This window comes from Deinococcus marmoris DSM 12784, from assembly GCF_000701405.1.
GTDB classification, from domain to species: Bacteria; Deinococcota; Deinococci; order Deinococcales; family Deinococcaceae; genus Deinococcus; species Deinococcus marmoris.
Map to the genome: position 1 here is coordinate 1 of NZ_JNIV01000016.1, position 56,583 is coordinate 56,583.

The 56,583-nt window shown below is 64.3% G+C and carries 48 protein-coding genes and 1 pseudogene; 37 read left to right on the forward strand and 12 right to left on the reverse strand.

Going from position 1 to position 56,583, the window contains the following annotated elements:
- The 5 genes from Q319_RS0105410 to Q319_RS0105430 form a co-directional block, all read left to right on the forward strand.
- Nucleotides 1-332: IS5/IS1182 family transposase (locus Q319_RS0105410; RefSeq protein ID WP_029481036.1), on the forward strand; the 332-nt coding region annotated here is incomplete at its 5' end.
- 28 nt (nucleotides 333-360) lie between these two features.
- Nucleotides 361-1,707 (forward strand): M20/M25/M40 family metallo-hydrolase, encoded by a 1,347-nt coding sequence (locus Q319_RS0105415; protein WP_029481038.1) that lies wholly within the window; start codon nucleotides 361-363, stop codon nucleotides 1,705-1,707.
- 205 nt (nucleotides 1,708-1,912) lie between these two features.
- On the forward strand, nucleotides 1,913-3,073 hold the full coding sequence (gene dxr / locus Q319_RS0105420; RefSeq protein WP_029481040.1) for a 1-deoxy-D-xylulose-5-phosphate reductoisomerase: 1,161 nt from the start codon (nucleotides 1,913-1,915) through the stop codon (nucleotides 3,071-3,073).
- Nucleotides 3,070-4,200 (forward strand): M50 family metallopeptidase, encoded by a 1,131-nt coding sequence (locus tag Q319_RS0105425; RefSeq protein WP_029481041.1) that lies wholly within the window; start codon nucleotides 3,070-3,072, stop codon nucleotides 4,198-4,200. Before dxr ends, Q319_RS0105425 begins: the two co-directional genes overlap by 4 nt.
- A gap of 79 nt (nucleotides 4,201-4,279) precedes the next feature.
- The gene (locus tag Q319_RS0105430) at nucleotides 4,280-5,134 is read left to right on the forward strand and encodes a hypothetical protein (RefSeq protein WP_051655134.1); all 855 of its coding nucleotides are present in this window, start codon (nucleotides 4,280-4,282) and stop codon (nucleotides 5,132-5,134) included.
- Nucleotides 5,135-5,210: 76 nt separating this feature from the next.
- Here Q319_RS0105430 and Q319_RS0105435 read toward each other — a convergent pair whose 3' ends face one another.
- Nucleotides 5,211-5,774 carry a peroxidase-related enzyme gene (locus Q319_RS0105435; RefSeq protein WP_029481043.1) on the reverse strand — a complete coding sequence of 188 codons (564 nt, stop codon included), beginning with the start codon at nucleotides 5,772-5,774 and terminating at the stop codon, nucleotides 5,211-5,213.
- A gap of 78 nt (nucleotides 5,775-5,852) precedes the next feature.
- Here Q319_RS0105435 and Q319_RS0105440 point away from each other — a divergent pair, with 78 nt between their 5' ends.
- The 5 genes from Q319_RS0105440 (at nucleotide 5,853) to Q319_RS0105460 (ending at nucleotide 11,921) form a co-directional block, all read left to right on the forward strand.
- On the forward strand, nucleotides 5,853-6,497 hold the full coding sequence (locus Q319_RS0105440; protein WP_342667882.1) for an MBL fold metallo-hydrolase: 645 nt from the start codon (nucleotides 5,853-5,855) through the stop codon (nucleotides 6,495-6,497).
- A gap of 61 nt (nucleotides 6,498-6,558) precedes the next feature.
- A complete protein-coding gene (gene hrpB, locus Q319_RS0105445) occupies nucleotides 6,559-9,069 on the forward strand; it encodes an ATP-dependent helicase HrpB (protein ID WP_029481045.1) in 2,511 nt (836 codons plus the stop codon).
- 14 nt (nucleotides 9,070-9,083) lie between these two features.
- On the forward strand, nucleotides 9,084-9,695 hold the full coding sequence (locus tag Q319_RS0105450) for a class I SAM-dependent methyltransferase (protein WP_029481046.1): 612 nt from the start codon (nucleotides 9,084-9,086) through the stop codon (nucleotides 9,693-9,695).
- Between the two features lie 120 nt (nucleotides 9,696-9,815).
- Nucleotides 9,816-10,952 carry a non-hydrolyzing UDP-N-acetylglucosamine 2-epimerase gene (gene wecB, locus Q319_RS0105455; RefSeq protein WP_029481048.1) on the forward strand — a complete coding sequence of 379 codons (1,137 nt, stop codon included), beginning with the start codon at nucleotides 9,816-9,818 and terminating at the stop codon, nucleotides 10,950-10,952.
- A gap of 33 nt (nucleotides 10,953-10,985) precedes the next feature.
- A complete protein-coding gene (locus Q319_RS0105460; protein WP_029481049.1) occupies nucleotides 10,986-11,921 on the forward strand; it encodes a diacylglycerol/lipid kinase family protein in 936 nt (311 codons plus the stop codon).
- Between the two features lie 62 nt (nucleotides 11,922-11,983).
- On the opposite strand, the gene asnS is transcribed toward Q319_RS0105460, so the two are convergent.
- Both asnS and Q319_RS0105470 read right to left on the reverse strand, forming a co-directional pair.
- Nucleotides 11,984-13,327, reverse strand: a complete 1,344-nt coding sequence (asnS, locus tag Q319_RS0105465; RefSeq protein ID WP_029481050.1) for an asparagine--tRNA ligase — start codon at nucleotides 13,325-13,327, stop codon at nucleotides 11,984-11,986.
- Between the two features lie 110 nt (nucleotides 13,328-13,437).
- Nucleotides 13,438-14,142 (reverse strand): ABC transporter ATP-binding protein, encoded by a 705-nt coding sequence (locus Q319_RS0105470; RefSeq protein ID WP_029481051.1) that lies wholly within the window; start codon nucleotides 14,140-14,142, stop codon nucleotides 13,438-13,440.
- A 77-nt stretch (nucleotides 14,143-14,219) separates the two neighbouring features.
- Between Q319_RS0105470 and upp the strand changes: the two genes are divergently transcribed.
- The 6 genes from upp to Q319_RS0105505 all read left to right on the forward strand — a co-directional run bounded on the left by upp (nucleotide 14,220) and on the right by Q319_RS0105505 (nucleotide 20,533).
- Entirely contained in the window at nucleotides 14,220-14,843 is a 624-nt protein-coding gene (gene upp / locus Q319_RS0105475) for a uracil phosphoribosyltransferase (protein WP_029481052.1), read from the forward strand.
- A gap of 61 nt (nucleotides 14,844-14,904) precedes the next feature.
- Nucleotides 14,905-16,044, forward strand: coding sequence for an MraY family glycosyltransferase (locus Q319_RS0105480; RefSeq protein WP_029481053.1), 1,140 nt, complete (start codon nucleotides 14,905-14,907; stop codon nucleotides 16,042-16,044).
- A gap of 294 nt (nucleotides 16,045-16,338) precedes the next feature.
- Nucleotides 16,339-17,136, forward strand: coding sequence for a nitroreductase family protein (locus tag Q319_RS0105490; protein WP_029481054.1), 798 nt, complete (start codon nucleotides 16,339-16,341; stop codon nucleotides 17,134-17,136).
- 174 nt (nucleotides 17,137-17,310) lie between these two features.
- Nucleotides 17,311-18,159, forward strand: a complete 849-nt coding sequence (locus Q319_RS0105495; protein WP_029481055.1) for a tetratricopeptide repeat protein — start codon at nucleotides 17,311-17,313, stop codon at nucleotides 18,157-18,159.
- 85 nt (nucleotides 18,160-18,244) lie between these two features.
- Nucleotides 18,245-19,711, forward strand: coding sequence for a bifunctional ADP-dependent NAD(P)H-hydrate dehydratase/NAD(P)H-hydrate epimerase (locus Q319_RS0105500; protein WP_029481056.1), 1,467 nt, complete (start codon nucleotides 18,245-18,247; stop codon nucleotides 19,709-19,711).
- Nucleotides 19,712-19,789: 78 nt separating this feature from the next.
- On the forward strand, nucleotides 19,790-20,533 hold the full coding sequence (locus tag Q319_RS0105505; RefSeq protein WP_051655136.1) for a DUF4388 domain-containing protein: 744 nt from the start codon (nucleotides 19,790-19,792) through the stop codon (nucleotides 20,531-20,533).
- A 183-nt stretch (nucleotides 20,534-20,716) separates the two neighbouring features.
- On the opposite strand, the gene Q319_RS0105510 is transcribed toward Q319_RS0105505, so the two are convergent.
- Nucleotides 20,717-22,408 carry a chloride channel protein gene (locus tag Q319_RS0105510; RefSeq protein WP_029481058.1) on the reverse strand — a complete coding sequence of 564 codons (1,692 nt, stop codon included), beginning with the start codon at nucleotides 22,406-22,408 and terminating at the stop codon, nucleotides 20,717-20,719.
- A 211-nt stretch (nucleotides 22,409-22,619) separates the two neighbouring features.
- On the opposite strand from Q319_RS0105510, the gene Q319_RS0105515 reads away from it, so the two are divergent.
- On the forward strand, nucleotides 22,620-23,243 hold the full coding sequence (locus Q319_RS0105515) for a superoxide dismutase (RefSeq protein ID WP_029481059.1): 624 nt from the start codon (nucleotides 22,620-22,622) through the stop codon (nucleotides 23,241-23,243).
- Between the two features lie 586 nt (nucleotides 23,244-23,829).
- On the opposite strand, the gene Q319_RS0105520 is transcribed toward Q319_RS0105515, so the two are convergent.
- Complete coding sequence (locus Q319_RS0105520) at nucleotides 23,830-24,969, reverse strand: NAD(P)/FAD-dependent oxidoreductase (RefSeq protein WP_029481060.1); 1,140 nt, start codon at nucleotides 24,967-24,969, stop codon at nucleotides 23,830-23,832.
- A 308-nt stretch (nucleotides 24,970-25,277) separates the two neighbouring features.
- On the opposite strand from Q319_RS0105520, the gene Q319_RS0105525 reads away from it, so the two are divergent.
- The 5 genes from Q319_RS0105525 to Q319_RS0105545 all read left to right on the forward strand — a co-directional run bounded on the left by Q319_RS0105525 (nucleotide 25,278) and on the right by Q319_RS0105545 (nucleotide 31,990).
- Complete coding sequence (locus tag Q319_RS0105525) at nucleotides 25,278-25,772, forward strand: (2Fe-2S)-binding protein (RefSeq protein WP_029481061.1); 495 nt, start codon at nucleotides 25,278-25,280, stop codon at nucleotides 25,770-25,772.
- 113 nt (nucleotides 25,773-25,885) lie between these two features.
- Nucleotides 25,886-28,288, forward strand: coding sequence for a xanthine dehydrogenase family protein molybdopterin-binding subunit (locus tag Q319_RS0105530; RefSeq protein WP_029481062.1), 2,403 nt, complete (start codon nucleotides 25,886-25,888; stop codon nucleotides 28,286-28,288).
- Nucleotides 28,289-28,383: 95 nt separating this feature from the next.
- Nucleotides 28,384-29,178: an FAD binding domain-containing protein gene (locus tag Q319_RS0105535; RefSeq protein WP_029481063.1), complete on the forward strand. Its 795-nt coding sequence runs from the start codon at nucleotides 28,384-28,386 to the stop codon at nucleotides 29,176-29,178.
- A 158-nt stretch (nucleotides 29,179-29,336) separates the two neighbouring features.
- Nucleotides 29,337-29,810 carry a (2Fe-2S)-binding protein gene (locus tag Q319_RS0105540; RefSeq protein ID WP_029481064.1) on the forward strand — a complete coding sequence of 158 codons (474 nt, stop codon included), beginning with the start codon at nucleotides 29,337-29,339 and terminating at the stop codon, nucleotides 29,808-29,810.
- Nucleotides 29,807-31,990, forward strand: a complete 2,184-nt coding sequence (locus Q319_RS0105545; protein ID WP_029481065.1) for a xanthine dehydrogenase family protein molybdopterin-binding subunit — start codon at nucleotides 29,807-29,809, stop codon at nucleotides 31,988-31,990. Before Q319_RS0105540 ends, Q319_RS0105545 begins: the two co-directional genes overlap by 4 nt.
- Nucleotides 31,991-32,002: 12 nt before the next feature.
- Here the strand turns inward: Q319_RS0105545 and Q319_RS0105550 are convergent, their stop codons facing one another.
- A complete protein-coding gene (locus tag Q319_RS0105550; protein ID WP_029481066.1) occupies nucleotides 32,003-32,449 on the reverse strand; it encodes a TlpA family protein disulfide reductase in 447 nt (148 codons plus the stop codon).
- Nucleotides 32,450-32,493: 44 nt separating this feature from the next.
- Between Q319_RS0105550 and Q319_RS0105555 the strand changes: the two genes are divergently transcribed.
- On the forward strand, nucleotides 32,494-33,261 hold the full coding sequence (locus tag Q319_RS0105555) for an ABC transporter substrate-binding protein (RefSeq protein ID WP_029481067.1): 768 nt from the start codon (nucleotides 32,494-32,496) through the stop codon (nucleotides 33,259-33,261).
- Between the two features lie 210 nt (nucleotides 33,262-33,471).
- On the opposite strand, the gene Q319_RS0105560 is transcribed toward Q319_RS0105555, so the two are convergent.
- Nucleotides 33,472-33,999, reverse strand: coding sequence for a hypothetical protein (locus tag Q319_RS0105560; RefSeq protein ID WP_029481068.1), 528 nt, complete (start codon nucleotides 33,997-33,999; stop codon nucleotides 33,472-33,474).
- A 228-nt stretch (nucleotides 34,000-34,227) separates the two neighbouring features.
- Nucleotides 34,228-36,099 carry a hypothetical protein gene (locus Q319_RS0105565; protein ID WP_051655137.1) on the reverse strand — a complete coding sequence of 624 codons (1,872 nt, stop codon included), beginning with the start codon at nucleotides 36,097-36,099 and terminating at the stop codon, nucleotides 34,228-34,230.
- A gap of 227 nt (nucleotides 36,100-36,326) precedes the next feature.
- Here Q319_RS0105565 and Q319_RS0105570 point away from each other — a divergent pair, with 227 nt between their 5' ends.
- Nucleotides 36,327-36,668 carry a hypothetical protein gene (locus Q319_RS0105570; protein WP_029481070.1) on the forward strand — a complete coding sequence of 114 codons (342 nt, stop codon included), beginning with the start codon at nucleotides 36,327-36,329 and terminating at the stop codon, nucleotides 36,666-36,668.
- 65 nt (nucleotides 36,669-36,733) lie between these two features.
- Here Q319_RS0105570 and obgE read toward each other — a convergent pair whose 3' ends face one another.
- Entirely contained in the window at nucleotides 36,734-38,074 is a 1,341-nt protein-coding gene (gene obgE / locus Q319_RS0105575) for a GTPase ObgE (RefSeq protein WP_029481071.1), read from the reverse strand.
- Nucleotides 38,075-38,664: 590 nt separating this feature from the next.
- On the opposite strand from obgE, the gene uvrA reads away from it, so the two are divergent.
- The 5 genes from uvrA (at nucleotide 38,665) to Q319_RS0105600 (ending at nucleotide 44,578) form a co-directional block, all read left to right on the forward strand.
- Nucleotides 38,665-41,703 carry an excinuclease ABC subunit UvrA gene (gene uvrA / locus Q319_RS0105580; RefSeq protein WP_034413962.1) on the forward strand — a complete coding sequence of 1,013 codons (3,039 nt, stop codon included), beginning with the start codon at nucleotides 38,665-38,667 and terminating at the stop codon, nucleotides 41,701-41,703.
- The gene (locus Q319_RS25375; RefSeq protein ID WP_051655138.1) at nucleotides 41,700-42,470 is read left to right on the forward strand and encodes a hypothetical protein; all 771 of its coding nucleotides are present in this window, start codon (nucleotides 41,700-41,702) and stop codon (nucleotides 42,468-42,470) included. The genes uvrA and Q319_RS25375 overlap by 4 nt, the downstream gene beginning before the upstream one ends.
- Nucleotides 42,471-42,549: 79 nt before the next feature.
- A complete protein-coding gene (locus tag Q319_RS0105590; RefSeq protein ID WP_029481074.1) occupies nucleotides 42,550-43,257 on the forward strand; it encodes a DsbA family protein in 708 nt (235 codons plus the stop codon).
- A gap of 9 nt (nucleotides 43,258-43,266) precedes the next feature.
- Complete coding sequence (locus tag Q319_RS0105595) at nucleotides 43,267-43,704, forward strand: disulfide bond formation protein B (RefSeq protein ID WP_029481075.1); 438 nt, start codon at nucleotides 43,267-43,269, stop codon at nucleotides 43,702-43,704.
- Between the two features lie 64 nt (nucleotides 43,705-43,768).
- A complete protein-coding gene (locus Q319_RS0105600; RefSeq protein ID WP_029481076.1) occupies nucleotides 43,769-44,578 on the forward strand; it encodes a GNAT family N-acetyltransferase in 810 nt (269 codons plus the stop codon).
- 61 nt (nucleotides 44,579-44,639) lie between these two features.
- Here the strand turns inward: Q319_RS0105600 and Q319_RS0105605 are convergent, their stop codons facing one another.
- Nucleotides 44,640-46,439 carry an HRDC domain-containing protein gene (locus tag Q319_RS0105605; protein WP_029481077.1) on the reverse strand — a complete coding sequence of 600 codons (1,800 nt, stop codon included), beginning with the start codon at nucleotides 46,437-46,439 and terminating at the stop codon, nucleotides 44,640-44,642.
- A 176-nt stretch (nucleotides 46,440-46,615) separates the two neighbouring features.
- Between Q319_RS0105605 and Q319_RS0105610 the strand changes: the two genes are divergently transcribed.
- Nucleotides 46,616-47,827 (forward strand): vWA domain-containing protein, encoded by a 1,212-nt coding sequence (locus Q319_RS0105610; RefSeq protein ID WP_029481078.1) that lies wholly within the window; start codon nucleotides 46,616-46,618, stop codon nucleotides 47,825-47,827.
- 80 nt (nucleotides 47,828-47,907) lie between these two features.
- On the opposite strand, the gene Q319_RS0105615 is transcribed toward Q319_RS0105610, so the two are convergent.
- Nucleotides 47,908-48,360 carry a DinB family protein gene (locus Q319_RS0105615; protein WP_029481079.1) on the reverse strand — a complete coding sequence of 151 codons (453 nt, stop codon included), beginning with the start codon at nucleotides 48,358-48,360 and terminating at the stop codon, nucleotides 47,908-47,910.
- Between the two features lie 597 nt (nucleotides 48,361-48,957).
- Here Q319_RS0105615 and Q319_RS0105620 point away from each other — a divergent pair.
- Both Q319_RS0105620 and Q319_RS0105625 read left to right on the forward strand, forming a co-directional pair.
- On the forward strand, nucleotides 48,958-49,581 hold the full coding sequence (locus tag Q319_RS0105620; RefSeq protein ID WP_029481081.1) for a hypothetical protein: 624 nt from the start codon (nucleotides 48,958-48,960) through the stop codon (nucleotides 49,579-49,581).
- Nucleotides 49,581-50,300, forward strand: a complete 720-nt coding sequence (locus tag Q319_RS0105625) for a hypothetical protein (protein WP_029481083.1) — start codon at nucleotides 49,581-49,583, stop codon at nucleotides 50,298-50,300. The genes Q319_RS0105620 and Q319_RS0105625 overlap by 1 nt, the downstream gene beginning before the upstream one ends.
- Here the strand turns inward: Q319_RS0105625 and Q319_RS26870 are convergent.
- Nucleotides 50,297-50,725, reverse strand: coding sequence for a hypothetical protein (locus Q319_RS26870; protein ID WP_156039184.1), 429 nt, complete (start codon nucleotides 50,723-50,725; stop codon nucleotides 50,297-50,299). The two genes, Q319_RS0105625 and Q319_RS26870, sit on opposite strands and share 4 nt — an antisense overlap.
- A 474-nt stretch (nucleotides 50,726-51,199) precedes the next feature.
- On the opposite strand from Q319_RS26870, the gene Q319_RS26875 reads away from it, so the two are divergent.
- From Q319_RS26875 to Q319_RS29075, 5 genes and pseudogenes are all read left to right on the forward strand, one after another.
- Nucleotides 51,200-51,721 (forward strand): hypothetical protein, encoded by a 522-nt coding sequence (locus tag Q319_RS26875; RefSeq protein ID WP_156039185.1) that lies wholly within the window; start codon nucleotides 51,200-51,202, stop codon nucleotides 51,719-51,721.
- Nucleotides 51,722-52,151: 430 nt separating this feature from the next.
- Nucleotides 52,152-52,346 carry a hypothetical protein gene (locus Q319_RS26880; protein ID WP_156039186.1) on the forward strand — a complete coding sequence of 65 codons (195 nt, stop codon included), beginning with the start codon at nucleotides 52,152-52,154 and terminating at the stop codon, nucleotides 52,344-52,346.
- A gap of 196 nt (nucleotides 52,347-52,542) precedes the next feature.
- On the forward strand, nucleotides 52,543-53,010 hold the full coding sequence (locus tag Q319_RS0105635) for a hypothetical protein (protein ID WP_034413966.1): 468 nt from the start codon (nucleotides 52,543-52,545) through the stop codon (nucleotides 53,008-53,010).
- Between the two features lie 2,065 nt (nucleotides 53,011-55,075).
- Nucleotides 55,076-56,137, forward strand: a pseudogene (locus Q319_RS29070) (DUF3987 domain-containing protein); the annotation flags it as partial.
- Nucleotides 56,138-56,340: 203 nt separating this feature from the next.
- Nucleotides 56,341-56,583 (forward strand): helix-turn-helix domain-containing protein (locus Q319_RS29075; RefSeq protein ID WP_425387977.1); only part of this gene is annotated, 243 nt, incomplete at its 3' end.

Sequence of the window (56,583 nt, forward strand, 5' to 3'; positions counted from 1 at the left end):
ATGGCGGAAAAATGACGCTGTGGTACGCACGGAGGCGCTTTGTGCGCCTCCGTCATGTCTGGGCCGATGGTGGTTATCTGGGCAAGCTGGTCACCTGGACGCTGGAAACACTGGGCTGGACATTGGAAATCATCAAACGCAGTGACAGGGCCACAGGGTTTCAGGTGCTGCCCCGTCGCTGGGTGGTGGAACGCTCATTGGCGTGGTTGACGCGCTCACGTCGGCTGAGCCGGGACTATGAAGGCCGCTGCCATACTTCCGCTTCCTGGTGCTATCTCGCCAACATTCGCCTGATGCTCCGTCGCCTCGACCCATCCGTCGAACCTTTATAAACACGCTCTAACCCTTACCCTGTAGGACATGACTCCAACTGATCTGAGCGCCCACATCGAACGCGGCCTGTCTGACCTGCGTGATCTGGTGGCAATGCAGAGCGTCTCCGCGCAGGGCCGCATGTTGCCCGAGACGGCGGACGCCGTGACCGCCCTGCTGGAGGCGGAGGGCTTCAGCGTGGCCCGCTACCCCGGTCAGGTGGCCCCGGTGCTGGTGGCCGAGGCCGGGGACGGCCCGTTCACCCTGCTGATCTACAACCACTATGACGTGCAGCCCGAAGACCCGCTGAATCTGTGGGACACGCTGCCCTTCGAGTTGACCGAGCGCGACGGACGCCTGTACGGGCGCGGCGCATCCGACGACAAGGGCGAGTTCACCTCCCGGCTGGCGGGGCTGCGGGCGCTGCGGGAACGGCACGGCGGCCAGATTCCCCTCAAGGTCAAGTGGCTGCTGGAGGGCGAGGAAGAGGTGGGCAGCCCCAGCCTGGAAGCCTTCGTGCAAGACCACGCCGCCGAATTGAAGGCTGACGGCGTGTGGTGGGAATTCGGCAGCGTGACCCCCGAGGGGCGGCCCATCCTGTACGCGGGCCTCAAGGGGATCGTGTGCCTGGAACTGCGCTGCCGGGTGGCGGCCAGTGACCTGCACAGCAGCACCGGGGCGGTGGTGGACAACCCGCTGTGGCGGCTGGCGAAGGCCGTGGCCAGCCTGCGCGACGAGACCGGGCGCGTGACCATTCCCGGTTTCCACGACGATGTGCGCGAAACCTCCGAGGCGGACCGCGCCGCCATCGCCAGCATTCCCGGCCAGGGCGAGTCTCTGTACGACGCCTACGAGGTCACGCGCCGCCTGGGAGAGCCGGAAGAGTTCAACGCCCGTACCAATCTGATGCCCGTGCTGAACGTTAACGGCTTTCACGGCGGCTACGGCGACGGCGGCAGCAAGACCGTGCTGCCCGCCGAGGGCTTTGTCAAGATCGACTTCCGTCTGGTGCCGGACCAGCACCCCGATAAGATCGTGGAACTGCTGCGTGTCCATCTGGACGCCCAGAACTTGCAGGATGTAGAAATCGTGGAGCTGGAAAGCCACCAGCACCCGGCCCGCAGTGACCTTAGTAATCCCTTTGTGCAGACTGCTGTGCGCGTGGCCCGCGAGGTCTACGGCCAGGACGCCATCCTGCACCCCAGCAGCGGCGGCAGCGGCCCGATGTACCCTTTCATGCAACATGTCGGTGCGCCTGTGGTGGCGCTGGGCATCGGCAACGTGGCAGGCCGCGTCCACGCCCCCAACGAAAACGTGTTGCGCCGCGACTTTGAAACCGGGGTGCGCTACGCGCTGGAATTGATGGAGGCGCTGGCAAGCAAGGCCAGAAACTGAAATAGCGAAATAGCTATGTGAAACAGCTTTTATCCCCTCTCCACTTGTGGGAGAGGGAGGGAGCCGCGTGGCGGCGGAAGGGTGAGGGGGCCACCGGGCGAGCCTCACTTTCGACAAGTCGCCAACACTTTCCCTCTCGCCCGTTCCACTCCCCACACTCTGCCCACCCCGTATGCCTCATGCTGGGAGCAATGAGCGGACGGGCATGGAACTGACGGTTTTGGGCAGCACGGGCAGCATCGGCACGCAGGCGCTGGATGTGGCGCGCGAGCGTGGCTACACGGTGACGGCGCTGGCGGCAGGACGCAACCTGGAACTGCTGGCTAAACAGGTGAAAGAGTTTCGTCCAACACTGGTCAGCGTTGATCCAGCCGTCTACGGCGAGGCAAAAAAACTGCTGCCCGACGTACATCTGACAGCCGATGTCAGCGAGGTGGCCGCCCTGAACACCGACGTGGTGGTCAACGCCATGAGCGGCCTGATCGGACTGGCCCCCACCCGCGCCGCGCTCCAGGCCGGACAGGCGGTGGCGCTGGCGACCAAGGAGGCGATGGTCACGGCGGCGGGCCTGATCTGGGAGGCGGCGGCAGCGGGCGGCGGGCGCGTGGTCCCGGTGGATTCCGAACACACGGGCGTCTTCCAGTGCCTGACCGGCGAGAACATGGCGGACGTGGCGGAAGTGATCCTGACCGCCTCCGGTGGCCCCTTCCGCGACGGCCCCGCCGATCTGGGCGGCGTGACGCCCGCGCAGGCCCTGAAGCATCCCTCGTGGAGCATGGGGCCGAAGGTGACCATCGACAGCGCCACGCTGATGAATAAGGGGCTGGAGGTCATGGAGTGCGCCAGTCTGTATGGCCTGCCGCTGTCGCAGGTGGGCGTGGTGGTCCACCCGCAGAGCCTGATCCACGCGGCGGTGCGCTTCCGCGACGGCAGCCTCAAGGCGCAGTTCGGCCCCACCGACATGCGTTTGCCGATTGCCTACGCCATCGACGCCGCGCCTGGCGGAATGCAGCGCCCCGGCGACGTGCGCGGCGCGCGGCGGGGGCCGGAAGTGGCCGGGCATCTCGGCTGGCCCATGCGCGGCACCTGGGAATTCCGCGAGCCGGATTTTGACCGCTTCCCCTGCCTGGGTCTGGCCTACCGCGCGGGCGAGGTGGGCGGGTTGCAGCCTGTCGCCCTGAACGCGGCAGACGAGGTGGCCGTGGAAGCCTTCCTGGCCGGGCAACTGACCTTTACGGGCATTCCCAGATTGCTGGAGCGTGTGCTGGACGAAACCCCCGCTGGAACCCTGGGCTGGGACTCGCTGGCGCAAACCGATGCCTGGGCGCGCGTGCGGGCCTGGGAACTGGTGGGGGTGAGGGCATGAGCTTTATTCAAAGCATCTCTGCCGCGCTGACCCCGCTGGGCCTGATCTGGACGCTCTTGATTATCAGCATTGCCACCTTTCTGCACGAGCTGGCGCACTACGCGCTGGCCCGCTGGCAGGGCGTGCGGGTCAATTCGTTTTCCATCGGCATGGGACCCATCGTGTTCCGGCGGCTGTGGCGCGGCACCGAGTGGCGGCTCTCGCTGCTGCCCATCGGCGGCTACGTGGAAATCGACGGCATGGCCCCCGAGGAGGTCCGGGGCAACGAGGGCGAGGTCAGTTACCGTCAGGCCAGCAAGGGCTTCGCGGCGCTGCCCGCTCTGGGCAAGATCGCCGTGCTGTTCGCCGGGCCACTGATGAACCTGCTGCTCGCCATCGGCCTGATGACGCTGACCTTTTCCTCGCAGGGCATTCCGGCTCCCGACCGGGCGCGTATCGAGTCCGTGCAGCCGGATTCCCGCGCGCAGACGCTAGGCCTCCAGACCGGGGACGTGATTACCGCGATTGACGGGCAGGACATCCCCGACACCGTGCAGGTGGACGGAAAGACTGTGACCGGTTGGGAAAACCTGCGCAACGTGCTGGGCACGCCGGGGCCGCACACCTTCACGCTGGAGCGGGCCGGAGAAGCCCGGAATGTCACCTTCGACTGGACGCCCACCGTGGACGGTAAACGGCAACTGCTGGGCATCGGCTACGGCCCGGACATCGTGTCAGCGGGTGTGGGGACGGCCTTCCAGACCTCGCTGACCACCACGGTGGAGGCTGTTCCGCAGGTCCTCAAAGCCTTCGGCAACCTGTTCGGACGTTTCCTGACCCTGAATTTCTCGCAGGATGAGAACGTGACTGGCCCCATCGGCACTACCGAGATCGTCAGCCGCGCCGCCACCGTCGGCCCCTGGGCGCTGGTTCAGATCGCCACCCTGCTCAATCTGTCGCTGGCCTTTTTCAACCTGATCCCGATTCCGGGGCTGGACGGCGGGCGCATCCTGCTGGTGCTGGTGGGTGTGGTGCGCCGCCGCCCGCTGAGCTTCTCGCAGGAACAGGCCATCAACGTGGCGGGCTTCGCCTTCGTGATCCTGCTGATGACCTTCGTGGTGGTGCGCGACGTGAGCCGCTTTTTCTAAAGCCAGGAAGCTGCGCCCTGAGAGGGAAAATCCTATTCACTCACGCGCCATGTCCAGAGGCTGTGTTAAAACAGTCTTCATGATTGCAAAAGTGAAGATGATGCTGGCCCTGGGTCTGGCGACGGCGGGACTGGCCACCCTGGGCACGGCAGGGGCGGCGGACGTGCGGCTGGGCCTGAACAGCAGCGCGGGCCTGGGTTGTCAGATCGTGGGCGGGCGCGTGGGCTTTCAGGAGGGCCGTTTCGGCCTGTACGGCCAGGGGGCCTACTGCACCAGCAATGTGGCGGGCAAGTCGGGCACCGGGTCCTTCGGCGGACTGGTGACGGGCGATCTGTTCACCTTCGGCAACGTGACCACCTACGCCCTGATCGGTGCGGAGATCCAGGGGAGTAATACCGCCATTCAGGGCGGCCTGGGCCTGCGCTACGGCATCGCCCTGCTGCCGGTAGAAGGCTACGTGGAAGTGGGCGCGCAGCGCATCAGCACGGCGCTACAACCCATCATCGGGCCGCGTCTGTCAGTGGGCATCAACTACCGCATCAATGTCGTCAATCTCCAGGGCCAGATTCCCGCCCCCCTGAAGTTCGAGGAAGGCGAGACCACCCAGTACGCTGGCAGCGCCCCCGCCGAGTGCAAGCTGACCCCCGAGCAGGACATCGCCAGTGCGCGCGGCGCGGCCCGCTCGGCGGCGGACGAGGGGCTGGGTGCGGCGGCAGGTGCCTACGGCGCGGCCTACTCGGGCGTGTCCTACAAGGTGGAAGTCACCAGCGTGGGCATCAATGGCAACGTGGGCAGTGCGGGCGGCAAGGTGACCATCACCGCCACGCAGAACAGCAACGGTGAGAAGGTCAGCGGCACCTATGGCGGCACCATCAAACTGGTGCGTTCCGGCTGCGGCTGGCAGGCCACCGGGTTCACCCGCAGCGGCGAGTAGCCCTGCTCACCTGGAAATCTGACCGCTGAGACCCCGCGCTTGTTCGTGGATGTTCAGTGGTCAGATTTTTGTGGCTTTACCGGCCTTTCGAGTGATATTCCGCATTCGGAATGAAGCCCAGCGCGCTGCTGACCCGGTTGGTCATGTTGAACATGCCGATCACCTGCACGGCTTCCAGAATCTGGGCGTCGTCTAAACCCACACCGCGCAGAGGGTTCAGGTCCGATTCCATCATCTCGGCGGGGTGCAGGGTCAGTTTCTCAGCGAAGGCGCACAGGGCGGCCTCACGCGCAACCAGGTCGGCGTGCCGCCAGTTGACGGCCACCGTGTCCGCCTTCTGCGCCTCCATGCCGTATTCGCGCAGCGCCGCGCCGTGCGAGACCGCGCAGTACACGCAGCGGTTGAGGCCGCTGACGACCACGGCCATCATCTCGCGCTCGATGTTGCTCAGATGCCCCGGCTTGTTGACCAGCAGATTGAAGTAGTTCCACCACGCCAGGAACTGCTCGCCGTTCAGCGCCTGCGCCCGGAAGACGTTGGGAACGAAGCCCAGATTCGCCTCCGCCTTGCTCCACAGTTTGCGGACGCCCTCATGCGCGCCCTCTTCGGTGGGCACGGCCAGCCAGGAAATTTTATTCATGTGGCTTACAGCGTAACGCCCAGCGGTATTAAACAACCGGTGGCCTCTGAGGCCCGGTGACGTGAAATGATCGCGCCAGTGACCGTTCTCGCCCCAGATGTCCGTATCCATACCCTGTACGCCAATGTTTATCTGCTGAGCAGTCCGGCGGGCCGCCTGCTGGTGGACGCCGGGGCATGGCCCTACGCCGCCCGTCTTGACCGGATTCTGCGCGATTTTGCCCCCGACGCCGTGCTGCTGACCCACGCGCATGTGGACCATTCTGGCGGTGCGTACAGGGCCGCCCGGCGCGGCATTCCGCTGCTGGCGCACCCACTGGAGCATCCTCATCTGATTGGCGAGATTCATGATCTGCCGTATCCGGCGGGCCGCCCGGAGATTGGACGAATGGTGTCTCGGGTGCATCCCAAAGTCTCCGCCGACGCCCTGCAAGCGGTCCACCCCGGCGAAACGGTGCTGGGCTGGGAAGTCGTGTCCCTGCCTGGCCACACCCCCGGCCAGATCGGCGTGCTGATGGACGGCGTGCTGGTGGCCGCCGACGCGGTGATCGGCGCGAAGGACGGTGCCCACCTGCCCAAAGCCGCCTACAACGCCGATCACGCCCAGGCCCAGCAAACCCTGCAACGCATGGCCGAGATGGACCTTCGCGCCGTGCTGCCCGGTCACGGCGGCCCGCTGACGCCGGGGCAGGTGCGGAAGCGGGCGGGGCGGCGGGAAGGCTGAAGCTGCGGAATTCGTCTGAACTGTCATCCACAGCCCAGCGCCACCCACTACACTTCTGCCCATGCCCCCCCAGCCGCCCACCCTGCCCATTGCCGAGGTCATCCCGGCGGTGCGCGCGGCCCTGGAGGCGCACCCGCTGGTGGTGGTCCAGGCCCCGCCCGGCGCGGGCAAGAGTACGGCGCTGCCGCTGGAACTGCTGAACGAACCCTGGCTGGCCGGACAATCGGTGATCATGCTCCAGCCCCGGCGGGTGGCGGCGCGGGCGGTGGCCTCAAGGCTGGCCGAGGGCCTGGGCCAGGGGGTGGGCGAAACCGTGGGCTACCGCGTGCGCTTCGAGTCCCGCGTGTCCAAGCAGACCCGCCTGGAAGTCGTCACCGAGGGCATCCTGACCCGCCGCCTCCAGCGTGACCCGGAACTGGCCGGGGTGGGGCTGGTCATTCTGGACGAGTTCCACGAACGCAGCCTGAACGCCGATCTGGCCCTGGCCCTGCTGCGCGAGGTTCAGGGGGCGTTGCGCGACGATCTGCGCGTGCTGGTCATGAGTGCCACCCTGGACCCGGACCTTCCTGCCCGCCTGGGTGCGCCGCTGGTGGAAAGCGTGGGCCGCGCGTACCCGGTGGAGGTCCGTTACCTGCCGACAGACCCGGTGGGCCGTGTGGAAGACGCCGTGGCCCGCAAGGTGCGGCAGGCTCTGGCCGAGGACGAGGGCGACATCCTGGCCTTCCTCCCCGGCGTGCGCGAGATTCGCGGGGCTGCCGCGCAACTGGCCGATACGGGGGCGCTGGTGCTGCCCCTCTACGGCGATCTGAGCGTCAAGGAACAGCGCCGCGCCCTCCTCCCCGATCCTGATGGGCGGCGCAAGGTGGTGCTGGCCACCAGCATTGCCGAGACCTCACTGACCATCGACGGCGTGCGCGTGGTGGTGGACGGCGGGCAGAGCCGCACCCAGGCGTTTGACCCCGCCACGGGCCTGACCCGCATGGTCACGGGCCGCGTATCCCAGGACAGCGCCACCCAGCGGGCTGGACGTGCGGGCCGCACCGCGCCGGGCGTGGCCCACCGTCTTCGGCCGGAGCGTACCCAGCCACTGCTGCCCCCCGCCCGCCCCCCGGAAGTGCTGGAGGCAGACCTCGCGCCGCTGGTGCTGGAGCTGGCCGCCTGGGGTGCGCCAGACCCAGCCGATCTGGCGTGGCTGGACGCGCCGCCTGCTCCCCGCGTGGAAACCGCCCGCACGTTGCTGCGCGGCCTGAATGCCCTGGACGATACGGGGCGCGTGACCCCGGAAGGCCAGCGGCTGCTGGAGTTTCCCACCCACCCGCGCCTCGCGCATCTGCTGACGGGCGGGGCAGAGGCTGGCCTGGGACCGCTGGCCGCCGATCTGGCCGCGCTGCTGGAGGAACGCGATCCGCTGCCCCCCGGCTCCGGTGCGGACCTGACCGAACGTGTGGAAGCGCTGCGATTGTGGCGGGCTGGGCGTGGCGGCAGGGGAGACGCCGCCGTGCTGGAGCGCATCGAGCGGCTGGCGAAGCAGTGGCGTGGGCTGTTAGACGTGCGCCCCGACAACGCCGAACCCGATCCCTACGATCTGGGCGAACTGATTGCCCTGGCCTATCCCGAACGCCTGGCCCTGCCACGCGAGGTCCTGCCCGGCGGTCTGCGGGGCCGCTTTTTGCTGGCGGGCGGTCAGGGCGTGGCGCTGCCGGAGGGGGACGCTCTGGCCGGAGCAGAGGCGCTGGCTGTGGCCCACCTGGACGCCCGCGCCCTGAATCCCAACAACGCTGAGGGCCGCATCTATCTGGCGGCTCCCCTTGCGCTGTCTGCCCTGGAATCCCGCGCCGCGTGGACGGAAAGCGTCCGCTGGGATAGCCGCACGGGAACCCTGCTCGCCCAGAATGAACGCCGCGTGGGAGCGCTGGTCCTTGAAACCCGCCCCCTGAAGGAATTGCCTGCCGGGCTGCGGACAGAGGCCCTCAGCGGGGCCATCCGCGCCGAGGGGCTGCACCTGCTGACCTTTTCCCGCGAGGCTGCGGGCCTGCGCGCCCGCGTGGAATCGTTGCGCCACTGGCACCCGGAAGGCGACTGGCCCAACCTCTCCGACGCCGCGCTGCTGGACACGCTGGAGGACTGGCTCGGCCCGCATCTGGGCACGGCCCGCACGCGTGAAGACCTGGGACGAATCAACCTCCTGCCTGCACTTCAGGCATTGCTGCCCTGGCCTCTGCCGCAGCAACTCGAAGATCTCGCGCCCACGCACCTGAGCGTGCCCACCGGCAGCCGCATTCGCCTGGAGTACCGCTCAGACGGATCACCGCCCATCCTGGCCGTCAAATTGCAGGAACTGTTCGGGCTGGCCGATACGCCCGCCGTCAACGGGGGCCGCACCCCGGTGCTGCTGCATCTGCTGTCGCCCGCCGGACGGCCCGTGCAGGTCACGCAGGATCTGCGGAGTTTCTGGAATTCGTCGTATTTCGAGGTTCGCAAGGACCTGCGGGGCCGCTACCCCCGGCACCCCTGGCCGGACGATCCCTGGACCCACGCGCCGATGAAGGGGATCAAGCGACGCGGCGTGTGAGCCTCTGGCCGCGCATGATCTCTGCCGTCTATGCCCCGCTGGGCTGGCGTCGGGCGCAGTTTGTGCTGGACCAGATTTGTCCCCACCTGCCATCTGGATGCGTGCTGGACCTGGGTGCGGGCACGGGCCACACGGCGGCGCTGCTGGCTCAGAGGGGTTGGGCTGTGACGATGGCCGATGTCCCGCCGCACATCGGAGCGCTGGGGCAGCGGCTGGTGGCGCAGCCCATCGCCGCGCGGCTGGGCCGTGAATCTGGCGTGCCGCGCGTGCTGTATGACGGTACTCGCCTTTCCTTCGCGGCTGACTCATTTGACTCCGTGCTGCTGGCCTTCGTGTTACACCACTGCCCTGATCCGGTGGCGGTGCTGCGGGAAGCGGCGCGGGTGTCACGGCATGTTCTGGTGCTGGAGGACGGCGATGGCGAGTCCCCACCGGGCCGTCTGAACCGCGTGACCGACGCCCTGATCAATCTGGAATTCGGCCACCCGCACGCCGAACGCTCGCGCCTGGAATGGCTGGGGATGTTTGCCGCCTGTGGCCTGGGTGTGGAATACGAGCAGGGCTTTACCTCCCGTTTCGGTGGTCTGAAGGGCAGGCACCGGCTGTATGTGCTGAATGTCCTGTAATCTGGCCCCCATAGTCGCGCCGTTTTTCTGGCGTGCAGGACCGCCCAATCCAATCGGTTTCAGGCCGCACGAATATTCCCAATTCGGTCTGCGTGCCGATGTCTCTCACAAGGAACTCCCATGACCGATAAACGCATTGTCCTTGCCTTCGGCACCCGCCCGGAAGCCACCAAGATGGCCCCCGTTTACGCGGCGCTGGCCGCCCAGCCCGGTTTACAGCCCCTGATCCTGTCTACCGGGCAGCAGCGCGAGATGCTCGACGGCGCGCTGAATGTGTTTGGCCTGACCCCGGACCGTGACCTGAACGTGATGACCGAGCGCCAGACCCTCGCGGACCTGACCGCCCGCATCGTGCCGCAGGCCGGGCGCGTGCTGCGCGAGATGGAGGCCGATCTGGTGCTGGTCCACGGCGATACCTCCACGTCGTTCTGCGTGGCCCTGTCCGCCTTCTACGAGGGCATTCCGGTGGGCCATGTCGAGGCGGGCCTGCGAAGCGGCGACTTGCAGGAACCTTTCCCGGAGGAGGCCAACCGCCGCCTGACCGGCGTGCTGAGTGCGCTGGACTTCTCGCCCACTTCCGGCAGCAAGGCCAACCTGACCCGTGAGGGCAAGCCCGAAGTGGGCATCTTCGTGACCGGGCAGACCGCCGTGGACGCCGTGCGCGAGGTGGCCGGGCGCGTGCCGCTGCGCCCCGAATGGCAGGCCCGCGTGGATGCGGGGCAGCCGCTGGTGACCGTGACCATGCACCGCCGTGAGAACCAGCCCATGATGCGCGAGATGGCGCAGGCGCTGGCCCGCGTTGCCCAGGCACACCCGGATCACCATTTCATCTACCCGGTCCACCTCTCGCCCGCCGTGCAGGAGGCCGTGCGCCCGGTGCTGGAAGGCGTGAGTAACTTCGAGCTGACCGCGCCGCTGGATTACAGCGACATGGCCCCCCTCATGGCCGCCTCCGTGCTGCTCGCCACCGACAGCGGCGGTTTGCAGGAGGAAGGTGCGGCGCTGGGCGTGCCGGTGGCGGTTCTCCGCAATGTCACCGAGCGCCCCGAGGGGCTGGAGGCGGGCGTGTTGAAACTGGCGGGCAATGACCCGGCGCAGCTTGAAGCGGTATTGAACGACCTGCTGGACAGCCCCGAGACGTTAAAGGGAATGCGCGAGGCCCGCAATCCCTACGGCGACGGGCAGGCTGCCGGGCGAATCGCGCGGGCCATCGCGTGGCACTTTGATCTGGGCGAGCGCCCTGCGGACTGGAGCTGAACCCAGGCTCCCAGCGCGTATGATGTGCCTGACGTGAGCGCCCCCCCATCCTCGGTTCCCCCGCTGGCCGTCGTCCTCAATCCCAACGCGGGCGGAGGGCTGGCCACGCGCGAGTGGCCGCGTCTGGAAGCCGAGCTGAAGCGGCGCGGCCAGCCTTTCGAGCTGATTCTGGAAGACAGCGGCGAGGACGCTCTGGCCCGCATCCAGGCGCTACCGCCGCGCATTGCCGTGCTGGCGGTGGGCGGGGACGGCACGGTGGGGGCGCTGCTGCCCGCGCTGGTCTCGGTTCCAGGCAGGCCGGGCCGCCCGCTGGCCGTGGTGCCACTGGGAACAGGGAACGACTTCGCGGGGATGCTGGGCCTCAAGACTGGACAGTTTGCCGAGGCGCTGGATCGCCTGACCTTCCAGCCCCGCGACGTGGATGCGCTGGAGGTCCGCATTCTGGAAGGCGACGGCGCGGGCCGCACGCATGTGTTGCTGAACGGCCTGGGCCTGGGTTTCGACGCCGCCGTGACCGCCAACATGGCCCGCGCGCCCAGGCAGTTTCAGGGTTTTGCGCGCTACGCGTGGTCCGCCGTCGCCACGGTCCGCGAGCTGCACCTGTCCGAAGTGCAAATTACGCTGGATGGGCAACCCTTCTATAGCGGCCCCAGCCCCATCGTGGCGGTCATGAATGGCACCCGCTACGGCGGCGGCTTTCAGATCAGCCCGAGGTCCAGCCCACGCGATGGCCTGCTGGACGTGGTGGCGGGCGGTCCGATGAACCGTTTTCAACTGGTCAAGCTGATGCTGCGCGTGTTGAGCGGCACCCATCTGGACCAGCCCCAGGTCCACACGGCGCAGGGGCGCGAAGCCGTCATTCGCTGGAACGCGGCCACGCCTCTGCACCTGGACGGCGACTTGCACGGGCAGGTCACGGCGATCAAGGTGCGGGTCTTGGAGGGCGTGGTGAAATTGCTGAACGGGTAAGGCGTGAGGCCCCTACGCAATCCGGGGCGTGTTCTCCAGCGCTCCGGCTCAGTTTTTAAGATTCAGGGCCGCATCCGCGTCAGCATTCGGGGAAACGGAATCGCCTCGCGGATGTGGTCCAGGCCGCAGATCCAGGCGATCACGCGCTCCAGACCCATGCCGTAGCCCGCGTGCGGCACGCTGCCCACCCGCCGCAGGTCCAGATACCAGTCGAAGGCGTCTAGTGGCAGCCCCTGCTCCTCAATCCGCGACTTCAGCCATGCATAGTCGTGGATGCGCTCGCTTCCGCCGATGATCTCGCCGTAGCCCTCGGGGGCGATCACGTCGTCGCACAGGGCCACGCGCGGGTCTTCGGGGTCTGGCTGCATGTAGAACGCCTTGATGGCCGCCGGGTACTTCTCGATGATCACGGGGCGGTCAAAGTGGTGGCCCAGGATCGTCTCGTGCGGCGCACCCAGATCGTCGCCCCATTCGACGGGCTGCACATCGTCCTGCACGTTGGGCGGTAAATCCTTGGCGTCAATATGCTGCTTCACAATCTCCAGCGCCTCGGTGTAGGTGATGCGCGGATAGTTGCCTTCGGCGGCTCCGGCCAGTTTGGCGGTGTCGCGGCCCAGCAGTTCCAGCTCCGGTGCGCACTCGTCCAGCGCTCGGCGCACGATGAAACTGAGCATCCTCTCCTGCAAATCCAGGTTCTCGCGGTGGCTGCTGGGGGCCACCTCCGGCTCGATCATCCAGAATTCCAGCAGATGGCGGCGCGTCTTGCTCTTTTCGGCGCGGAACGTGGGGCCGGAGGTATAGACCTTGCCGAAGGCGAACGCCCCAGCCTCTGCGTGAAGCTGCCCGGTCTGCGACAGGTACGCCTTGTCCTCGCCGAACAGGTCAATCTCGAACAGTTCGGTGGTGTCCTCGGCGGCGTTGGGCGTGAAGAACGGCGCATCGAAGCGGATGAAGCCCTCGCCGTGGAAAAAGTCCACGATGGCGCGCTGCACGCAGTCGCGCACCCGCATCACGGCCCAGGGGCGGCGGTGCCGCAGCCACAGGTGGCGGTGATCCATCAGGAACTCGATGCCGTGTTCCTTGGGGGTGATGACGTACTCGGCGTGGTTCTCGGAGATGGGCGTGATCTCGCGCACGCTCAGTTCCACGCCCCCTGGCGCACGCTCATCGGCGCGGACTTCTCCAGTCACGGTCACCGCCTGTTCCTGGGTCAGCCGTTTGGCGGTCTCGAAAACGTCTTCGGACACGTCGCCCTTGAACACCGTGGCCTGCACGAAGCCGCTGCCGTCGCGCAGTTTCAGGAATTGCAGTTTGCCCTTGCCGCTCTTGTCGGTCAGCCACGCGTGGAGGGTCACGCTCTGGCCGATATGGTCTTTGAGGTCACGAATGCTGGATGTTGGAGCCATGCGCGGAATTATGGCAGAGGCGGGAGCGGCGGCGTGGATGGTCCGATGTTTTTTCTCTCTGTGTCCTGAAAAGAGAGGAGCCGTCCAACGCGTATCTGAGGCTCTGCCCTCTACCCGTAAACTGGAATCTGATCGGTAAAACGCCCGTCCAGCAGGTGCAGCGCCCGGTCCGCGTACCCGGCCAGACGTTCGTCGTGGGTGACCAGCAGCACGCCTGCACCTTCCTCACGGGCCAGGGCCACCAGCAGGGCGGCCACCGTGGTGGCGTTGGCGCGGTCCAGACTGCCCGTCGGCTCGTCAGCCAGCACCACTGCTGGGCCAGAAGCCAGCGCGCGGGCCACCGCAACCCGCTGACGCTCGCCGCCGCTGAGAACCTCGGGCATACTCTTTTCGCGCCCGGACAGCCCGACGCGGGCCAGCAGGGCGCGGGCGCGGGCCGTGTCGCCCTGCCCGGCCAGACGGCAGGGAATCATCACGTTGTCCAGCACGTTCAGGTCTTCGAGCAGGTAATGGTGCTGGAAGACCAGACCCACCCGCCCGGCCCGCCGCTGCGCCCGCGCCTGGGTGTCCAGGGTGTCGGCCCTTTCCCCGGCCCACCAGACCTCGCCGGAATCCGGCACATCCAGCCCGCCCAGCAGGTGCAGCAGCGTACTCTTGCCGCTGCCCGATGGCCCGGTCACGGCCACCACCTCCCCTGCCTGCACACGCAGGGAAACGCCGTGCAGCACAGTCAGCTCGCCAAAACTCTGGCGAACCTCGCGGGCTTCCAGAGCTGGAATAGTTGGAGAAGAGGCGGGGACGGTCACGCGGCGCATCTTATCCTGACCGTTCCTGTGCCCAGTCCCACTCTGCTGTGCCTAGTTCCACTCTGCCGAGGCGATATGCTTTCCACATGGTCACCGTCGTCTCCCATCCCCTGATTCAACACAAGCTCTCGCTGATGCGCGACACCGGCACCGGGGTCAAGGAATTCCGCGAACTAGCCGCCGAAATCAGCATGTTGCTGGCCTACGAGGCCATGCGCGATCTGGAACTGGCCCCCCAGACCCTGACCACACCGCTGGAAACGGGTCAGTTCCCGATGCTGAGCGGCAAGAAGCTGGCGCTGGTGGCCATTCTGCGCGCCGGGCTGATCATGACCGACGCCATCGTGGCGCTGGTTCCGGCGGCCAAGGTGGGCCACCTGGGCATGTACCGCGATCCGCAGACCCTCAAGCCCGTGGCGTACTACAACAAACTGCCCGCTGACATCGCCGAGCGCCGGGTCTTTCTGACCGATCCGATGCTGGCCACAGGCGGCAGTGCCAGCGCCGCCATCGACAGCCTCAAGGAAGCCGGGGCGCAGAGCATCAAGCTGATGTGCATCCTGTCGGCCCCCGAGGGCATTGCCGTGATCGAGCGCGATCACCCGGATGTGGAGATCGTGACCGCCGCTGTCGATTCGCACCTGAACGACCACGGCTACATCGTGCCGGGGCTGGGGGATGCAGGGGACCGGATCTACGGCACCAAGTAGGCCGTCTCCACCTTTCGGCTAACCCCCTGGCACGGCGAAACCCTTAGACTCGGGGCACTTTATGGATTCACTTTCTGCCTTCGCCCAGCAACTGGGCATCGCTGACCTGTTCGGACGGGGTTTTTTCAGCGTTCTCGTCACCTTTCTGACCGCCTGGCTGTTTACCTGGCTGTTCATTCCCCGCCTGCGTGAATTTGCCGTGCAGGTCGGCTGGGCCGATCAACCCAACGCACGGCGGCTGAACACCGAGCCGCTGCCCAACGCCGGGGGACTGGCGATTTTCGCGGGCTTTATCGTCAGTGTGATCGTGGCCTGGGCGCTGCGGCCCATCGTGGTAGAGATCGTCAATATTCAGGTGCTGGCGATTCTGCTGGGCGCGTCGCTGCTGGTGCTGGTGGGTTTTATTGACGATCAGTTCGGGTTGTCGCCGCTGTCGCGGCTGCTGGTGCAGGTGCTGGCCGCCGTGCTGCTGATCGTCAACGGCCTGAAGATCGACTTCAACGCCATTCCCTTTCTGCCGCTTGTCCCGGACGTCATCAACGCTCCACTCAGCATCTTTCTGACCATTCTGTGGATCGTGGGCCTGACCAACGCGGTCAACCTGATGGACGGCGTGGACGGCGTGGTGGGCGGGGTGGGTTTCGTGGTCAGCACGGTGCTGCTGGCGACGGCGGCGCAGTTTCCAGACCGGGCCGCCGCCGTGGTGCTGCTGGCGGGTCTATCCGGCGCGGCGCTGGGATATCTGCGCCACAACTTCAACCCCAGCCGGATCATCATGGGCGACGCTGGGGCTTACCTGTTCGGCTACACGCTGGCCGCCGTCAGCCTGCTGGGCACGCTGAAATTTAGCGCGGGGGCCAGTCTGCTCGTTCCCCTGATCGTGCTGGCGCTGCCGGTGCTGGACACGACTCAGGTGGTCATCGGGCGGCTGGCGCGCGGCATCCGCAATCCGCTGGGGCACCCGGACAAGACCCACATCCACCACCGCGTGCTGGCCCGCACCGCCAGCGCGCGCCGCACCGCTGTGATCCTGTGGGGCGTGGCGCTGGCCTGCGGGATGGTGGGTATGGCCTTGCAGGGCGTGGACTGGCGGGTGACCGTGGTGACGGGTGTGCTGATCGCCGCGTGCCTGTGGTTCGTGGCCCACCGCCGCGTGCGTGCCCAGAACATTGAGGACCGGAGCAGCGAAACGGCGCGCTAAAGTAGTTGTCATAAAAAGACCATTGTTATGACCGAGTGAAACGAGTCACTTTTATCGATCAGGACGCAGAATGAAGTCACAGGAAGTCTCTCGTTCCGGTGACGTAATTCGGAGAACTGCACTGGGCGTTATTTTCCACAGCAACCCGATATCGGCGTGGCAATGCAGGCAACGGAAGAGGAGCATTTCAATTTCCAGAGAAGTGCAGAGTGGAAAGAAGAAGCTGATCCGGGCACCAGCGGGCTGTAGGAATTGCTTTTCTTCGCCGCCCGCGTGACCGCTATGCTGCTCCCCATGCCCGCAACCCTGTCCACCCAGAGTGCCTCAGAAGTCACCGCGTTCTACGATGCCCACCGCACCGTCCGCCAGTACGTGACCGCTCCCGACGGCTCCCCGCTGCCGCTGCCCGCAGACCACCTGGAAGCCATCCTGCACGCCGCCCAGCGTGCGCCCACCGACGCCACCGCGCAACTGTATTCCCTCGTGCGCCTCACCCGCCCGGAGGTCCGCGCCCAGATGGTCACCCTGACCACCAACGCGCACATTGCCACCGCTTCTGAAGCGTTCGTGGTCTGCGCCGACGTGCGGCGGGTGGCGCGGGTGCTGGAGGTGACCGGGCAGACGCCGGGGCACTGGCCCGCCATCGCAGTGCATTTCGGCATCGGGGACGCGGTCATGGCCGGAACCAACCTGCTGACCGCCGCCGAGATGCTGGGCTACCAGGGCTGCTGGATCGGCGGCGTCATGAACGGACTGGACGGCATTATCGATCTGCTGGAGCTGCCGCCCGGCGTGCTGCCCTTCGCCGCGCTGACCATCGGCCAGTCCGCCGAGGACACGCCCCGCCGTCCCCGCGTGCCGCGCCCGCTGGTGATCCATACCGACACCTACCACGCGGGCACCGACGAGGACATCCGCGACGCTGTGGACGTCATGAATCCCATCGCGTCCAGAAACGGTCAGCCCGGCGACTGGGCCAGACTCATGGGGGCCTATTTTGCCGTGGGCGGCGGCATGGAGGGCCGTGAACCCCGGCTGGTGGCGGCCCTCAAACGCCAGGGCATGTGGTCTGGTGAGGCTTCTCTGGATTGACGGAAGAGGCGGGGCGCGTCGTCCGGTGAAGGCGGCATGTCACTTTTTGTGCGGTGCCAATCCGAAAGGAGCAGCATCTCGCCGCCGATTTGATGCGAAATGACCGCCCCGGTACAGCCGGAATGCGAGGCCCACACCCCTCCCTCTGTCCTTTCCGGCCTATCATCGGCACAGATGTCTGATCCCGTCCAGTCCGCCAGCAAACCTCCTGTTCAGCCCACTGCCGATCCCGCCGCCCTGCCCGATCTGGGTGACGTGATCCGCGCTGGGGAGTGGCGGCGGGCGTTGGCCGTCTCGCGCATCAAACAGGCAGAACCCGAGATTCAGGAGGCGCTGGAGGCGGTCTTCCGCTTTCAGGAAACGGTGCGGGCGCGGCGCTATCCCTCGGCGCGGCGGGCGCTGGCCGATTACCGCGAGGCGCTGGCCGGGAAAGCCGACGCCGCCGAGCTGAGCGTGCTGCGCCGTGCCGCCGATCCAGACGCGCTGGGTGCGGCGCTGGACGCCCTGAGTGCCCATCTCAAGGAGCCGGACCCGCAGGTGCTGGCCGCCGGGCTGGCCCCTGCGCTGGCCCAGCCGCTGACCCGCGCCGAGGCGCTGAACATTCAGGGCGTGCTGCTGGCCTTGCAGGAGGAAAGCGCCGGGGCCAGAACCCACTTTGAGGAGGCGCTGGAGGCCGACGCCGGGCATTACCGCGCGCTGACTAATCTGGGCAATCTGGATATCGAGAACGGCGATTATGCCGGGGCCGAGGTCAAATACCGTGAGGTGATCCGCCTGAATCCTGACTACGACGGCGGCTGGCACAACCTGGGTGTGGCGCTGCGCCGACAGGGCAAGATGGCCGAGGCGGTGCGCTCGATCCGGCGCGGCCAGCGGCTGGGCATGAAGCGCTCCAAGGAGGACACCGACGCCGAGGTCAAGGCGCAGTTCGCGGGCAATCCGCTGTTCAAGGGCCTGCGCTGGGTGCTGATCGCTGTGGTGATCCTAGTGCTGTTCCTGGCCCTGCGCGGTGCGGTGACGTAGAGAACTTCCCCATGTCAATGGGCACAGGCGCTGTCTTCTGATGAATCTCTAGAACAGTGACGGGGCGAGTGCGCTATAAGCGGGCATGAGCGAATTTATCCTGAGTCCAGAGGGCGCGCGGCGGGTGGATGCCCGCCTGGAGCGTGCCGGGCTGCTGGATCTGGCGATGGAGGAGGCCGGGCGAGCGGTGGCCGACGCCTTGCAAGCCTCCTTTCCAGACGGTCCGGTGCTGCTTCTGGCCGGGGGCGGGGCCAATGGGGGAGACGCCCTGGTGGCCGCCCGTCATCTGCTGGCGCTGGGCCGGACGGTGCGTGTGCTGGCCCAGCCCAGTAAGCATCCCCTGACCCGTCTGAACCGCCGACGCCTGCGGGCCGTGGGCGGCGAGGTCCAGCCCCTGAATCCGGCCTCACTGCGCCGCGCCTCCGTAGTCTCCGGGGTGCTGGTGGACGGCCTGCTGGGAACGGGATTTGTGCCGCCGTTGCGCCCGGCTCTGGCAGAGCTGATTGAAGCGCTGAACGCTGCCCATGACGCGGGTTTGCCAGTCTTGTCCATCGATCTCCCCAGTGGCCTGGACGCCTCCTGTGCGGACGCGGCAGGCCTGAGCGTGCGCGCCGACATGACGGTGACATTCATGGGATTCAAGACGGCCTCGCTGTTTGGCGAGGCAGCCACGCGCTCAGGCCGGGTCACGCTGGCCCCGCTGCGGGTGCCGCGCGACTGGGTGCGTGAGGAAGCCCTTGGCAGTCGCCCTGATGATCTGGACGTGGCCACGCTGCTGCCCGTGCGAACGGCGGGCGCACATAAGGGGACGGCGGGGCGGGTCTGGATCGTGGGCGGCCACCTCGGCACGGTGGGGGCGGCGGCGCTGGCCGGGCTGGGTGCGCTGCGGGCCGGGGCGGGACTGGTCACGGTGCATTCGCTGGCCGATGTGCCGCTGGTTACCCCTGAACTGATGGTCAGGCAACACACGAACTGGGATCAAGCCCTGCCCGAACTGCGCGACTCTGGCCTGCCCGATGCTGTGGCGCTGGGCATGGGCCTGGGGCCGCAGGCCGTGCAGGTGGCCCGCGAGGTGCTGGCCTGGGGCATCCCCACCGTGCTGGACGCCGACGCCCTGCATCCCGAACTGGCAGGTCACGGCCACCCGCAATGTCTGTGGACCCCGCACCCCGGCGAGGCGGCGCGGCTGCTGGGGCTGGGCACTCCAGAGGTCACGCGCGATCCGCTGGCGGCGGCGCGGCGCTTGCAGGAATTGCTGGGCGGCACGGTGATTCTCAAGGGTGGTCCCAGCGTCGTCGCCTCAGCCCACGCCCTGAGCGTGTCGCGCGGCGGCCATCCCGGCATGGCCTCGGCGGGGATGGGAGACACGCTGGCGGGTGTTCTGGCGGCGCTGCTGGGCCAGGGTCTGAGCGCCGCCGACGCCGGGGTGGCCGGAGTCCGGCTGCACGCCCGCGCGGGTGAACGGGCCGCCAGAGTGCGTGGCTACGGTCTGATCGCCAGCGACGTCTCTGATGAGCTGGGGGCCGCGTGGCTGGACCTGAAGCAGTCGTAGGAAGCACTTTGATGAAGCTTCCCCCAGGCTCCCAGGTGCGAGAGCCGTAAGAAAGACAGTGCTAACTTGTTCACATTGATGCAGGGACTTCTCGAGGACCTACCACTGCTGGGCATTCTGGAACTGATCCACACCACGCGCCAGACGGGCGTGCTGGACGTCCAGGCCGAGGTGCCGTATACCGTGACCTTCGTTTCCGGCGAGATCATCTCGGGCGGCATCCTGGACTGGATGGGGCTGGACGCGCTGTACGCCAGCCCGCTACTGCCGGAAAGCGGCACCTTTGACTTCACGCACCGTCCGGTGGCGGGGCAGCCGCTGGGACCCTACGGCCACCTGACCACCGACTGGGCGCGTGTCAGCGACGAGTGGGAAAAGGTCTGCGAGGCCATCATCAGCCCCAGCCGCTGCTTTCAGGGCGACCTGTTTCCTTTCAGCGGCCAGAACGGCAGTTCGGTGCGCGGCGCGGCCCGCGAGCTGGATATTCCGGTGTTCCAGGCGGCGCAGATGGTGGTGGGCGCGCTGAAACAGGGACGGCTGTGGCCGCTGGACCGCTACGAGTGGTACCGGCTGCGGCTCCAGCCTGCCGGGCCGCGCGCCAAAGTTCATCCCGTGGCCCGCCACCTGAACGGCAAGCGCACGCTGGGAGAGGCCACCGGGGCGGGTCTGCCCCAGCACGACGTGCGCGATTACCTGCTGAGCGAGTTGCGTCTGGGCCTGCGGTTTCCCGGCAGCGGCTGGGTGCTGCGCGATCTGGTCTGGGAGCAGAAATATGGGCAGGTCGCTGTATCCGCTCCGGCCCAGCATCCCCTGCCGCGCTGAACAGATGCTTTTTCGCTGGCAAGGCGTGAGGGTTGCCACCTAAATCGTCATTGAAATCCAATTTGGAGCCTTTATCAAGTGGGTGGCGTGATGCGGAAGCATTTCCACGCAGCGAGCGAAACCTTCACGCTTTGATCGGGCTGATACTTCACTGCCTGTTATGCGCCATTCCCAGAGAAAAACTCAGGCCCCCGGCAGCCTGAGCAGGCCCTCCAGTGCGGCGTAGGCGTCTGGGCGGGCCAGGAAGACCAGTTCGTCGTCGGTGGTCAGGCGCATTTCCGGGTGGGGCAGCCGCACCGTGCCGTCGCGGACAAGACCCACCACCTCTACCCCGGGCGGTAGGCTCAGCAGTTTCAGGCGTGCGCCGCGCCAGCCTGGCGGCACCACCCGGCGGTACAGTTCGCGCTCACCAGAGGGCACAGAAGACAGATCGGGCAGTGCCTCGGCAGATGGCGTGGAAAGCCCGTCATACGGAACAGCGGGCGCGTCCTGGGCCGTTTCCGGGGAAGGGTCCACGGCGCGGCGCGGGATAAAGCGCACCGAGTCGGGCAACTGGGCCAGACCGCCGATCAGTCCCGGCCCACCCTGATGCACGCCGCTCTGTGCGCGGGAGGTCACCTGTCCTGGCACCAGCCCGCCCGTGCCGCTCAGGACGTGGGCCAGTCCGGCGGCCAGCAGCGCGCTGGGCAGCAGGGCCTCGCCGCCCCAGGCCACCGCCAGCAGCGTGGCCGCCAGCGGCACGTTCAGGGTCACGGTCAGGTAGGCCACCAGCCCGATCAATGTGGACAGCGCCGGGTCCACGCCCAGCAGGCTGCCCAGCCCCGCGCCGATCAGCCCGCCCACCCCCACCGAGGGCAGCACGCCGCCGCCGAAAGCCAACCGTGCCCCCAGCGCCAGCAGCAGCCAGCGCCACGCGCCTGCCACGCCGCCGCCCGCACCCACAAAATCCGACACGCCCAGTTGCACCCAGCCGCTGCCGTCGCCCAGCACGGCGGGGGTGCCGTAAAAGGCGACAGCGGCAGTCAGCAGCCCGAACAGCCCGCCCAGCAGCGGGCGCAGTTTGCCACTGGCCCAGCTTTCGGGAACGGCGCGCACGGCCAGCAAGGAGAGCCACCCGGCCAGCGTGGCGGCCAGCGCCACCCCCAGCAGCGCTGGAAGCTGGGCTGAAGACGGCACCCCCAGCATCGGCACGCTCAATAGCGGCGTGAAGCCAAAGGCCAGTCCGTACACCGCTGTTCCCGCCACGGCGGCCAGCACGCAGGGCATGACCACCTCGAACTCGAACTCGAAGCGGCGGTACAGCACTTCGGCGATCAAGACGGCGGCAGCCAGTGGCGCATGCAGCACGGCCCCCAGCGCCGCCGCCGCCCCGGCCAGGGTCAGCGTGCGGACCTCCACGGCGTCCAGCCGCGTGAAGCGCCCCAGCAGCCGCGCGCCCAGTTGCCCGGTGATGGTAAAGGCCGAATCCCGGCCCACCAGCAGGCCCGTTCCGTAGGCCAGGACCGTGGCCAGCAGCGTGCGGAACTGGATCAGCGGCGCAGCCCACTGCCCGCGCGCGTGGTAACCGCGCACCAGTTGCCCCAGCGCGTCTCCCGCCGCCGCAGGCACCAGCCAGGCGTACAGCGCCCCCACCACCGGTAGCGCCAGCAGGCCCCACGGCAGCGCGTCGCCAAAAGCCATCAATAGGCCGCCCTCGCCGGGGGTGCCGGGCGGCGCGTACCCGATGACAAGCGCGCCCAAACGCAGCACCGCTTCCAGCAGCAAGCGCAGCAGAATGCTCAGGCCGCCCACCAGCGCACCCACCAGCACGCTGAGGACCACCACCCGCCCCGTTTCCAGACGGGTCAGCACGGCGCGGGGAAAGGGTGAACGCATACGTGGCCCATGCTAGAGCAAAGTGGCCGTGGGCGCTCCTGCTGGTGTTTTCCAGAGCGGTCACGGAGAGCCTCTCATTTTAGGATCGCCTAAAACTTCATGGTCTCTCAGGTTTGTGAAAGCGGCGCGTAAGCTGAAGCCAAGTTTTTCCGATGGGAGTGCGCGCGCCGTGCGTGACCTCCAGCTTCGGCTTGCAAGGAGCAACCCTGTTATGGCTTACCAAGTTCCCCCCCTGCCCTACGCTTACGACGCCCTGGCCCCCCACATCGACACCCGCACCATGGAAATCCACCACGACAAGCACCATCAGGCGTACGTGGACAACGCCAACAAGGCGCTGGAAGGCACCGAGTTCGCCGATATGCCCGTCGAGGAACTGATCACCAAACTGGACAGCGTGCCCGCCGACAAGAAGACGGCGCTGCGCAACAATGCGGGCGGCCACGCCAACCACAGCCTGTTCTGGAGCGTGATGGGACCGCAGGGCAGCACGCAACCCGACGGCGAACTGATGACCGCCATTGAGGGTGCCTTCGGTTCTTTTGAAGACTTCAAGAAGAAGTTTGAAGACGCCGCCAAGACCCGCTTCGGCAGTGGCTGGGCATGGCTGGTCGTGCAGGGCGGCAAGCTGGCCGTGGTCAGCACCGCCAACCAGGACAGCCCCCTGATGGGCGAGGCGATCTCCGGCACCAGCGGTACCCCGGTCCTGGGTGTGGACGTGTGGGAACACGCCTATTACCTCAACTACCAGAACAAGCGTCCCGACTACCTGGAAGCGTTCTGGAACGTCGTCAACTGGGATGAAGTCGCCAGGCGCTACGCCGCCGCGAAGTAAGCATCTTTCATTGAAAATGCCCCCTGGCCGACTCTGGCTGGGGGGCATTTCGTGATGATGAGCTTCCGATCTACAACGGCGGTGGGGAGCATGGTCAGGGATGTGGAGGAGGCTCTCGTTCACTCTCCGAGCGCGCTGGTCCGAAGCCATGCACTTTAGTGCAAGTCTTTCAGACATGCGCCGTCACAGCACACCGAAAGGCTGAACGGTAAGGAGAAAAACGGTGGCGTCTCAGCAGCAAATTGAGCCAATTGAGTGCCGCCCCGGAAGGTCAACCACTGTGGCGTTGACGGCGACTTTCAGTCGCTCCCAAACCCCTGCACTTTCAGTGCAGGGTCGTTTAGTAAAAGCCGAAGATCGGCGTCAGCACGCATAAGAGTCAGTTGGCAGCCAGTTCCATGCCAACGGAACTGAATCTCCAGACTGCCCGCAGATTTCCCCCTGTCTGTGCGAATGCATGAGGCGGCGCGGGTGGATGTGCGAGCCGCCGCCGACACCTGGGGCTTTCCGTGGTTGGAAGATAGGCGCATCTGACCAAAAAAAGCCCTCTCCGCAGGGGAGAGGGTTGGGTGAGGGGTCTTCAAGCTCAGTCGATGCTGGCCCGCCAGCGCCACTCGCTCGCGCGCTTCATGACGTGGGCGATGCCGCCCGTGATCGCCAACTTCTGGTTCCACGGCAGCTTCATCCAGCCCACGGCCATTAACCCGCCAAGGCTCACGAACTCACCCAGGGTGGTGGGTTCGTAGGTCTCAATTTCCTCGCCCCTCGCCAGACGCATCAGGTTCTTGCCCGTCAGACGGCCCTGTTGCCCGGCGTGCTGGGCGGTGGTGGGGACGGGTTTGCCTTCCTGATTCAGTGCCAGACCCATATCACCGATCACGAACACTTCGGGGTAGCCCCTGGCGCGCAGCTTGTCGTCCACGGCCACGCGCCCGCCAGGGCCTTTCTCCAGCTTCTCGCCCTTCAGGATGTCGCGGGCCTGAATGCCGCCGGTCCAGATGATTTTGCCTGCCGGAATGATCTTCTGCTCGCCGTCGGGGGTCTGCACGGTCACGGTCTCGGCGGTGGCCTGCATCAGGCGGTGGCCGGTCATGACATGGATGCCGTACTCCTCCAGCGTGCGCTGGGCCTTGCCGCGCAGGGCGTCGTCCAGCACGGGCAGGATCTTGGGTCCAGCTTCCACCAGATAGATGTTCATGGGAGGCAGGCCGCGCGCCTTGCTCAGCAGTTCGGCGCGCTGGGCCAGTTCGGTGACCAGTTCCACGCCGGTCAGGCCCGCGCCGCCCACCACGATGTCGCGCACGCCCTTGAATTCACCGCTGTAAGCCCGGTTGACGAAGTTGAAGATGTCGTCGGCGTCGCTGAGCTGCTTCAGCTCGCTGGCGTTCTCGGCCAGACCGGGGATGCGGTAGAAGTTGGTCACGCTGCCCAGGCCCACCACCAGGGTGTCATAGGTCAGCACGCGCCCGTCTTTCAGGGTGACCTCGCGCTCGTCGAGATTGACCCCCTCCACGCTGGCCTGCTCCAACTCCACGCCGGTGCCGCGCAGCAGCGGGGCCAGCGGCAGGGTCACGCGCGTGTTGTGTGCGGCGGCCTCGTGCAGACGGGTTTCAAAGGTATGGAAAGCGTTCTGCTCGACCAGCAGGGATTCCAGACCAGCGTAGGGCTTCATTTTGGTGGCGACGGCCAGACCTGCATAGCCAGCACCGAGGATCAGGGTTTTCATCGTCATGCTCCTGTGAACGAATTCACGAGTTGAAGTACTGGCCAGTAAACCAGCGTTGAGCAATTGTACACCGTCTCTGAGACAGAGCTGTACCCCGGGCAACCGTTGTCTGACCATCTGGCCTGAACTGCACGGCCCTGTCCAGCAGCCAGGGCCATGCAGGTGGGCGCTGGAGTACAGCGCGGCCCCCGCGTTGTGTGCTTGAATATGAACGGTCAGACAATCCAGACAAGACGCCACCGGCTGGCGTCCGCCCATTTTTATCCGGCATCTTCACTCACCTGAGCCAGCTTCGGCAGGAGGCACCCATGAACGTGACCGTCAACGTCAACGGCAAACCCTACACCCGTGATGTGGAACCCAGGACGCTCCTCGTCCATTTTCTGCGCGAGGACCTGCTGCTGACCGGCACGCACGTCGGCTGCGACACCAGTCAGTGCGGGGCCTGCACCGTGCATATCGGCGGCGAGGCGGTCAAGAGCTGCACCGTGCTGGCTGTCCAGGCCGATGGACTGGACGTGAAGACCATCGAGGGCATGGGCACGCCCGGCGACTTGCATCCCCTCCAGACCGGCTTCTGGGAAAAACATGGCCTGCAATGCGGCTACTGCACCCCCGGCATGATCATGGCCAGCGCGGAACTGCTCAAGCACAACGCCAACCCCAGCGAGGAAGAGATTCGCTACCACCTGGAAGGCAACTACTGCCGCTGCACCGGCTACCACAACATCGTTAAGGCCGTGCAGCACGCCGCCGAGATCATGGCGCAGGGTGAGCAGGCGGGACAGGCAGCGGACGACTAGAGGGTTGATGGTCAATGGTTGATGGGTGATGGAAAAAGCCCAAGCAGTCAACGGTCTTCAGCTTTTCATCAACCATCTACCTTCAACCATCAACATTCTCGGAGGGAAACAAGATGACCAGCAACTCAGGCGAATCCAGAACCGACAAGTATTTCGGACAGGCCCTCAAGCGCAAGGAAGACCCGCGTTTCATTACTGGCGCGGGCAATTACACCGACGACATCGTGTTGCCGGGGATGCTGCACGCCGCGATGGTCCGCAGCCCGTACCCGCACGCCAAGATCAATGGGATCAACAAGGACAGCGTTCTGGGGATGCCCGGCGTGGAAGCAGTACTGACCGGACAGGACATCGTGGACGCAGGCATCGGCAGCATTCCGGTGGGCTGGCTGCTCCCGGAACTCAAGACGCCCGCGCACCCGGCGATTGCGCTGACGGAAGCCAACCATGTGGGCGACATCGTGGCGGTCATCGTGGCCGAGACCCGTGCGCTGGCCGAAGACGCCGCCGCCATGCTGGAAGTGGATTACGAGCCGCTTCCGTCCGTGGCTTTTGCTGGAGCAGCCATTGCCGAGGGTGCGCCCGTCGTTCACGATGACGTGCCGGGCAACGTGGCCTTCAACTGGGAAATCGGGGACGCCACCGCTGTTCAGGAGCAGTTCAACGTCGCCCATAAGACGGTCAAGCTCAAGCTCAAGAACCAGCGGCTGATCCCCAACGCCATCGAGCCGCGTGCCTCGCTGGCGCAGTTCACCCCGGCCAGCGGCGAGTATCTGCTGTACACCACCTCGCAGAACCCGCACATTCACCGCCTGATTCTGGCGGCGTTCGTCATGAACATCCCCGAACACAAACTGCGCGTGATCAGCCCGGACGTGGGCGGGGGCTTCGGCAGCAAGATCTTCCAGTATCAGGAAGAGGTCATCATGCTGCTGGCCGCCCGTCTGATGGGCCGCCCAGTCAAGTGGACGGCGCGGCGCAGTGAGGCGTTCGTCAGCGACATGCAGGGCCGCGATCACGAGACGGAAACCGAGATGGCCGTGGACAAGGACGGCAAGATGCTGGCCTTCCGCGTCAATACGCTGGCGAACCTGGGCGCGTACCAGACGCTGTTTGCGCCTGCCGTGCCGACGTACCTGTACGGCACCCTCTGCAACGGCGTGTACAAGCTGCCCGCCGTCCACGTCAAGGTGCAGGGCGTCATGACCAACACCGTGCCAGTGGACGCCTACCGTGGCGCGGGCCGCCCGGAGGCCACCTACGCCGTGGAGCGCACTGTGGACGCGATGGCCCACGCCATTGGCGAGGACCCTGCCGAGTTCCGCCGCAAGAATTTCATCCAGCCCGAGGATTTCCCGTACCAGACGCCTGTTGCTCTGGTCTACGACAGCGGCAATTACGAACCCGCGCTGGACATGGCCCTCAACATGATGAAGTACCAGGAGTTGCGTGCCGAGCAGGAACGCATGAAGGGCAGCAACAAGATTCTGGGCGTCAGCGTGATCAGTTACGTGGAAGCCTGCGGCCTCGCGCCGTCCGCCCTGGTAGGCCAGTTGGGCGCGCAGGCCGGGCAGTGGGAAAGCAGTCTGGTGCGCGTGTATCCCACAGGCAAGGTGGAATTGTTCACCGGCTCGCACAGCCATGGGCAGGGCCACGAAACGGCCTTCCCGCAGATTGCCGCCGACGAACTCCAGATTCCGATTGAGGACATTGACCTCGTTCACGGCGATACGGGCCGGATGCCCTACGGCTGGGGAACCTACGGCAGCCGCTCGGCGGCGGTGGGCGGCAGCGCCCTGAAGGTGGCGTTGCAGAAGATCACCGCCAAGGCCAGGAAGATCGCCGCGCACCTGCTGGAAGCTTCCGAGGAAGACGTGGAACACGAAGGGGGCGTCTTCCGCATCAAGGGTGCGCCGGACAAGTCCAAGACCTTCTTTGACGTGGCCCTCATGGCGCATCTCGCGCACAGCCTGCCCGACGGCATGGAGCCGGGGCTGGAGGCCACCGCCTTCTACGATCCCAAGAACTTCGTGTACCCGTTTGGCACGCACATCGCCGTGGTGGAAATCGACACCGACACGGGCAAGGTGGACCTGCGCAACTACGGCTGCGTGGACGACTGCGGTCCTTTGATCAACCCCCTGATCGTGGAGGGGCAGGTCCACGGCGGCATCGCCCAGGGCGCAGGTCAGGCGCTGTGGGAGGAAGGCGCTTACGACGAGGAAGGCAACCTGCTGGCCGCGTCCTACATGGAATACACCATGCCGCGCTCTGATGATCTGCCGATGTTCCAGATCGACCACACCGTGACCCCCAGCCCGCACAACCCGCTGGGCGTCAAGGGCATTGGCGAGTCGGGAACGATCGCTGGCAGCTCTGCTGTTGCCAACGCCGTGCTGGACGCCCTGTGGGTGGAGTGCGGCATTGAACACATGGACATGCCCTACACCGCCGAGAAGGTCTGGAAAGCTATTCGGGCCTCGCGTGCGGGGATGGGACAGGCAGCGGACGATTGAAGTGGTTGATGGTCAATGGTAGATGGGAAAAGATTGACCCTCTGCCGTTTTCCATCAACCATCAACTTTCAACCATCAACCTTCCCGGAGGGAATATGTATCCAGCCAATTTCGACTATCAGAAAGCCGCCAGCGTCGATGACGCTATCAAAGCCATGTCCGACAACCCGGAGCTGAAAATCATTGCCGGGGGGCATTCGCTGCTGCCCGCCATGAAACTCCGGCTGGCCCAGCCGCCCGCGCTGCTGGATATCTTCAATCTTGAAGAGTTGAAGGGCATCAAGGAGGACGGCGATTTCTACGTGGTGGGCGCGATGGTCACCCATGCGGACGTGATGCGGAGCAAAATCCCTCTCTTTCCCGAAGTGGCGGGCTGGGTGGGTGACCCGATGGTGCGGAACCGTGGGACCATCGGCGGGTCACTGGCGCACGCCGATCCCAGCGCGGATTACCCGGCGGCAGCGTTGGCAACGGGCGCGGAATTTGTCATTCGCGGCATGGGCGGCGAGCGCACGGTGGGCGCGGACGAGATGTTCCTGGGGATGTTCGAGAGTGCCGTGGAAGCGGGCGAACTCCTGACCCACATCCGTATCCCTAAAGGCATCAGCTCAAGCGTGTACGAGAAATACCGCCATCCGGCCAGCCACTACGCCATCGTGGGTGTGGCGATGGCCCGCCATGCCGACGGCCAGATTCGCGCGGCCTACACCGGGGCGGCAGAGAAGGCGGCGCGTCTGCCCAAGCTGGAAGAACGCCTGAACGCCGGGCAGGACGCTGGAACCGGGCTGGTGGAGGGCGCAGACATGCTGGGAGACCGCTTTGCCAGCGCCGAGTTCCGCGCGCATCTGGTGGACGTGCTGTCGGACCGGGCCGCCAAACGCCTGGGCTGAGGGGCATTTTCCTTCCCACAGAAATCATGTCCTGAGCAACACGGCAAACCTCATGTTCCCCTTTCCGCCGTGAAAGGGGACTTTTTTTGCCTGTTTTGCAGGGCAGCGCCCCCTCCTTTTGGCCCTCTCCCGTTATGTTGGGTCCACGGAGGTGGCCCATGCAATTACAGGTCAACGGAAAGACGCGGCAGGTCCAGCGCGAGGACGAACTGCTGCTGTGGGTGCTGCGCGACGAGCTGGGCCTGACTGGCACGCATTACGGCTGCGGCATCGGCATTTGCGGCAGTTGCACCGTGCTGGTGGACGGACAGGTGACGCGCAGTTGCCTGACCCCTGTGGCGAGCGTGGCTGGAAAGGCCGTGACCACCCTGGAAGGGCTGGCGAAGACTGGGCGAGGCGGCGCGGTGACGCTGCACCCCGTTCAGCAGGCGTTCGTGGAAAATCCGTTGCAGTGTGGGTGGTGCCTGCCAGGACACGTGATGTCGGCGGTGGCGCTGCTCAATGCCAATCCTGCGCCCACGCCTGAGCAGATCGACGACAGCGCGGGCATCAACCTGTGCCGCTGCGGGGGCTACAACAACGTGCGGAAGGCCGTGGCGCGGGCGGCAGAATTGAAGCGGGGCGGTTTGTGAGTACCCTCAAACCCAATAAGGTCCTTCGCAAAAAGGTCACGCGCCGCCGGGTGCTGATCGGGCTGGGCACCACGGCGGGCGTGCTGGTGGTGGGTGTGCCGCTGGCGCTCAACGCGGGCCGCCCGGCGCTGGTGGAGTATGTCGTGGAAAACGGCACCGGGCCGCAGGAAGCGCCCTTCAATCCAGACCTGTGGTTCGAGGTCACGGCCAGCGGCATCACCTTCTACGTCCCCAAGATGGAGATGGGCCAGGGCATCCACACCGCGCTGGCGCAGATCGCCGCCGAGGAACTGGAGGTCAAGCCTGAGCAACTCACGGTGAAACAGGCCGATACGGCGCGTGGATACGCGGGCGGGACCATGTTCACCTTCGGCTCCAACTCGGTCAATGCGCTGTACACGCCGCTGCGTGAGGCCGCCGCCACGTTGCGCGAACTGCTGCGCGAGGAAGCGGCGCGGCAACTGGGTGTGCCAGCCAAAAACCTGACGGCGGCGGGCGGGCAGTTTTTCATCGCGGGGCGGCGCGACACCCTGAGCTACGGCAAAGTCGTGGAGGGCAAGCAGGGCGAGTGGACGCTGCCCGACAAGCCCGCCCGTCTCAAGGCCCGCAAGGATTTCAAGCGCATTGGCAAGGCCATGCTGCGTGTGGATTTTCGGGACAAGGTGATGGGCCTCAGCTCCTACGGTTACGACGCGCGGGTGGACGGGATGCTGTACGGCGCGGTGGCCCGCCCACCCCGCTACGGTGCGACGCTGGCAGCGGCCTCGGCGGGAGGGGCGTCCGCTCAGCCCGGCGTGAGCAAAGTGGTCATCGACTTGAAGGCCAACTTCGCGGGCGTGGTGGCCGACAGCCGCACCCGCGCACGCAACGCCGTGAAGAAACTCGATCTGCGCTGGGAGGGCGGCACAAACGTCAATCAGGCTGAGATCGACGCGCAGGTCAGGGCTGGGGCGGGCGTCGTGGTGCGCCGCCGGGGCAATGTCGGCGCGGCGCTGAAACAGGGCACGCGCATCGAGGCCGAGTACAGCACGCCGCTGGCCGCGCACGCGCATCTGGAACCGCTGGCGGCTCTTGCTCAGGTGGCACCGGGAACGGACGGCAAAATTGAGGTCTGGACCGCCACCCAGTACCCGCAGAAGGTCATGGACGACATTCGCGCCGCACTCGGCAAGGACCGCGAGATTCTGCTGCATCCCACGCAACTGGGCGGCGGCTTCGGGCGCAAGGCGGGGCAGACCGCCGCCGTGGAGGCCGCGCGTCTCTCGGCGGCAACCGGAAAGCCGGTGCATGTCGGCTGGACCCGCGAGGAGGATTTGCAACAGGCGTTTTTCCGTCCGCCATCACACCACATCCTGCGCGGCAGCGTGAGCAGCGAGGGGCGCATTCTGGGCGTGGAACAGTTCACGGCCAGCGGCGACATCATCTGGCCCGCCAGCATGCCGGAATTTGTCAAGGACACCATCGGCTTCGATCCAGGCGGCATCCTGGGCCTGTTCATGCCCTACGACATCCCGGCCTACCACGTCACCAATCGGCGCGAGGCGCTGCCCGTCCCCACGGGCTTCTGGCGCGGGCTGGGCGTGTTTCCCAACACGTTTGCGGTGGAAAGTTTTGCCGACGAACTGGCGCACGCGGCGAAAATGGACCCCCTGGACTTCCGCTTAAAGAATCTGCCGGACACCGAGGACGGCCAGCGGCTGCGCGCCGTGCTGGAGCAGGTGGCCATCCGCTCGGGTTGGCGCACGCCACCCCCCGCAGGTCGGGCGCGCGGCATTGCCTGCGGTCTGGACGTGAACACTGCCAGCGCGCAGGTGGCCGAGGTTTCGGTGGAGAACGGTCAGATTCGCGTCCATCGCATGAGCGTGGCCGTCGATCCAGGCATGGTCATCAACCCGCAGGGCGCGAAGATGCAGGCCGAGGGTTCGGTGGTCATGGGTCTCAGCTCCACCCTGCATGAAGTATTGACCGTCAAAGGCGGCATGATCGAGTCAGCCAACTTCGACACTTACCCGCTGCTGACCCTGCGCGAGACGCCGCAGATCGATGTGGACCTGCTGGAAAGCGGCGACACGCCCTACGGCATGGGCGAACCGGTCATCGGCCCGGTGGGCGCGGCGGTGGCGAACGCGGTGTTCGCGCTGACCGGCCAGCGGCTCCGCGATCTCCCCCTGCGGCTCTGAATCCAGTCCGGCCTATTCCTCCAGCAGCCGTTCTTCCAAAAGATAGTGCAGGCGGGTCTGGGAGTTGTCCTGGCTGCCGTACACGCTCCGCAGCAGTTCGCCGCCGGGGGCGAAGGCCAGCCAGTGGGGCGTGCCCTCGGTCTGCCACGCGCGGGCCAGATCGCCGGATACGTCCAGAGCGACGGGAAACGGCAGCTTGGCAAAGTCGCGGGCAAACTTGACCAGTGTCGGTTCGACATCTTCACGCGGGAGGGGGCGGTGGCCGTGGCTGGTGTGAACGGCCAGCAGGTTCACGCGTTCACCGAACTCGGCGTGCAGCCTCTTTAAAAAGGGGATGCCGCGCGACACGCAGCCCGCGCATTCCAGGTTGAAGGTCATCAACAAACCGGGGCGCGTCCAGTCGGCGGGCGGCGGAAGAGGTTCGCCGTAAATAAAGTCAGCGCGGGCAGGCCAGTCCATGCAAAAGAGGCTAGCGCGCCGGACCTGCGCCGTATTCTGTCCCCATGAAACGCGCCCTTCTGCTTGCCGTGGCTCTCGCCGCCTCCACCTTATCTGCCGCCGGGGCCACCACCGTCGCGGAGGTCAAGAAAAAAGGCGTGCTGGTGCTGGGCACCGATCCCACCTTCGCTCCGTTCGAGTTCAAGGACAAGACCGGGCAGATCACCGGCTTCGATGTCGATATCGCGCGGGCGGTAGCGAAAGACTTGGGCGTCAAGCTCCAGATTCAGGCGGTGGGCTTTGGGGCATTGATGCCGCAGTCGGTCACGTCCGGGCGGGTGGACATGGCCATGAGCGCCATCACCATCACCGCCGAGCGGGCCAAAGTGGTGGCCTTCAGCAACCCGTATTACCGCAGTGCCCAGGTCTTTATCGTCAAGGGCGGCAACCCAGGCAAGTTCACCTGGCCCGCCGACGTCAAGGGCACCGTCATAGGGGTGCAGGCCAACACCACTGGGCAGTATGTGGCCGACGACACGCTGAAGCCCAGGGGAGCGGCGCTGAAGGTCTACGACGACTTTGCGGCGGGGCTGGCCGACATCCGGGCCGGGCGGATCGCGGCCCTGATCGGCGACGCGCCCACCGTGACCGACCTGCAAAAGCGCCTGCCTGGGCAGTTTCAGCAGGCAGGCAAGGATCTGGCCGCCGAGGACTACGGCATGGTGTTTGCCAAAAACAGCGATCTGGCCGCCGCCGCCAACAAGACGCTGGCCCGAATGAAAGCCAGCGGCGAGTACCAGAAACTGCTGGACAGGTGGATCGTCCAGAAGTAGGGGTTTTCAGGCGTCTGTAGGCAGAGGAGAGCGTCGTTCAGATTTTTCAGCATCGCCCCAATTGAAGCCTTCGCTGGGCAGCGTCATCGGGCTGTCTAGCTCTGAATTGAACGCGTCCTCTGCTCAGTACAAAAAATCTGGAATCCTTCTGAGCGCAGACCGCGCGGAGAAGGATTCCAGACCCTATGGCCGTTGGTTTCTGGTTGAGAATCAGTTCAGGCGGACGCTGTTGGTCAGGTTGCGGATCACGGCTTCGTTGCGCGAGTAGTCCTTGACATTTCCGGCAATGGTGACCACCAGCATGCGGCCCCCGGCACTGGTGACCATCAGCTCACGGCGCAGGTCGTCGGCCTGACTGGGCGTGGTGAAGACGAACTGCGCCCATGGCGAGCCGCCCATCTGCACCAGACTGGCCTTGAGGGTTTTGACATTGGGCACCTGCGCGCGGATCACGGCGGGAAACTGGGCCACCAGCTTTTCCACCTCGTTGGAGGCCAGTTTGCTGGTCCGCCACTCGAAGGCCACACTGACCTTGCGGTCCTCGGTCATGAAGACGGCGCTCGGGCGTCCTGCCGCTGAGGGAAAGGCGGCACGGATCCCAGCCTGATTCAGCGTCAGGAGTTTGGCGTTGGGTTCCACTGAAAGCGGCAGGCTGTCCAGCTTTACCGGCACAGCCTGGGCCTGGCCTGGAGTTAACAGACCCACCAGCAGGGTCACGGTCAGAAGAGGACGGATCATTTCGTCGTCAACCCTAACCTCCCCGCCCCAGGAGCTTATGAGTCGGCTGTGAGGAACGTGCGGCGGCTCATCAACAGTCAATCATTTTCGGCAATTTGAAGGGCTGTTCGCCGTCTTGAGGGGCGTACATTTCGGGCCGATCTGCTCCGTTTCCATATTTTCGCTCAAGCTTCCGGGCAGGAGGGGCGCGAAATCCGTTCCGTTGTCTGGCGCGTCTGTCACTGCCTCTCAGTGTGGGCGGCTGGCCGTTTCTGGTCTGTCGCTGGGCGATTCGTGTGTAGGTGGCGCGGCAGCGGACAGCCAACCGTCGTGGCGGGCCAGGATCAGGCTGAAGCCCGGCCCACGTGTCACGGTCAGGTCTTGCAGATTCAGTGCCGGATGCCCGGGCAGCAGCGCCGTCCACTGCCCACGGAAATCGCGGCGCAGGGTCACGGCCCGCGCGCCGAAGTGCAGGGTCAGCGGGGGATCGTCGCGCAGTTCCACGCACAGGGCGGTGCCGTCTTCGGGCAGGTCCACCCGGCTGTGACGCAGGGCGCTGGGTGGGGTTTCCAGGTGATGCGCGGCCACCATGAGTGCGGCGGCCAGATGCCCGGTCAGGGGGCCATTCAGGCCCAGGGGCTGCGCTGCGTCGTGGATGGCCTGCTGGATGCCCGGAGTGCTTCTCTGGGCCAGCAGTCCGCACAGGATCTCGGCCCCCTTGCGGGCGAAGTTGTGCAGTGCGTCCGGGGCAGCCCCGGCATAGCGGGCCGCGCTGCTGGCCGACACCGAGTCCGCATCGACCCGGCCCACGCGCAGCAGTTGAGCGGCGGCGCGGGTCAGGCGCAGCGCCGCGTAGTCATTGGCGGGGTCCAGCAGCAGCGCGATCACGCGGCCCAGTGAGGTCAGCCGGGTCAGGTCTTCCTGCGGCCCGCTCTGGGCGCGCAGCAGCAGATACGAGCCGCTCACGAACGCCCGCAGTCGGGTCTGCGGCAGCTCCAGCGTCAGGCAGCGTTCGGTGGCCTCGGCGTGGGGCCGCAGCAGCGCGATCTGTTCCCCGGCCTGAAGCTGCCACTGCGTGCCCAGCGACTGCCAGCGGAAGTCGGTGCCGCGCCAGTGGGTGCCCTCGCCGCCGGGAAGCCGGATCATCAGTTCGCTGGCGGCGTCGTCAGGAGTGTCCAGAGCGGTGCCCGGCTGGGCGGCGTACAGCACGCTGTGCTGGGGAACGCCGCCCAGGGTGGTCTGCGGGCCACTGTTCAGCAGCGGCTCCAGGCTGTGTGCCAGCGCCCGCGCGGCCTCACGGATGGCCGGACGCTCACGCGGGTCCCTGGGGGCCGGATGCAGGGTTCGCAGCGCCTGGATCAGCGTGTCCCTGGCCTGCGGGGCCAGCGGCTCGCGCCCGGCGGCCTCCACCCTGGCCTGCAAGACGTCCTCATCCGGGTGGCGCGGAAAGGGCACCTCGTGAACCTGCGAGAGGGCCAGTTCCAGCCGCCCGCGTCCATCCGCTTGCACCAGCAGGGCGACGACGGCCTCGGTCAGCACCTGCAAGACCTGGGGATTGTCCAGATCGGTCAGGGGATCGCGCACGGCAGGCACCGGGAAAGACACCTGCCCGGCCAGCCCCGCCTGTCCGGCCCGCTCGGCATTTTCCAGCGCGGTGTACAGCACCCGCAGAGTCAGCAGGCTGGGTTCGCGTTGCCAGATGGGCAAGTAAGCGCGCAGGGTGGCGTGGGCCGCGTCCCCCCAGGCCAGCAGATGCAGCTCCTGCCACGCCCGCGACTCGGCGGACTCGCCCCCCAGCGGAGCGTCCCACAGGGTGGGCGGCGGCGGCACGGTGGCAGGCTCGGGCTGCTGTAGGGGCCGGGCCGATTTGCGGTGGGCCAGGTATTCCCGGTCCGCTTCCAGCAGTCTTCGGTGCAGGGCCGCCTCCAGCGGAGCGCCCAGCAGTTCCTCCCGCAGGTCCGCCAGCGAGCGCCGCCCGCCGCGCGGCACCCTGCCCTGAAGGGTATCGGCCACCCGGTACTCGTACAGTTCCACCAGTTCGGCCCAGCGTTCCCCGCCCGCCCCTGAACGGGTCACGGCCTCGCCAGCTTGTGGGCTGTGCCCCGGAGAATTGCGTGTCATACGCCGGTCCAGAGGGTTCGGCTCCCGGCTGTGGCCCCGGCGCAAAGAGCATGTGCAACGGCTTCCCGCATCTTGCCCCTACTATGCACCGAAGGGTCATACAAAATACTGTCCGGGTTGTGGGTCAACTTCCGGCCCTGCCCTGTGGCCCAGGCAGGTCCGAAGGGTTTCTTGAGTTGGGGAGACAACACACCTTCTCCTCGCGGTGCGGGGTGGCACGGTGGGGCATGGCTGACATCGACCTCTCCATCCCCAAAAAAGTTCAGAGCAACGCCAGAAAAGCGCTGGAACTGCGCGACGAACACGGCTTCGGCGGCACCGAGGTCGGCGAACACATGGCCGATCAACTTGCAGGAGGCGGTCAATTGACCGAGGACGAGGTGCGCCACGTTTCCCAGTATTTCCCGCGCCACGCCGGGGACAATCTGGACGAGACTGGTCAGGGCAATGAGAAGCCTTCGCGTGGGTACATCGCGTGGATGCTGTGGGGCGGAGATGAAGGTAGAAAGTGGAGCGAGGGCGTGGTAAAAAAGCTGGACGAGCGGGATGAGAAGGCGAAGAACGGCTGAGCAGGGCGAAAAACAAGCGGGGGCTGGAGCGTTCGATTCGCCCCAGCCCCCACTATGTTTCATGGTCAGTTCTTCTCGGCCTCGTCGTCGAAATATTCAAAGCGGAAGCTGCCGATTTCCACAGTGTCGCCCTCGCGCGCCCCGGCCCGCCGCAGGGCGGCATACAGCCCCTGGCGCTTGAACACCCCACCCAGGTACTCGGCGGCGTCTTCCATGTAGCGCGTGAAACGTGCGATACGTGCCTCGAATCCCCCGCCCTGAACTTCCCACACACGCTCGTTCTCGCCCGTGGTCACGATGCCCACGCCTCTGGCGGGTGCGTCTTCGCGGAAGGTCACGGTCAGTCCTTCCTCGCGCACCTCGTCGGACTCGATTTCCAGGGCGTTCTTCTGCGCCCACAGTTCGCGGTCTGGCATCATCTGGAACAGCGTTTCGCGCAGCATATCCAGCCCGTTGCCTTCCTTTGCACTCACGCGCAGCACGGGCAGGCCAAATTCGGCCAGCTCGTCTTCCACCATCACGCTCAGGTCTTCGTCAACCAGTTCCACCTTGTTCAGGGCGATCAGGGCGATGTTTTCCAGCAGGACGGCGTCATAGGCGCGCAGCTCAGCCTGAAGCTGGCGCAGTTCCTCCACCGGGTTGCGGGTCACGTCCAGCACGTACACAAGCACGCGCGTGCGGCTGATGTGGCGCAGGAATTCCAGTCCCAGCCCCTTGCCCTCGCTGGCCCCCTCGATGATGCCGGGAATGTCGGCCAGCGTGAAGCGCTCCTCGATCTGGGTGCCGTGTTCATCGCGCCGGTCCACCACACCCAGAATGGGCGAGAGGGTGGTGAACGGGTACTCGGCAATGGCCGGATTGGCCCGCGAGAGGGCCGCCAGCAGGCTGCTTTTGCCCGCGTTGGGATAGCCCACCAGCCCCACGTCCGCGATCAGGCGCAGTTCCAGGCGCACCCGGCGCTTTTGCCCCGGCGTGCCCAGCTCGGCAAAGCGGGGGGCCTGCCGCGTGCTGCTGGCAAAGGTGCTGTTGCCGCGTCCGCCGTAGCCACCGCGTGCAATCACCTTTTCCTGGCCCACGCGGATCAGATCGGCGATGACCTTGCCGCTGTCCTCGTCGAAGGCGGTGGTGCCCACGGGCACATCGATGTAGATGTCTTCGCCGTCGCTGCCCTGCCGCAACCGGCCCTCGCCGTACGCGCCGTTGGAACCCTTGAACTTGCGGCGGCCCAGCAATCGTTCCAGCGACTCCACGCCCTCGATGGCCCGCAGGATGATGCTGCCCCCGCGTCCGCCGTGGCCGCCGTCCGGCCCGCCCTTTTCCATGTATTTGGCCCGGTGGAAACTCATCGCGCCGTCGCCACCATTGCCCGCATTGACCTCAATATTCAGTACATCCCGAAACGCCACAACCCAACTCCTTTGCACGGTTTCAAACCCGGTAAAAACCGGTCTGACCGTCTATCCGCAGCCCTCAGCGCCCTCATGCCCGCATCTGGTGCGGACGCGGCGCTGGGACCGCAACATCAAAGCAGAGCTTATCAGGCGGCAGGGAGATGGGGGGGAGGGTGCAGGACAATTGGGCGAGTGGGATGAATGGGTGGCTGCCACGGCTTAACCCCTCTGCTCCGCAGCTTTGCAAGTCCGCCCCTCCGGGGCATCTCCCCTTAGAAGGGAGGCAAGGAGATGGCGTGTGGCACGACAAATCGCGCCTCTTTGCTCCCTTTGAGGGGAGCTGGCAGCGAAGCTGACTGGCTGGCACAGCTCCGCAGGAGAGGGGTTAACCGTGGCAGCCACCCATTCATCCCAGCCGTCATTTACGCCAACCCCTGACGACATTTAGAGTCCCTTTCCCGCCCTAGTTCCAACCCGCCCTGACCTGATAGAATATCCCGTTTCAGAGCGGAGGAGAGGCTATCCCTTACGCATTAGACAGAATCTTGAGCGGCCTGATTTGACGTGCTGGCCGCGCTTTTCTTAAAAGTCAAGGAGCGATCCTCTTGCAAAATAACTTAGTGGTGCGCGGCGCGAAGGAACACAACCTTAAAGACATCACCGTGGAGCTGCCACGCGATCAATTTATCGTGATCACCGGCGTGTCGGGCAGCGGTAAAAGCACGCTGGCCTTCGACACCATCTACGCCGAGGGCCAGCGCCGCTATGTGGAAAGCCTGTCGGCCTACGCGCGGCAGTTCCTGGGCCTGATGGAAAAGCCGGACGTGGAGAGCATAACGGGTCTGTCTCCGGCCATCTCCATCGATCAGCGCACCACCAGCCACAACCCGCGCAGCACGGTGGGCACCGTCACCGAGATTCATGATTACCTGCGTCTGCTGTACGCCCGCGTCGGCACGCCGTACTGCCCGGTCTGCGGGCGCAAAATTGAGAAACAGAGTCCCAGCGAGATCACGGACCGCCTGATCACCGAATTTGCCGACAAGCGCGCCATCCTGCTGGCCCCGGTGGTGCGTGGGCGCAAGGGCGAGTACCGCAAGCTGTTCGGCGATCTGCGGCGCGAGGGCTATGCCCGTGTGCGGGTGGACGGCACCCTCTACGAGCTGGACGAGGCCGAGAAACTGAAGCTGGAAAAGTTCGAGAAGCATGACGTGGACGTGGTGATTGACCGCGTGACCCTGCGCGAGACGGACCGCAGCCGCATTGCCGAGAGCGTGGAGCTGGGATTACGCCGGGGCGAGAGCCTGCTGCGCGTGCTGATGCCCGATGGGGGCGAGGGCGGCGAGGCCCACGAGGAGCTGTACTCCGAGAAGTTTGCCTGCCCCGAACATGGCAGCGTGCTGGAGGAGCTGGAGCCGCGTTCCTTCTCCTTCAACTCGCCCTACGGCGCGTGCGGCGATTGCGCGGGCCTGGGCACCAAGAACGAATTCTCGGCAGATCTGGTCATTGATGACAAGCTGAGCATCGCAGAGGGCGCGATCCTGCCCTGGAGCAAGAAGGGTACGGGCGGCGGCGTGTACTACTGGGACAAGTTGCAGGCGCTGGCCGAGCATCTGGACTTCAGCCTCAAAACGCCGTGGCGTGAGCTGCCCGCCACCGCTCAAAAAGCCATTCTGCAAGGCCCCGGCCAGCCGTTCGAGGTGGTTTACAAGCGCGGTGGCAAGGAAACCATGCGCTTCATGACTGAATTCGAGGGTGTGATCGTCAATCTGGAGCGCCGCTACGCCGATACCGAGTCGGAGTTCATGCGCGAGAAGCTCGAAGAACTGATGGAACTCAGCCCCTGCCCCACCTGCGGCGGCACGCGCTACAAGCCCGAGATTCTGGCGGTGAGGGTGGGTGGCCTGAACATCGCGCAGGTGGGCGGCATGAGCGTGCTGGAGGCGGACGCCTACTTCGGGCAGTTGCAGGACGGCGAACTCAATCACGACGCCATCGCCCCATACCTGAAGGGCCATGTGGGCGGCACCGCCCGCGCCCACGCGCCCCGGCAATACGAATACGTGCAGAACGCCTTTGGCGCAGCAGTGTCCGTCCCTGTGCTGAAGGCCATCCGCACCCGCCTGAAATTCATGGTGGACGTGGGGCTGGACTACCTGTCGCTGGACCGCACCGCCAACACACTTTCGGGCGGCGAGGCGCAGCGCATCCGCCTTGCCACGCAGGTCGGGTCTGGCCTGACCGGGGTGCTGTACGTGCTGGACGAACCCAGCATCGGGCTGCATCCCAAGGACAACGGGCGTTTGATCGGAACCCTCAAGAACCTGCGCGATCTGGGGAACACGCTGCTGGTGGTAGAACACGATGAGGACACCATGATGGAGGCCGACTATCTGGTGGACATGGGGCCGGGGGCAGGGGTCCACGGCGGCGAGGTGGTGGCCGTGGGCACGCCGCAGGAGGTCAGGGACAACCCCAACAGCCTGACCGGCAAATACCTGCGCGGCGAGCTGAAAATTGACGTGCCGGAGAAGCGGCGGCGCGGCAACGGCAAGAAGCTGAACATCTATGGGGCACGCGAACACAACCTGTTGAACGTGGACGCCGAGATTCCGCTGGGCATCATGACCGTCGTCACTGGCCCATCTGGCAGCGGCAAAAGCACCCTGATCCACGACATCCTGCACGCCACGCTGGCCCGCGAACTGAACGGCGCGAAGACCACTCCCGGCAAATATGACCGCATCGAGGGCATGGACCATCTGGACAAGGTCATCGAGATTGACCAGTCCCCGATTGGCCGCACACCGCGCAGCAACCCGGCCACCTACACCGGGGTCTTCACCGAAATCCGTGACCTGTTCACCCGCACCAACGAGGCGCGGCGGCGCGGGTATCTGGCCGGGCGGTTTTCCTTCAACGTCAAGGGCGGGCGCTGCGAACACTGCAAGGGCGACGGCGTCATGAAGATCGAGATGAACTTCCTGCCCGACATCTACGTGCCGTGCGAGGTCTGCAAGGGGGCGCGTTACAACCGCGAGACGCTGGAGGTCAAGTACAACCACAAGACCATCAGCGACATTCTGGACATGACCGTGGAGGACGCGCACGGCTTCTTCGAGGCGATTCCAAATATCGAGCGCAAGATGCAGCTTCTGCTGGACGTGGGCCTGGGCTACATGCGAATCGGGCAGCCCAGCACCACGCTGTCGGGCGGTGAGGCGCAGCGCATCAAACTGGCCTCCGAGCTGAGCAAAAGGGCGACGGGCAAGACCATCTACATCCTGGACGAACCCACCACCGGGCTGCACTTCGAGGACGTCCGCAAGCTGATGGAAGTGCTGGACCGGCTGGTGGAGGGCGGCAACACGCTGGTGATCATCGAACACAATCTGGACGTGATGAAGCGCGCCGATCACATCATCGATCTGGGGCCGGAAGGCGGCGTGCGCGGCGGCACCATCGTTGCCACCGGAACGCCGGAGGAACTGGCCGCGCATCCCACCAGCTACACGGGTGAATACCTCAGCCGGGTGCCGGGAATCGTGGCGGCGAAGCCGAAGAAAGAGGAGCGTGAACTGGTCCTCGCGGCCCCCGCGCGCAAGCCGCGTGCCAAGCCCCGTGATAAGAAGGGGGCAGCATGACCAAACCGCCCGCGCCCGAGCAGTCTGATCCGCACCCTGAAGCTGTCCAGCCGACGGGGGGGCAGGCGGCGTCTGAAGTCACCTCCTCGGCGGCGGCAGACGTGGACCGGACGGTGGTGGCGCGGCCCCCTGCGGACGCTGCGGTCAACCTGTCGAAACCTTCCGGCGGGGAAGCGGACGTGGGACGCCCGTCGCCCGCCCGCGCCGCGCCGCCGCTGACCCCCCTGCCCAGCCGGACCGAGGAGGAGCGCCCGCACCGCGCCCGCTTTCTGACCTTCCTGCGGCTGCTGGGCGGCTGGGCGGTGCTGGGCGTGCTGGCCTACGCCATGTGGACCCCCGGTGAGTGGCAGAACAGCCTGCTGGTGTGGGTCTTCCTGGTGATCCTGGCCGACGAGTTCGGCGGGTGGTTCGGCTACCTGGGGCTGCTGCTGGGTGGACTGGGCTACTTCAGCCCCTCGGTTCCCCCGGCGCAGTGGCTGATCATTCTGCCGCTGGTGGGCGGCGCGCTGATGGCCTTGCTGCTGGTCAAGCATTCCGGGGGGGTGCTGGTGTTGCCCTTTGCCGGGCTGCTGTTCGCCGGAACGCTGCTGGCGGTGGCCCGCTTCGGTCCCAAGTTCGATCCCACCCTGAAACTGCCCTCCAACGACACGTTCCTGCGCTCGGCCCTGATCGCCATGCTGGCGGGGCTGGCCTTTAGCCTCGTGCGTCAACTGATCGGGCTGTGGCTGCGGCGGCGGCAAGGTGGGCGCGCGGGTGTTCCCGCCTGATCCTCCCCCTGCATTCCCCCTGCATTGAAGGACATGCGCCCGGACACGCCTCATTTCCGGGCGCTAAACTTTGGGCCATATGACCAGACTTCAGGGAAACAACCCCAACCGAATCATCCTGGTGGTCGGCACGCTGATCGCCGCCGCACTGATTGCCCTCGCCCTTTTTGCCGTCCGCGACAAGCCGGCTGCTGGCGCGGGCCTCAGCGGCGACTTCAAGCTGGAGGGCGTGCCGTTTATCGGGCAGGCAGATGCGCCCGTCAGTATTGTCACCATCGAGGATTTCAAGTGCCCGGTGTGCAAGCAGTTCACCGAGAACATCGAGCCGGAGCTGAAGACCAAGTACGTGGATACCGGCAAGGCCAGAATGTACACCCTGATCTGGCCCTTCCTGGCCGAGAACGCCCGCCTGCCCACCGACGACAGCAAGCTGGCCGGGCAGGCCGCCCTGTGCGTCTTTGACGACGGTGGCAGCGCCGCCTTCGAGTCGTTCAAGAACATCGTCTTCCGCGCGCAGGGCGATGAATCCACCGTGTGGGCCACAAAGACCCGTCTCAAGGAACTGGCGAGCAACGTCGAGGGCATCGACCAGACCAAGTTCGCCGGTTGCCTGGACACCGACGCCACCGCCGCCCGCGTGGACGCCATGGAAAAGCAGGCGGTGGACGCAGGCGTGAACTCGACGCCCACCGTTTTCGTGAACGGCAAGCAGGTCCTCGCGGCCAGCGGTCAGGGCAGCTACTCGCCCGACGACATCGGCAAGGCCGTTGACGCCGCGCAGCAGTAAACCCGCATGATGACCCGCGACAACCGTCTGTATCTGGCCTGGCTGGTGGCCCTGGCCGCCACGCTGGGCAGCCTGTACTTCAGCGAGGTCCAGGGCTTCCGCCCCTGCGTGCTGTGCTGGTATCAGCGCATCGCCATGTATCCGCTGGCGGTCATTCTGGGCATCGCAGCGCTGGGCAGTGACCTGAAGGTTCGCCGCTACGTGCTGCCCCTGGCGGCGGTGGGCTGGGGGGTCGCCCTGATCCAGAACCTGGAAGACTGGAACGTCATTCCCACCCTCAAGGCGTGCAGCGCCCTGGTGGACCCCACCGTGGTGCCGTGCAACACCCCCTGGCCCATCTGGGGCGCGGGCGCACTGTCTGGCCTGAACACGGTCCTGACCATTCCTACCCTGAGCCTGATCGCCTTTACCCTGATCATCGGGCTGCTGAGCTGGCGCAGAAGCTGAGTCCGTATATCCTTCCTGAGCCACCGCGCATTTGTTGCCCGGTGGCTTTTTTCAGAGGTCATCCATGAACACTTTCACCATTCAGCCCGCCACCGCCGAAACCCTGCCCGATCTCGTCGCCCTGATGGCTGACCGGGAGGAAGCAGCCAGACGCCTGAACTTCATGCGCGAACGCCTCTCGGGGGGCCAGCTCAAGCTGGAGCAGACGCTGATCCTGCGCTCGGAGCGGGGGGTGGAGGGCCACGCGGTGATCAATGCCGTGCCGCAGATTCCAGTCTTTCCAAACCTCCGGGCCGATGCGCCGGAGGAGGCGATCATCGCACTGGCCCAGGCGATCCGGGCGCAAGCTGGACCCGAACAGCGGCTCCTTCTCGACGATAATCTTGCCCCGCTCCTTGCTGCGCCGTTCGAGGCTGCCGGGTGGGTACTGAACAGTCGGCACGTGATGTATGAAACCGACCTACGCGCCCGCTCCTATCCGCTGGACCCGCAGGCGCAGACCGTGGACGCGGATCAACCCGACATCCGCGAAGCGCTGGACCAGCTTGGTCAGCCGGACCTTGACCCCTCAGAGGACTGGACGCTGATCACGCTGCCTGACAAATATGGGTTGCCCGCCGCTCTGGGCGCAGTCGGCCCCGGCGGACGCCCGGACACCGCCAGCATCAACCTGATCGGCGTGCTGTCGCCGTCTCGTGGACAGGGCCTGGGCACACGCCTGCACGGGCATCTGCTGGCGCTGGCGGCGCGGCAATTCGCCAGCCATGCTGGCGGTACGGAAGCGGACAATGGGGCCATGCGGCGCATTTTCGACAAGCACGGCTCACGGCTGGTGGCGACGCAGATGTATTTCGTGCAGGGCAGTCAGGGCTGAACGGCCCAGCACAAAAAAGCCCTCTCCACGCGGAAGAGGGCTGGCGGGTCAGGATTTCAGCTCAGCCCCGGACCACTTCCAGAATCTTGTCGCCGTACTTCTTCATGCGCTCCGGCCCCATGCCCTTGACGGCTTTCAGGTCCGCGTCGGTATAGGGCACGCGGCGGGCGATCTCGGCCAGGGTGGCGTTGCTGGCGATGATGAAGCGGCTGATCTCCTGGCGCTTGGCCTCGGCGTTGCGCCACTCGCGCAGGCGGGCGTAGACGGCGGCCTGCTCGTCGCTGAGGTTGGCGGCGGGGTCTTCCTTGGCGGCGGGCAGATCGGGGGGCAGGATCACGGGCGCGGCGTCGGGCATGTCCTGCGGTTCCTGCCGGGACTGGCGCTGCCGCCCATTGCCGCGCCGCGTGGACTGATCCTGTGGGACTGGGGCCGGGGCTTCGGGCGCGGCGGTGTCCTGCGGGGCACTCTCCGGCGCGTCGTGGTCTTCTGGTGCGGGCGTGCGCTCCGGCTGGCGGCGCACGTCGGGAATGCCGGCGTCCAGCGGCGTGAAATCCGGGCCAGAGCTGACCGGCGTGGGCAGGCGCACGGGGGCACGCTCCCGGTCACTGTAGACGATTTCCGGCTCCCAGCTTTCCTCGATCTGCTCAGGGGAAGCCTGTGGGGCAGCAAAGTCAGGGGCGTCGGGGGCAGCGGCGGGGGCCTCGAAGGTGAAGCGTTCGGGGGCCTGGGGCTGACTGGGGGCGCTGGGTTGACTGAGTGTGCTGGGCTGACTGGGCGTGCTGGGTTGGTTGGGTGTGCTGGGCCGCTCACCACGCTGCGGGCGGTCTCCCTGGCGGAACTCCTGGCGCGAGCTGCCCCGGTCTTCGTCGTTCCGCCCCTCCTGGGGCGGCTTGAAATCGCGCCGTTCGTATCGCTCACGGCGGTTTTCGCCCCGGCCCTGGCGTGGTTCGCTGTCCTGGCGCGTCTGTTCCTGAGCCTGTATTTGAGGTTGCGCGCTTTGAGATTGCGCGCTTTGAGGTTGTGCGGGCGCATTGGCCTGCGTCCGCTCTTCGCGTCCGCTCTGTTCTGACATCCCATACAGCAGCGCCAGCGCCATTTCCACATCCTCCAGGCCAGGAGTCAGGATCACCCCGGCGGGGACGCTGCGGGCGGCAGCCTGCACACCACCGGGCGGCTGGGCGGTGTCGGGGGCGGCATCCGGGGCCAGCAGCAGGGCGGTGGGGCCAGCGCCCTGGGCCGCGCCTCCCAGTCGGTCTGCCAGGGTGGACACGGTGCGGGCCGCGCGGGCCAGCCGCAGGGGCAGGGTGGCCACGTCGCGCAGGGCCAGCGCCACGCTCAGCTCGCTGGGGGGATCGGTCACGGGGTCCGGGGCTGCGTCCGCGCCGAACAGCACGGCCAGCGACACGTCGCCGTGGCCGGTCAGGGTGGCCCCGTCGCGGTACACGATCAACTCTGCGCCCACGCCCAGCCAGCCGCCGCCAGGGGCCAGGGTGGCGTCGGCGATCACGGGCACGCCCGCACGCCGGGCACGTTCGATGTCCCCGGCTTCCGGCTCCAGCAGCCACACGCCCTTCGCGCCGCGCCAGTCGCCGTCCAGCGGCGCGGCAGCCAGTCCGGCCACGGCCAGGAAGTCACGGTTCAGCCGCAGCCGCGAATCCACGCGCAGGGTGCCCTGGCCCAGATAGGCGGCCAGTTGCTTTGCCAGAGCTGCCTCGCCGGGCAGCAGCAGGCCCCACCCGGCACCCTCCAGCGCCGCCAGCGCTCCGGCGAGGCGGGCGTGTGGATCGCCGCGTTCGGCGTGCAGGCGCACCAACCGGGCATCGGGGCGGGGTTCGGCGCGGGATGGACGTGAATCTGTCATGCGCCCTATTGTGCCGCACGCGCGGCTGTGGGGCTGCATGTCCGCAGGGCCGGGCGGGCCACAACTGGGACCACGGGTGAACTGCGGACCACGCCGCAGACGCCTCCCTACCGCGCCCCGCCTTACAAACGCCCACCTGTCCACGCGCCATGCTGTACGCATACGGAGGTCACGACATGGCGCGAATCACGCGGTACAGCAAGTTTGAAGGTGAGCTGGATCAACTCGATTCCAGCGAGCTGATGCAGATGATCCAGGAAGCATTGCTGGGTCAGGGCATGAACGATCCCTACGACCCGGACCCCAACGCGCGCCCCAGCATGGATGACCTGTTCGACGCCATTCTGGAAGCCCTGGCCGAGCGCAACATGATTCCAGAAGAACAACTGATGGAAGCCATGCAGTCGGCGGATATCCACGACACGGCGCTGGGCCAGCAGATCAAGAACCTGATGGACAAGCTTCAGCAGGACGGCTTTATCCGCAAGGAATTTGAGGATCCCGACGGGCAGGGCGGCGCGGGCCAGGGCGGCGAGGCCACCTTTCAGCTCACGGACAAGAGCATCGACTTCCTGGGCTACAAATCCCTGCGCGATCTGATGGGCGGTCTGGGCCGCAGCAGCGCGGGCGCGCACGACACCCGCGAGTTCGCCAGCAGCGTGGAAATGTCCGGCGAACTCAAGAACTACGAGTTTGGCGACACTCTGAACCTGGACACCACCGCCACCCTGGGCAACGTGCTGAGCAAGGGCATCGAGAACATGGAGGAGTCCGATCTGGTGATCCGCCAGGCTGAATACAACTCCTCGGCGGCCACAGTGGTGCTGCTGGACTGCTCTCACTCCATGATCCTGTACGGCGAGGACCGTTTCACCCCCGCCAAGCAGGTGGCGCTGGCGCTGGCCCACCTGATCCGCACGCAGTACCCCAGCGATACCGTGAAGTTCGTGCTGTTCCACGACAGCGCCGAGGAAGTGCCGATTTCCAAGCTGGCGCAGGCGCAGATCGGGCCGTACCACACCAACACGGCGGGCGGACTGCGGCTGGCCCAGCAACTGCTCAAGCGCGAGAACAAGGACATGAAGCAGATCGTGATGATCACCGACGGCAAGCCTTCAGCGCTGACGCTGCCCGACGGGCGCATCTACAAGAACGCTTACGGCCTCGATCCCTACGTCCTGGGCGCAACGCTGCGTGAGGTGGCCAACTGCCGCCGCTCCGGCATTCAGGTCAACACCTTCATGCTGGCCCGCGATCCCGATCTGGTGGGCTTCGTCAAGCGGGTTTCCGAGATGACGCGCGGCAAGGCGTACTTCACCACGCCGCAGAACATCGGCCAGTACGTGCTGATGGATTTCGTGACCAATAAGACCAAACTGGTGAATTAGGGTTTGGAGGGAAGAGGGCGGTGGGCATTCTCGCCTGCCGCCCTCTCTTCCGGTCTATTGGTGTTCTGGTGCTGTCCCCGCTATCCCATCTTCACGAACATTGGCGGCTGGACGCCCACCATTCGGGCCATCATCCAGACCTGGCCCTTGTGGTGGACCTCGTGTGTGGTGACCATGTCCAGCAGGGCGCGGACGGGCATCTCCCGGCCCCCGAAGGCGGGGACGCGGCGGTCCAGATCGGCGTCGTTCATGCCCTCTATGGCGCTGACGGCGGTCTCGTGCGTGTCGCGCAGCCGCTGGCGGGCTTCGTCCAGGCTGGTGCTGGCCGGGGCCGGTGCGCCCATGCCCTCGCCCGCAATCAGGCCCATGAACCGGGTCAGGCTGCCCGACAGGTGATCGGCCAGCCCGATGAAGCTCATCCCACCGTCCCACGCAGCAAACTTGCCCTGATCCTCGGGCAGCATGTCGTAGAGGTCAAGGAGAGCCGAGCGGTTGGCGGTGAACTGGCGTGCGTGGTGGCTGGCCTGTGACATGGGGAGAGCATAGCGCCCAGCCAGTTGTGCCCGGCGTGAGTCTGGAAGGTGCAGGCGAGAACGTCTATTACGTGCGTCCTGCCGTACTGGACAAAAAAAACTCCGCCAGAGACGGAGTTGTGTTGGTGGATCGCCTCGGACTTGAACCGAGAACCCGCTGATTAAAAGTCAGTATATAAAATAAACTGCTTTGAAAAGCACTCTAAGGATGTTGTCCAGCACATCTTTTCTCCACAGGCGGTCAATTCGCTCATCCGGTGAAGCTGACCCGCCGTCACTGGGTTACACATCGGGTTCACCATCTGGGCCGACGCCCTAAGTGGTGCCCAGGGCATAGTCAGCGCGAGAAAGGCCAGCACTGGTTGGCCGCCTTCAGCATCGGCAGAGCCACACAACCCACCTGTGGAGCCTTTTTTGCTGTCCCACACAGTCAATAATGGTCATGGTCAGCAAACAGGATGTCTGCAACGCCGCCTCGCCAGTCCGTCTAGCTGGCGAACCCGTCCGAACCGATCCGTTCCAATCGGTACTTTATGCCTCCACACCCTCACCATGACGCGTAGGACGCGCGTCTGGACTTCTTGAAGGGGAAACACCATGACCAAATATGACGCGTTCCTTGCCGCCCTGCTGGGGTTCAGTCCCAGCTACGGCGTTTATACCTTGACCCTGTTCAACCTGTTCTATAAGAGCGTTGACGGTCAGCGCAGCCACTTCCTGCCCGAGAAAGAGCCAAGCTTCGGCATGGGCAGTCGGGGCGATCACACCGAACAAGTCAAAGCCCTGCGCCGTCTGGCCTTCCAAGACCTGGGCGAAAAAGCAGCCGACTTTGACAGCCTGTACGCTGTGGCCCGCGCTGAGCTGGTCAGCAACGGGTATTTCACCGAGCATCCAACCTACCCTGACCGTTTCACGCCTACGGCCAAGACCGAGCGCATCGTCCCGACTGTGGGAGAGTTCGCGGCCAAGTATGTTGCCTACCGTGATCAGGGCGCGACGAAGGCTGAGCTGGACGCATTCCAGACCACAGCGGAAGCAATGGCAACGGCCAAGCGTGCAGATTTGCTGGCCGGAACGCAGAAGGGCGGGGCATCGTTCTTCTACAGCAACGCCGAGCAGCTTCCGCTGATGCGCCGCCTGGATGACGACTACAAAACTTACGCCCGTCTGCTGTCGCCCACAGGCTTCCTGGATAACGTGATCTTGAGCGAGGCCCGCTAATGGCAAGGGTCAAGCTCTTCAACAGCATGTCGCTTGAGCAGAAGCGGGAATACCCTGCACACTCCGGCCCGGTCCTTCTGGCCCAATTCCTCAACGCGCTGACGTGTGGTGACCTGTCCACACCAGAGCAAGCAGCGGCGCTGGTGGAACGGTGCCTCAGTTACGAGATGGGCACGCACACGAAAGTGATGGAATCATCTGCACCACGCTTGGCGCTGCCGTCTGTCGGCACCCACTGGCAAGCCCAACGCAGTCTGGAGCTGAAGGACGCCGATGCTGTGCTGGAACCAATCTGGGTAATCGCCAACACTCGAATCGACGGACTCCAGTACGCGCAGGCGCACAAGGAACTGGCGAGCAACGGGTGGCTGGAAGTGTCGGACACTGAAGAGACGCCTCAGTATTTCGTGACCCAACGGGCGCATGACTTCATGGACGTGCTCTTCGCTGTGGTGCGGATCACTCGAGCCTATGTGGACGCCTACGACGATCCTGAAGCGAACAACCTGAACGGTCTCGCTCTCAAGATCAAGGCGGAAGCAGCAATCATGTGCGAGATCATGACCAAGAATCGAGGGGCAATGAAGCGGAGTGTCACCGGGCTGAACGTCACGCTCAACACCCACATCGGTCAGTTGCCGATCTGGAACCATAACGACATTGATCAGCACGCTCGCCGGACAGCGCAGAACTTCGGCCAGCGAAGCACGGCGATTTAAGGAGAGCCATGACGCGGAAAGCCAGTCACAAAATCTGGCGGCGCGAGTTTCCTGTAGATGTGGCCCTGGAAGTTCTCCAGGGTCATTTTCAATTGGACGTTGCCGCTCTCGCCTTCCTCATCCAGCAGACGGACCAGACTCCACAGGTGGTAGTGGCCGCCAGGACTCTCGGCCTTCCGCTGTACTCCAGCCTCGGCGCTGGTGTGGTGGATCAACTGCGGGCCGCACATCTGATGGATAGCAGCACTGAACTTACCCCGCGTGGGCAGCGGTACGCCTTCGAGGTGGGCGAGCTGGCGACGTTGCTGAGTTGCTGTCTGGACGATTTCTACCTGAAGTCCGCCCAGATGGACGAGTTGCGAACCCTGAGGAAACTCCTGCAACCGGGGGTTGACATTCATGAGGTTCTTTGGAGGAACAGGCAAACACTATCCATCGTGTCCGGGTCTGCCTGGGCTGACAGGTTGCAGCCTCCTGAGCTGGATCTGGGTTGGTCTGCGATGTTGATGGTGAGATTCATCTAAGAATCTAGTGAAATAGTGAGCTGAACACTTTCAAGGGTCTACCGTGTTTTTCCATAGGCCCTTCTTATTCTGTGCATATTGCTTGCTTACGAGCCAGCTATTTGGGTCAGAGCAGGATGATATGGAAGCATAAAGCCAGTTAAGAAGAGCACCACAGAGTCACTCAAAAGCAGCCAACGTCATAGGGACGCAGGCGGTGACGCTCTATTGCTTAATGAGAGGGCTTACATGCACAGATTCGCAAAGGAATCTCAACTCGCTTCAAATGCAGGCACAGACTTGTTCGTAAAGAACGCTATATCTAGGATACCCGAGGCCGTTCTAAGAGATGCGCTCACGCCAATAATTCTTAAGGAGCAAAGTCGGCTTTTCGAGATGAGAGCTAACGGACGTAATGACTCTCACTATGACGATCTTCACGAGTTAAATGAAGGTGTGCAGATTTTGCTCAACCGTCCTGAAAGATATGTCCACAGACGTGGAGAAGGTGCGTATGCCTTTGCCCAAGCACGGAAGGATGATTGGATCGGCACTGACCACAGTTTAGGCTCAAGGGCGTTGACAATCATATCCAGACTCGCCACCTACGCTGTGCAGCTCAATCTGGCACAGAAAGAAATGAAGGGCGGCAGAATAACTGACCCTGAATACCAGGCAATCCATACGTTCATTGAAGGTTGTATGGAAAGCACAATACATGCTATGGAAAAGAACTCCAGCTTTGCTACTGGTCCGCTGTCTGATTACTATGAAGAACTGCGAGGCAGTCACTCGTGTTATGAGCCATTCGACTACTACCGAAATGTGATTTGCCCAGAGGCAAAGACCGCTGTGCCGTTTGGCACTGATGCCTATGGTCAAGCGCGATTTGGGCCATTATTTAGTAGTGACCGCTGATCTGTGTTGTCAGATGCCGCACCGTGTAGGGAGCATAGCTGTTCTGCATATCCCAGCTTCGGCTCGGGTAGAGAATGGAGTGACCAAGAGCAGAAAGCAGGAATGTGAAACTTCTTGCTTCTACATTGCTCGACAGTCTAAGGCGGTACTCTATGGAACAAAAACTGGATGTGGAGAGGGTCAGAAAGAATATGCGCTCTTGGATGGCTCAGACATATCCTGGGCCTAATCAGGTCAAGGAAACGCCGCAGCAGAAGCTAGAGCGAGAGAATGCAGAGTCAGTAAAGCGGCACTCTAGGGATGTCATTCGTCGGCGCGATAAACTGAGAGAGTTTAGGGCAGCTCAGAAAGATCAAGGGGAAGGCGAATGACGCACTATAAACGCGACATTCCAGGTCAGTCCACCTCTCCACACTCCCGACGTGGCTACATGAGCATGACCGAAATTAGGAAACAGATTCCAGTTTCAAACAACAAGCTCAAGCAGCTTTTAGACGACGGCGTTCTGCCTAGCATTCGCAACGGCGCAGCTCGATTAGTTCCGATTTCCGATGTGCTGGCCTACGAAGCTAGGATGCTACGCGAGTCTAGAGAAGGTGTAGGTGGCAAGTTGACTAAAAACTAAAAAAGACATGCTGGTTCCAAGCAGCATGTCTTCTCTCTTCAACTCTCACAACTCAGGTGCAATACGCCTTCCCGTCCGACACTTCAAATCGGTCTGACCATAGTATAACGAACTTCGCTAAGATGTTTGTCGTTAGTCCAAATAAGCTAGAACTACTACGGCGTATTGCACTTGGGATCTAAAAGGAAATCCCAAGATGAATAGTGAACTCACCCCGGCACTTCAGAATGCGCTTCTCGGACGTATCAACCACATGCTGCACACCTATAAGGTTAAGGACTGGCAAGAATTGGGCAACTTGTGCGTGTACGTCCGCGCCACTATGGGACTTCGCCCCACACATCCCATCTGCCTGCGGGGAGAGGCAGCGGCATGTACATTACTAGGATTTATTCTGGAACAGGAACTGGCAGACGTGCTGCCGCTTCAGCGATTGAAAACCAAGCAGGACCAGAATCGGATCAACACGTTCGATGAGATAGTGATGGACCTCAATCGACTGGCACCCGCCTTTGAGGACTTTGGGTTCGGACTCTTAAATGAATCGGAACTGCTCAAAGTTATTGGCACCACGCCTAAAGAGTGGGAGTGGAAAGTATTTGACAAGCCAAATCAAGACTATGAACGGCCACATAGCTTTGAATACCTGAAAGCTTTGGCATAAGCACAAAAAAAACTATTCACTCTCTAGGGTTCACCGCCCTTAGTGAATAGTTTGCTGAATATGTGCTATACACATACGCATTCATTCTACAGCGAATCGAAACTTATACGGAAACATCGTGATGGACTGCTGAGAGCTGACGTAAGCTGTAAACTAGAGAACCACAGTTTAAGGCAAGTCTCAATTTGGACTTGCCTATTACTAATCTATACAGAGTCGGTAAATGCTGATGTCGCCAATAGCGATCTACCCATAATGCACCTCCAAACTGGCGAGTGCCTCTCTAAAACCTATTTTCAGAAGGAGATGAATTTTATTATTGGCGACAAATTATTTAATTTTGGCGTTGACTTGTCGCCAATTAAAATGACCTACTCTCAGCAGAAAGTTATATTTGGCAATTTTGGCGACAGTTTCCTAATGAATATCATTTATGGGGTATCCGTCTACATTTCTAAATGCTAAAATCTATATAATAGTAATATATATTACAATATACACCCTGTCATTCCCTCTATTTCTATTTCCCCATTTTTGTCGCCAAAATTGCCAAAAATCAAATTTTAGCAGCGTCTGACGAAAAAGCGAGCTTTCCCCTGTCGCCAATTAGTAGCCAAAATTGCCAATAAGAATTGGTTTAACCTTGAAATACAAAAAATGCGAGATATACATCAAAGTATACTGATTTCATCTTTATATCTGTTCAAAAAACACACGCTTTACTTAATAAAACCAATTAAATGTAGTATACGTCCAAATCGCAATAAAATAAGACCATGAGGTTTTCAAATGAAAACGGCCTCTTGTTGTGGATACTTCGGTAAATAAATGATGTCTGCAAAATAAAAGAATCTCCGCGTTCCGAGGCGCAGAGATTCATTACAAAAAGGAGTGTTTGCTTGCAATGACCACTATAACACAATCTCTTGACAGCCCTCTCTTAGCCATTGACTTTCAACAGCTCGCACCCATGTCGAACCACCGCCAATGGATTAACTGGAATGCTGTCCAGGGTAAGGATGGCAAGCTACTCAAAATGCCGAGTGCTTTGGACGGTGCGACGGGCAAGTCCCACGCCATCAGTGCTCACGAACCAAAGAACTGGCAGCCGCTGGACACTGTGGTCAGCCTCTACGAGCGCGGCTACTTCACTGGCGTCGGGTACGTCACCACCAAAGACAATGATGTCGTGGGCGGCGATGTGGACGGCTGCGTGAGCAATGGCGTGATTGACCCGCAAGTACTGACCCTGCTCCAGCAGTTCAACACTCGAACCGAGTTCAGCCCTAGCGGGAACGGGGTGCGCTTCTGGTTCACCGTGCAGGACAAAACCGCCCTGCTGCCCTACCTCCAATACAAGCGCATCAAAGTGTCCGGGTCACGCGAGATCGAGATGTACGGCTACGCCCAGTTTTTGACGGTAACCAACAACTTGGTGCCGGGCTTCCCCGAAGCGGTCAACGACGCCACCGACGCCTTGTTAGGGCTATACGCCAACCAGCAGAACAGCCACACGCACGGCATCGTTCAGGAAGTGGACTGGGACGATGTGCCAGAGACACTCAGGAGCGAAGGCGAGGTACTGAAGCTGGCCTCAAAGTCTCAGCAATTTAAGACCCTGCATGAGACTGGACGCCCGGACCTCGCCGGAGTAGGGGTCAACGATCAGGGCGAGGCCGACATGAGCCGCGCCGAATTCTTCTACTTCAGCACCCTCTTGGAGCATGCCGAAGATGACCCGCGCATGGCGCTGGAAATCTATCGCAACAGCGCCCTCTACCGAGAGAAGGCCAGCGAGTGGCGTAACGGCATTCCTTATGACCAGTACAGCGTCTCTCGCACTCTGGCGCGGCGACTCGCAAAACTGGACGGCGTGCCTGCCCTGAATGCGAAGGCGGATGTGAAGGGCCTACCAGATTGGCCTGACCAACCCACACCGCTAGGCCAGGATCAAATTGAGGTCCCACACCTGGCCGCTGACATGCTGCCGCCAGTATTTGCCGCGTATGTCATGGATGAGGCAGAGAGGCTGAACGTGTACCCGGAGAACGTCGCCATGCCGCTCATGACTGCTCTCAGCATCGTCGTCGGCACCCGCCTTGCTATCCGGCCCAAGGCGCTGGACGGGTGGTACGAGCATCCCAACCTGTGGGGATTCGTCGTCGCGCCTCCCGGCTCCCGGAAGACAGACGCCATCAACGTCGGGCTGGCACCCCTCAAAGTGTTGGTGAAGGATGCTGAACGCGCCTATGCCGAGGCGGTAGCCCAGTACGAGCCGATGGCGGACATCTACAAAAGTCGCGTCAAGGCCTATGAAGCCGAGCATAAGAAGGCGGTCAAAAATAAAGACGCCGAGGGGCAAGCCCAGATTGAGGGCGAATGGAGCAAGCTCGCCAATCCCAACCCACCTGTGGAGCGGCGTTACACCACGCAGGATGCAACACCCGAAAAGCTGCTGGACTTGGCGGCAGAGAATCCGCGCGGACTGTTGCTCCACCGCGACGAGCTGAGCGGCATCTTCGACAACCTGACCAAATCGGGCCGCGAGAGTGAACGAACCATGTATCTGGAGGCATGGAGCGGCAAAGAAGGATTCCGGGCAGACCGCATGAGCCGTCAAGCCGCAACCGTCGAAAAGCTTTGCCTCTCCGTTTTCGGCGGCACTCAGTTGGGTGCGCTGACGCCCCACATGCAGAACGTGTACGGCGGTAACAGGTCAGCGGACGGCTTCATGCAGCGGTTTCAGCTAGCCGTGATCAACAAGACTCAGCCGCCGTATCGCAACGATGACCGGAAGCCTGACGCCAGTATCAAAAATCGGGTGACGGAGATTTTTAGCCTCATTGATCAGGCCGCCTTCGTACCTTACGGCGCGTTCGTGGATGACTTGGGCAGCAACCCTTACATGCGGTTTACGCCGGAGGCGCAGCGCGTTTTTCTGGAGTGGATGGAACGAAACGACTCTGTGGCGCGGGCTTTGAACAAGGAAGGCGATGAACCGCTGAGCAGCCACTTTGCGAAATACAACAAGCTGATCCCATCGTTGGCGCTCCTGTTCTACCTCGTTGAACGAGCCAACCAACCTGTCGAGCCAACGACAGCCCCGTATGTGGTGAGCTTGTCCGCCCTCGGCTATGCCCTGAATTGGTACGACTTTCTGACGATCCATGCCCGTGCCATCTACCAGTTAGGCAAATCACGCGCTGTCGATGAAACCAGCATCGCTGCGCGGATTCTTAACCAATTTTACCGAGGAGTCTGGTGGATTCAAGTTGCTAGCGCACAGCGTGACCCGGAGGGGCTACGCTTTCTCTGTCAAAGGAGAAAAGCATGTGCTACCACCGGTTCACGCTGCCCCTACGCTATCAGCTCCAGGCACTTCACCAGGCCCAGCAACCCATCCCCGCCATCGCCGCTCAACTCGGCTTCCACCGCACCACCATCAGGCGCGAACTGGCCCGCGTCTCGCCCTACGACGCTGAACTGGCCCACCACCAGGCCCATGACGAACAGGAGCGTCGCCATCACCTCAGGATTCAGGAGAGCGTCTGGGACGCCATCAATGAGCAATTG

Bases quoted from the DNA above. Each gene is read 5' to 3' on its own strand.
- Q319_RS0105415 (WP_029481038.1), top strand. From the start codon at position 361: ATGACTCCAACTGATCTGAGCGCCCACATCGAACGCGGCCTGTCTGAC.
- dxr (WP_029481040.1), top strand. From the start codon at position 1,913: ATGGAACTGACGGTTTTGGGCAGCACGGGCAGCATCGGCACGCAGGCG.
- Q319_RS0105425 (WP_029481041.1), top strand. From the start codon at position 3,070: ATGAGCTTTATTCAAAGCATCTCTGCCGCGCTGACCCCGCTGGGCCTG.
- Q319_RS0105430 (WP_051655134.1), top strand. From the start codon at position 4,280: ATGATTGCAAAAGTGAAGATGATGCTGGCCCTGGGTCTGGCGACGGCG.
- Q319_RS0105435 (WP_029481043.1), bottom strand. From the start codon at position 5,774: ATGAATAAAATTTCCTGGCTGGCCGTGCCCACCGAAGAGGGCGCGCAT.
- hrpB (WP_029481045.1), top strand. From the start codon at position 6,559: ATGCCCCCCCAGCCGCCCACCCTGCCCATTGCCGAGGTCATCCCGGCG.
- Q319_RS0105450 (WP_029481046.1), top strand. From the start codon at position 9,084: ATGATCTCTGCCGTCTATGCCCCGCTGGGCTGGCGTCGGGCGCAGTTT.
- wecB (WP_029481048.1), top strand. From the start codon at position 9,816: ATGACCGATAAACGCATTGTCCTTGCCTTCGGCACCCGCCCGGAAGCC.
- asnS (WP_029481050.1), bottom strand. From the start codon at position 13,327: ATGGCTCCAACATCCAGCATTCGTGACCTCAAAGACCATATCGGCCAG.
- Q319_RS0105470 (WP_029481051.1), bottom strand. From the start codon at position 14,142: ATGCGCCGCGTGACCGTCCCCGCCTCTTCTCCAACTATTCCAGCTCTG.
- upp (WP_029481052.1), top strand. From the start codon at position 14,220: ATGGTCACCGTCGTCTCCCATCCCCTGATTCAACACAAGCTCTCGCTG.
- Q319_RS0105480 (WP_029481053.1), top strand. From the start codon at position 14,905: ATGGATTCACTTTCTGCCTTCGCCCAGCAACTGGGCATCGCTGACCTG.
- Q319_RS0105490 (WP_029481054.1), top strand. From the start codon at position 16,339: ATGCCCGCAACCCTGTCCACCCAGAGTGCCTCAGAAGTCACCGCGTTC.
- Q319_RS0105495 (WP_029481055.1), top strand. From the start codon at position 17,311: ATGTCTGATCCCGTCCAGTCCGCCAGCAAACCTCCTGTTCAGCCCACT.
- Q319_RS0105500 (WP_029481056.1), top strand. From the start codon at position 18,245: ATGAGCGAATTTATCCTGAGTCCAGAGGGCGCGCGGCGGGTGGATGCC.
- Q319_RS0105505 (WP_051655136.1), top strand. From the start codon at position 19,790: ATGCAGGGACTTCTCGAGGACCTACCACTGCTGGGCATTCTGGAACTG.
- Q319_RS0105510 (WP_029481058.1), bottom strand. From the start codon at position 22,408: ATGCGTTCACCCTTTCCCCGCGCCGTGCTGACCCGTCTGGAAACGGGG.
- Q319_RS0105515 (WP_029481059.1), top strand. From the start codon at position 22,620: ATGGCTTACCAAGTTCCCCCCCTGCCCTACGCTTACGACGCCCTGGCC.
- Q319_RS0105520 (WP_029481060.1), bottom strand. From the start codon at position 24,969: ATGAAAACCCTGATCCTCGGTGCTGGCTATGCAGGTCTGGCCGTCGCC.
- Q319_RS0105525 (WP_029481061.1), top strand. From the start codon at position 25,278: ATGAACGTGACCGTCAACGTCAACGGCAAACCCTACACCCGTGATGTG.
- Q319_RS0105530 (WP_029481062.1), top strand. From the start codon at position 25,886: ATGACCAGCAACTCAGGCGAATCCAGAACCGACAAGTATTTCGGACAG.
- Q319_RS0105535 (WP_029481063.1), top strand. From the start codon at position 28,384: ATGTATCCAGCCAATTTCGACTATCAGAAAGCCGCCAGCGTCGATGAC.
- Q319_RS0105540 (WP_029481064.1), top strand. From the start codon at position 29,337: ATGCAATTACAGGTCAACGGAAAGACGCGGCAGGTCCAGCGCGAGGAC.
- Q319_RS0105550 (WP_029481066.1), bottom strand. From the start codon at position 32,449: ATGGACTGGCCTGCCCGCGCTGACTTTATTTACGGCGAACCTCTTCCG.
- Q319_RS0105555 (WP_029481067.1), top strand. From the start codon at position 32,494: ATGAAACGCGCCCTTCTGCTTGCCGTGGCTCTCGCCGCCTCCACCTTA.
- Q319_RS0105560 (WP_029481068.1), bottom strand. From the start codon at position 33,999: ATGATCCGTCCTCTTCTGACCGTGACCCTGCTGGTGGGTCTGTTAACT.
- Q319_RS0105565 (WP_051655137.1), bottom strand. From the start codon at position 36,099: ATGACACGCAATTCTCCGGGGCACAGCCCACAAGCTGGCGAGGCCGTG.
- Q319_RS0105570 (WP_029481070.1), top strand. From the start codon at position 36,327: ATGGCTGACATCGACCTCTCCATCCCCAAAAAAGTTCAGAGCAACGCC.
- Q319_RS25375 (WP_051655138.1), top strand. From the start codon at position 41,700: ATGACCAAACCGCCCGCGCCCGAGCAGTCTGATCCGCACCCTGAAGCT.
- Q319_RS0105590 (WP_029481074.1), top strand. From the start codon at position 42,550: ATGACCAGACTTCAGGGAAACAACCCCAACCGAATCATCCTGGTGGTC.
- Q319_RS0105595 (WP_029481075.1), top strand. From the start codon at position 43,267: ATGACCCGCGACAACCGTCTGTATCTGGCCTGGCTGGTGGCCCTGGCC.
- Q319_RS0105600 (WP_029481076.1), top strand. From the start codon at position 43,769: ATGAACACTTTCACCATTCAGCCCGCCACCGCCGAAACCCTGCCCGAT.
- Q319_RS0105605 (WP_029481077.1), bottom strand. From the start codon at position 46,439: ATGACAGATTCACGTCCATCCCGCGCCGAACCCCGCCCCGATGCCCGG.
- Q319_RS0105610 (WP_029481078.1), top strand. From the start codon at position 46,616: ATGGCGCGAATCACGCGGTACAGCAAGTTTGAAGGTGAGCTGGATCAA.
- Q319_RS0105615 (WP_029481079.1), bottom strand. From the start codon at position 48,360: ATGTCACAGGCCAGCCACCACGCACGCCAGTTCACCGCCAACCGCTCG.
- Q319_RS0105620 (WP_029481081.1), top strand. From the start codon at position 48,958: ATGACCAAATATGACGCGTTCCTTGCCGCCCTGCTGGGGTTCAGTCCC.
- Q319_RS0105625 (WP_029481083.1), top strand. From the start codon at position 49,581: ATGGCAAGGGTCAAGCTCTTCAACAGCATGTCGCTTGAGCAGAAGCGG.
- Q319_RS26875 (WP_156039185.1), top strand. From the start codon at position 51,200: ATGAGAGCTAACGGACGTAATGACTCTCACTATGACGATCTTCACGAG.
- Q319_RS26880 (WP_156039186.1), top strand. From the start codon at position 52,152: ATGAGCATGACCGAAATTAGGAAACAGATTCCAGTTTCAAACAACAAG.
- Q319_RS0105635 (WP_034413966.1), top strand. From the start codon at position 52,543: ATGAATAGTGAACTCACCCCGGCACTTCAGAATGCGCTTCTCGGACGT.